Here is a 55223-nt window from a genome sequence, read left to right as displayed (position 1 = left end):
TCAATCGACCGTCAAGGTGCGCAAGGGTCGCATCGGCCGGCAGGGGCGCGCCAGCGGGCTTACCAATGCTTACGATGGTTACCGGGGTGTGGCAGGTGGAAACGCATGGACATGAAATACGTCCCGTGCGGGTGATGGGCATGTGAGGCCTTCGCGCACGGTGGTTTTTGGCTTGGTGCCATTACGGTTGGGTGTCGCGCTTGGCACCCATCCAAAAATCACGAGCTCCCGAATACCCACAAAAAAGGCGCACCACGGTGCGCCTTGCATCGTATCCCGGCCCCTTTACAGGACGTAACGCGACAGATCCTCGTTCCCGGCCAGATCCCCAAGCCGCTCGTCAACATATGCCGCATCGATCGTCACAGTCTCGCCCGACGACCTGGTGGCGTGGAAAGACAGGTCCTCCAGCAGCCGCTCCATCACCGTGTACAGGCGCCGCGCGCCGATGTTCTCGACCTTCTCGTTGACCGAGAAGGCGATCTCGGCCAGCCGGCGGATACCGTCCGGCGCGAACACCAGGTTGACCTCTTCGGTGTTCAGCAGCGCCTGGTACTGCTTGGTCAGGCTGGCATCGGTCTGCGTCAGGATCGCCTCGAAGTCCTGCACGGACAGCGACTCCAGCTCGACCCGGATCGGGAAGCGGCCCTGCAGCTCGGGAATCAGGTCGCTCGGCTTGGACAGGTGGAACGCGCCCGAAGCAATGAACAGGATGTGGTCCGTCTTGATCATGCCGTACTTGGTGTTCACCGTGGTGCCTTCCACCAGCGGCAGCAGGTCGCGCTGCACGCCCTGGCGCGACACCTCGCCGCCGCCGACATCGCTGCGGCTGGCGATCTTGTCGATCTCGTCCAGGAACACGATGCCGTTCTGCTCGACATTGGCAATGGCCTTGTGCTTGAGCTCCTCGTCATTGACGAGCTTGGCGGCCTCTTCGTCGATCAGCAGCTTGAAGGCTTCCTTGACCTTCATCTTGCGGCGCGCCTTCTTGCCCTGGCCCAGCCCGGCAAACATGGTGCGGATCTGCTCGGTCATGTCTTCCATGCCCGGCGGGCCCATGATGTCCATGCTCGGCATGCCGGCGGAGAGTTCCAGCTCGATTTCCTTGTCGTCGAGCGAGCCTTCGCGCAGCTTCTTGCGGAACACCTGGCGCGTGTTGGAATCCTTCTCTTCCGGCTGCGCGAAGCCGATATCGCGCGCCGGCGGCAGCAGCACGTCGAGCAGGCGGTCCTCGGCCGCGTCCTCGGCCTTGGTGCGCACCTTCTTCATCTCGGACTCGCGCGTCTGCTTGATCGCCATCTCGGCCAGGTCGCGCACGATGGTGTCGACATCGCGGCCGACATAGCCCACCTCGGTGAACTTGGTGGCCTCGATCTTGATGAAGGGCGCGTCGGCCAGCTTGGCCAGGCGACGCGCGATCTCGGTCTTGCCGACCCCGGTCGGGCCGATCATCAGGATGTTCTTGGGAGTGATTTCCTGGCGCAGGGGCTCGGCCACCTGCTGGCGGCGCCAGCGGTTGCGCAGCGCCACCGCCACGGCCTTCTTGGCCTTGTTCTGGCCGATGATGTGCTTGTCGAGTTCGGAAACGATTTCCGACGGGGTCATGGTGTGCGACATGGTATCCGTTCAGTGGGGGCGCGCCGGCCTGCGCGGTGGCCGGCCTGCGCTTATTCCAGCGTCTCGATGACGAAGTTGGTGTTGGTGTAGATGCAGAGCTCGCCGGCAATGGTCAGCGCCTTCTCGACCACGTCCTTGGGGGCCATTTCGGTGTTCTCGACCAGCGCCTTGGCGGCAGACTGCGCGTACGCGCCGCCCGAGCCGATCGCGGCGATGCCGCCCTCGGGGTCGAGCACGTCGCCGTTGCCGGTGATGACCAGCGTGGTGTCGCGGTCGGCGGTGATCAGCATGGCTTCCAGCCGGCGCAGGGCGCGGTCCGAACGCCAGTCCTTGGCCAGGTCGACCGCGGCACGGGTCAGGTTGCCCTGGTACTTTTCCAGCTTGGCCTCGAAGCGGTCCAGCAGCGAGAAGGCGTCGGCGGTGCTGCCGGCAAACCCGACCAGGACCTTGCCGTTGTAGATGCGGCGCACCTTGCGCGCGGTGCCCTTCATCACGATATTGCCGAGCGTGACCTGACCATCACCGCCGAGTGCGACCTGATTGCCGCGGCGGACGCTGACGATGGTAGTGCCGTGATACTGTTCCATGGTGGCTTCCGTGAATATGTCAGGACCGTAGTTGGCGACGCCCCCGGCCGGTTTCAAGGCCTGTGGCGTGCTTCGGGAAGCGCCGCCCGGTCTGACCCAATATAGGATGCCTGCCGGCAGGCTGCCGGACGCCCCGCCAGAAAACAAGAAGGGCCATGCGTTGCCGCATGGCCCTTGTCCGGCACGCGCGGGCCAGGGCCCGCGCGCCTTATGTATCACACCGCCTGATCAGTCGGCGTATACGCCGGCCTTCCTGATCACCGGCGTCCACTTGTTGATTTCGGCGCTCAGGTAGTTGCGCAGAGAATCCGGCGTGGCGCGCTGCGCCGACACCGCTTCGGCGCCCAGCTCGGCCATCTTGGCGCGGAAAGCCGGGTCGGCCACGGCCTTCTGCAGCGCCGCCGACAGCTTGTCGATCACCGGCTTGGGCGTGCCCTTGGGCGCGTACATGGCGTGCCAGACCTTCACTTCCACGCCCGGCATGCCCTGCTCGGCCGCGGTCGGGACATCCTTGAACGCTTCCACGCGGCGTGCCTGCATGGCCGCGTACGGCTTGACCGAGTGGGCCTTGAGATGGCCGGCAAGATTGGTGGTCTGGTCGCACAGCAGGTTGACCTGGCCGCCCAGGATATCGGTCAGTGCCGGCGCAGCGCCCTTGTACGGCACGGTGGTCAGCTCGGTCTGGATCGCGCTCTGGAACAGCAGGCCGCACAGGTGCGAGGCCGAGCCGATGCCGGCATTGGCCAGCGACAGCTTGCCGGCGTTGGCCTTGATGTACGGCAGCAGGTCCTTGAAGGTGTTCGGCGGCAGCTGCTTGTTGCCGACCAGGATCATCGGCACGTCGGCGATTTCGCCGATCATCTCGAAGTCCTTGAGCGGATCGAAGCCCAGGTTGCGGTACAGCGCCGGGGCCGTGGCCATGCCGATATGGTGGATCAGCAGGGTGTGGCCGTCGTTCTTGGCCTGGGCCACCTTCTTGGCGCCGATGGTGCCGCCGGCGCCGCCCAGGTTTTCGATCACGATGGTCGTGCCCAGGTGCTTGGACATGATCGCGGTCAGTTCGCGCGAGACCTTGTCGGTCGGGCCGCCCGCGGAGAACGGCACCACCGCCGACACCGGCTTGCCGCCCGGGAATTCCTGCGCGTACGCGCCCGTCGCCACACCCAGCGCACTGACTGCCAGCGCGCCCGCGACCATCTTTACCACTCGTTTCATGCTCTCTTCTCCTGGTTCCCTTCAATACCCGTCTTGCAATGCGTTGCCGCCGGCCCGGCCCCTGCTTGTGCGGGGCGCATCTGGCGCGGTCGCTGTGGCCGCGCTCTTGGACCATGCCGGCTGGCTCGGCTGCCCTGCCGTAAACGGCAAGGGCGGGCCTTGATGTTAGCAACTACAGACAATATGCAGGTATAGGGGCTAACCCGCCTGCAATCAGCCGCATATGGCGGGAAATGGGAAAGATATGGCAGAGATCGGATGCAAAGGCATGTGTTTGTGACACCCGGTGCGGCCTAACGGAAGAAACCGAGCATTTCCTCAAGCAGCGGTTCGGCGGCCTCTTCCGGGATGTAGTGCCCGCACGGCAGCGCCTGGCCGCTGATGTCGGTGGCCACCTCCTGCCACAGCGCCAGCGGCTCGAAGCAGCGCGCCACCACGCCGTGCTCGCCCCACAGCACGCGCAGCGGCAGCGCCAGCCGGCGCCCAGCCTCGCGGTCGGCACGGTCGTGCTCCAGGTCGATGGTGGCGGCGGCGCGGTAGTCCTCGCACATGGCATGCACGCGCGCCGGGTCGCGCATCGCCGCGGTGTAGGCAGCCATGGCGTCGGGGGCGAAGGGCGTCAGGCCCGCGTGGCGCAGGCCCATCAGCTTCTCGATGTAGAAATCGGGCTCGGCGTTGATCAGCGTCTCGGGGAACGGTGCCGGCTGGATCAGGAAGAACCAGTGCCAGTAGGCGGCGGCAAAGGCCATGCTGGTGCGCTCGTACATCGCCAGCGTGGGCGCGATGTCCAGCAGCATGGCGCGGCTGACCGTGTCCGGGTGGTCCATGCACAGCCGGTGCGCGACGCGGGCACCGCGGTCGTGGCCGCACAGCGCAAAGCGCTCGAAACCGAATGCCGTCATCAGCGACACCTGGTCCTGCGCCATGGTGCGCTTGCTGTAGTGCTCATGGCCGGCATTGCCGGGCGGGGCCGAGCTGCTGCCGTAGCCGCGCAGGTCGGTGGCGATCACTGTGAAGTGATCGGCCAGCGCCGGCGCCACCCGGTGCCAGATCAGGTGGCTCTGCGGGTGCCCGTGCAACAGCAGCAGCGGCGGTCCCGAACCGCCGCGCACGCCGGCGATCTCGACCTCGCCGACACGCTGCCGGAAGGGTTCGAAGTTCGGGAACAGCAGCGCGCTGGCGTCATTCAGCATGGGTCGTCTCCGCTTCTAAGGGTCGTCCTGTGCCGATCATAGGCGCAAACCGCCTCATCGGCGTGGCTGCGCCGGCTTCGCCATTCGGCCTGCTGACGCAACTGAATTGCATCAACCGGGGGCCTATGGTTAAATCCGCCCATGACCCGTCCCAGTCCGGACCGGCCGGCCGCTGTGCCGGAACCGGCGATCCCCACCCCTGAGTCCCTGGAAGCCGCCCACGAGCGCCTGCGCCAGCTGGGCGCGCGCGTGACCCAGCCGCGGCTGTGCATCCTGGCCTGCCTGATCGGCAGCGAAGAGGCGCTGACGCACCAGGCCGTGATCGACCGCCTGCCCGAACCGGGCGAGACCATAGACCGCGTCACCGTCTACCGCGTGCTGGACTGGCTGGTGGAACAGGGCGTGGCGCAGAAGCGTGCCGGCAACGACCGCGTGTTCCGCTTCAGCCTGGTCGAACACGAGGCCGCGCGCGCGCAGGAGCACCGCCAGCACAGCCATTTCCACTGCACCCGCTGCGACCGCACCTTCTGCCTGGACGATGCCAGCGCACCGGTGCAGCCGGCCGCGCCGCGCGTGCCCAGCGGCTTTGCCATCGAACATGTCGAACTGACCGTGAACGGCGTCTGCGCCGAGTGCGGCAAGCGTGCGCCCGCCTCGCCAGGCGGCGCTTCGCACTGAACGGCAATCTCTCATACCCGGAGAACAACAATGTCCAAACTGACCCCGGTCACGATCCTGACCGGCTTTCTCGGCAGCGGCAAGACCACCCTGCTCAAGCGCATCCTGAACGAGCAGCACGGCATGAAGATCGCCGTGATCGAGAACGAGTTCGGCGAAGAGAACATCGACAACGAGATCCTGGTGCAGGACGGCCGCGAGCAGATCGTGCAGATGAGCAACGGCTGCATCTGCTGCACCATCCGCGGCGACCTGGTGCAGGCGCTGTCGACGCTGCTGACGCGCCGCGACGCCGGCGAGATCGACTTCGACCGCGTGGTGATCGAGACCACGGGCGTGGCCAACCCGGGCCCGGTGGCGCAGACCTTCTTCATGGACGAGGAAATCGCCTCGCGCTACCTGCTCGACGCGGTGATCACGCTGGTCGACGCCAAGCATGCCCACCTGCAGCTGGACAAGCAGGAAGAGGCGCAGCGCCAGGTTGGCTTTGCCGACGCCATCTTCATCACCAAGTCCGACCTGGTGACCGAAGCCGACGTGGCCGAGCTGCGCCACCGCCTGCTGCACATGAACCCGCGCGCGCCGATCCGCCTGGTCAACTTCGGCGAGGCGCCGATCGACACCATCTTCGACCTGCGCGGCTTCAACCTGAACGCCAAGCTGGAGATCGACCCGGAATTCCTGCGCGCCGACGACCATGACCACGATCATGACCATGAGCATGGCGAGCATTGCGGCGACGACTGCGGCCATGACCACGGGAACGACCATGCGCACGGCCATGGCCACGCGCACGACCACCACCATCACCACCACCATACCGACCGCATTGCGTCGTTCGTCTTCCGCAGCGACAAGCCCTTCCACTACGGCAAGCTGGAGGAATTCCTGTCCGGCATCCTGGCCGTATACGGGGAAAAACTGCTGCGCTACAAGGGCGTACTATATATGGACGGTGTGGACCGCAAGGTGGTGTTCCAGGGGGTCCACCAGCTGATGGGCAGCGACATCGGCGCCAAGTGGGAGGAAGAGACCCCGGGCACGCGCATGGTGTTCATCGGCGTGGACCTGCCCCGCGACGCCATCCTCAAGGGCCTGGAGAACTGCCTGGCCTGAGTGCACCAGTCGCCCCATCGGCGACGCCCCCTCGAACCCCGCTCCGCGGCCGCCCCCCGTTCGGGGTACCGGGGAAATACCGAAGCGCCAGCCGGTTTTCCCCGTATCTCGGAAAAATTTGTTCAAGTACAATAGGCCGGATTTGATACCGGTGGCGCACCTTTTTCCCGCTGCCGGCATTTGGTCCATCGGATCTGGTGGACTTGCAGGGCGGCGGTTGTCGTCAGCATGAGGCAGGCCGCCGGCAGGTGCGGTCGCAGTGCTTCGTGCGGAGACCGCCTTTTTCCGCCTGGGGTGCCCCGACGCGCGCCGTCACTGACTGACGCGAGAGAGAGGTGTCCCCATGACAGCCGCAACGAAGACCAAAGAAAGCCGCAGCAAGACTGGTACTGCAGCGGCAGAGACGCTCAAGGCGCAGCCTGTGAAGGCCGCGCCCGCTCCCCGCGGCAGTACGGCGAACGCCGAAGCGGGCGCAACGAAGGGAGGCCCGCGAAGCAGCAAGACTGCAGCCAGCCAGAGTGAAACAGCCGTGGCGCGCAAGCGCGCGGACAGCGCACCCGAGCGGACCCAGACGCCGCCGGCCGCATCAACAAGAGAATCAGCAGCAACCATGAGCAGCAACAAACTTCTGACTGAAGCTGAAATCCTGAAGATGAGCGACAAGGATTACATGAACGAAGCGCAGCTCGCCTTCTTCAAGCACCGTCTTGAGCAGCTGCGCGACGAAATCCTGAAGAACGCTGACCAGACCACGGAACACCTGCGCGAAACGGTCATCGTGCCGGATCCGGCCGACCGTGCCACCATCGAGGAAGAGCATGCGCTGGAACTGCGCACGCGCGACCGCGAGCGCAAGCTGCTGAAGAAGGTGGAGCAGTCGCTGCAGCGCATCGAGTCCGGCGACTACGGCTGGTGCGAGGAAACCGGCGAGCCGATCGGCGTGCCGCGCCTGCTGGCCCGTCCCACCGCCACGCTGTCGCTGGAAGCGCAGCAACGCCGCGAACTGCGCCAGAAGCTGTTCGGCGACTGATACGCCACGCGCCGGCACGGCCGGTGCGGCAGGCGTAACGTGACGGCCCGGTTACCCGGGCCGTTTGCTTTGGCGGGCCGCGTCCGCCTTGTCGTGCCGTCGCCACGGCCTACCATTGAGAATCATCCGGCTGTTGCCGCCCCGGCCTTTCTGGTAAATTCGCAACCTTGTTGCAACAACGCGCCCTCGCCTAGGCTGCGTAGTCCCTCGTCACTTCCACCTCTCCTGCCATGGCTGATCGCCTGCCCGTCACCGTGCTGTCCGGCTTCCCCGGCGCCGGCAAGACCACGCTGCTGAACCACCTGCTTGCGCACAGCGCGGGCCGGCGCCTGGCCGTGCTGGTCTGCGGGCCGCAGCATGGGCAGGCGCCGGCGCCGCTGCCGCCCGGTTGCGAGGCCACGGTGCTGCCCGCGGGCGACGCCCTGCTCGGCGAAGCCGCCCGGCTTGCCGCCGAGGGCCGCTTTGACACGCTGCTGATCGAAGCCGACGGCCTGGACGAGCCGCTCGCGATTGCCGAAGGCTTCCTGTTCGAGGCCGAGCATGGCGCCGGGCCCGACGCGGCGGTGCAACCCGACACGCTGGTGACGGTGATCGATGCCGCCACCTTCCTGCGCGACCTCAACGAGGCCGAGTTCCTGGCCGACCGCGGGCTGGCGCCGGCCACGGACGATGACCGGACCGTGGCTGAAGTGCTGGTGGCGCAGGTCGAATGCTGCGACGTGATCGTGCTGAACAAGGCCGACCTCGCCAGCGCGGCTGAACTGGCGCGGCTGCACGCCGTGCTGCAGGCGCTGAACCCGCGTGCCGACATCGTCGAAGCCAGCTTCGGCAAGGTCGCGCCCGAGCGCGTGCAAGGCACCGGCCGCTTCGACTTTGAAGCCGCCGCGGACGCACCGGGCTGGCTCGCCGCGCTGCGCGGCGAGTTGCCGGCTGCCGACGCCAGCGGCGTCTCCACGCTGGTCTACCGCCGCCGCCGCCCGTTCCACCCGCAGCGCTTCGCCGACCTGATCCATACCGAATGGCTGCGCGAGCACGGCAGCGTGCTGCGCTCCAGGGGCCTGTTCTGGCTGGCCAGCCGCATGGATACGGCGGGCGACTGGAACCAGTCCGGCGGCGTCTGCCGCCATGGCGGCGCCGGCGCCTGGTGGGCCGCGCTGGATCCGGCGGAATGGCCGGCCGACAGCGCCGAACGCGCCGAAGTCGAAGCCGACATGCAGGTCGATGGTGCCCCGGCAGCCTTCGGCGACCGCCGCCAGGAACTGGTGCTGACCGGCCTGGACCTGGACCATGCGGCGCTGCAGGCCCGGCTCGACGCCTGCCTGCTGACCGATGCCGAGATGGCCGCGGGCGCGGAAGCCTGGGCGGGCTATGCGGATCCCTTCCCCGCCTGGGTCGACGACTTCGACGACGACCACGATCATGACCATGGCGATGGCCATGGCGATGATTGCGGCTGCGGCGATCCCGACCACCACCACGGCAACCACGCCGGCCATCCGCATGCGCACTGACTGGTTCGCCCGCCTGCGCGCGCATGGCCCGGGCCTCTGGTCCGCGCTGTGGCTGGCGCTATGCCTGCTGCTGGCGCAGCACGCCGGGCTGACCCACCGCATCGTGCATGGCGGCCTGCTTGCGCCGTCGGCCTCCGTGACAACGGCCGACGCCGCCTCGGCCAACGACCCCGAGCCGCACCCGCTGGCGCAGAAATTCAGCGGCCACTCGTGCGTGCTGTTCGATGGCGCCACGGTTGCCGACACCCTGTGCGGCAAGCTGCCGCTGCCGCAGCTTGCCTTTGGCAAGCCGGTCAAGCCGGCCAACCTGGCCTGGCGCTGGCCCGACCTGCCCGCCACCCACCCCTTCCAATCGCGCGCGCCGCCGGCGCCGGCCATCGCCCTCGCCTGATCCGGGAAGCGGCCCTCGCCGCGCACCCGGCCTGACCAATTCCGAGCTGAACGCCTGCCCATTGCGGCTGCGCGGCCACGCCCATCGCGGGTGGCCGGCGCGGTGCCGGGCAGCTGCCGTGCCAGCCGGGCCGATTGCCATTGCCTCACTCCGCGCGCCATGTCGAAGAATCGTTACACCGTACCAACCAGCGCACCGCGCCTGACCCCGCTGGCGGCCCTTGCCGCTTCCCTCACCGCCACCATGGCCACCGCCTTCGTCGCGCCCGCCGCGCTGGCACAGGCCACGGCACCTGCCGCCGACAGCGCACCCGCCACCGCCACCGCCACCGCCACCGCCACCGCGCCAGCCGGCACCACGCTGCGCGAAGTCGTGGTCACCGCCAACCCGCTCGGCAGCGACCTCAACGACATGGTGGCGCCAGTATCGACGCTCGGCGGCGACGCCCTGGCCGTGCGCCAGGGCAGCACGCTGGGCGACACGCTCGACAAACTGCCCGGGGTCTCGTCCAGCTACTTCGGCCCCAATGCCAGCCGGCCGGTGATCCGCGGCCTGGACGGCGACCGCATCAAGGTGCTGCAGAACGGCGGCACCACCGTCGACGCCTCCACGCTGTCCTACGACCACGCCGTGCCGGTGGACCCGCTCGTGGCCGAGCGCATCGAGGTCGTGCGCGGCCCGGCGGCGCTGATGTACGGCGGCAACGCCATCGGCGGCGTGGTCAACGTGATCGACAACCGGATTCCGAAGGAGCCGATCGAAGGCATCGGCGGCGCGGTCGATGCCAGCGCCACCGCGGGCGGCGACCAGGCGCGCAACGCCAGCGCGCTGATCGAGGCCGGCAACGGCAAGTTCGCCGTCCACGCCGACGCCTTCGCGCGCAAGACCAGCGACCTGCGCATCCCCGGCTACGCCCGCAGCGACCGTCTGCGCACCGCCGATCCACTGCCCGAAGGCGAGACCGAAGCCTATGGCCGCCTGCCCAACACCAGCGCGCAGCAGGAAGGCGGCGCGATGGGCGGCTCCTACACCTGGGCCGATGGCTTCGTCGGCGCCAACTACAGCGCCTACCGCAATGAGTACGGCACGCCCGCCGAGGACGACGTGCGGCTGAAGATGCGGCAGGACCGCTTTGCGCTGGAAGGCGAGGCACGCAACCTGGCCGGCAACACCGCCGGCTGGCTCGAATCGGTCAAGGGCAAGTTCGGCTACACCGACTACGAACACAAGGAGATCGAGGGCGGCGAGACCGGCACGATCTTCAAGAACCGCGGCTGGGATGCGCGCCTGGAGGCCAGGCACGCAAAGATCGGCAACATGACGGGCGTGATCGGCACGCAGTTCGGCCATACCGACTTCTCGGCACTGGGCGAAGAGGCATTCGTGCCGAGCACCAATACGGATAACGCCGCGCTGTTCGTGTTCGAGGAACTGCCGCTGACCGCTTCCGGCGACCTCAAGCTGAACCTGGGCGGGCGCCTGGACCACAGCAGCATCAAGGCCAGCGCCAACGGCAACGACCGCTTTACCGATGCCAGCCGCAGCTTCAACGCCACCAGCGCGTCGGCCGGCCTGCTCTACAAGGTCAACCCGCTGTGGTCGCTGACCAGCAACCTGTCATACACCGAGCGCGCGCCGACCTTCTACGAGCTGTATGCCAACGGCCCCCACGTGGCCACCGGAGCGTGGGAGCTGGGCGATCCCAATGCCAACAAGGAACGGGCCACCTCTATCGACCTGGGCGTGCGCTTCAAGTCCGGCGCGCACAGCGCCGCCGTGTCGGGCTACTACAGCCGCTTCGCCAACTACCTGGCGCTGAACGCCACCGGCCGCACGCGTGACGAGGCGGGCGACGTGGTCGCCGCCGGCAGCCCGGACGCGCTGCCGGAGTTCCAGTACCTGGGTGTGCCGGCCACGCTGTACGGCTTCGAGGTGGAAGGCAAGACGCGCTTGCTGCAGAAAATGCTGACCACCAGCGACACGCTGGACTTCGAGGCCCGCGCCGACTACGTGCGCGGCGAGAACCGCGATACCGGCGAACCGCTGCCGCGGCTGGCACCGCTGCGCCTGGGCGGTGCACTGGTGTATGGCGCGGGCCCGTGGGGCGCGCGCGTCGACGTGACCTACGCCGCAAAGCAGACCCGCGTGCCGACCAACGACACGCCGACCGATGCCTATACGCTGCTGAGCCTGGCGCTGACCTACAAGTTCAAGGTGTCGGGCACGCAGACGCTGGTGTACCTGCGCGGCGACAACCTGACCAACCAGGATGCGCGCAACTCGGCGTCGATCCTGCGGGACATCGCGCCGCTGGCCGGGCGCAGTGTGAAGGTGGGGTTCAGGACGTCATTCTGAGGATGCAGGCAGGCGTGGTGAATCAATCCCGATTCACCACCCACGCCCCCTCCACCGCCAGCGCCTTCACTCCCGCCAGCGCGCGCACCGTCTGCGCGCAGATCTCGGCCATCTCCAGCCCCGGCATGAAGCGCTGGCGGATGCGCACCATCAGCGGCGCGGCTTCCATCCATGCCACCAGCGCGTCCTGGGCCATGCACTGCTGCTCCAGCAACTTGAACTTCACCAGCACCTTGACCGCATGGCTGGCATTGCGCGCCGGGTCGGCGCTCAGGTAGGCCAGGCGCCCCTGAGCGCGTTCGACCGCCGCCGCCACATCGGTAAACATCCGGCCGTGGCCCGGGATCACCAGCCGCGCGTCCAGTTGCGCGATCCGTTCCAGCACCGCCGCCTGCTCGGCGAAGCCGCTCTCGCCATCCAGCTCGGGGAAGATCACGCCGAAGCCGTTCTCCCACAGCGCATCGCCGGAAACCAGGATGCGCTCGGCCGGCGCGAACAGCATCACCGCATGCGGGTCATGGCCGGGGGCGGCCACGACTTGCCAGTCGATGCCGCCCAGGCGCAGCGTGTCGCCGTCGTTCAGCACGCTGTCGAAGGTGAAACGGTCGCACTGCTGGCCGGTGGCCTTGTAGCTGAGCGCTTCCGTATCCCACGCGGCAACGGCTGCGGCCTCGGCCGCGGGGATCGCGGTGCGCGGCTGCCAGCGTGCCTGCAGCGCGGCATTGCCGCCGCAGTGGTCGGAGTGGAGATGGGTATTGATCACGCGTGCGAGCGGCCGGCCCTGCAAGGCGGCCGCCACCAGCGCCACCGTCTGCGGCGCGTGGGTGACGTAGCCGGTATCGACCAGCACCGTATCGTCGCCCTCAACGAACAGGATATTGTTTGCCGACAGCCAGCCGCGCTCGAACACGCGCATGGTGGCCGGCAACTGCGGGACCGGGCGTTCGCTCAAGGGGATGTCTCCTCGCCTGCCAGCCATGCGGCGCGCTGCGGCAGCTGCGCCCAGATGCGGCGCTTGTCTTCATCGCCGGCGGACGACCAGCCGGCAATTTCTTCGATGGTGCGCAGGCAGCCCGCGCAGTAGCCGGTGGCCGGATCCATGCGGCAGACGTTGCGGCATGGCGACGGCACCGGCGAGGCCCGCTGCGCGGCGTCGGCCTGAGCGGCCAGCTCGGCAGGTGTGAGGGCCATGGCGTTGCGCTCGCTCGCCACTCAGCCCGCCGCGCGCGCGGCCTTGGCCGCCACTTTTTCGTTGAAGCGGCCGGCGTCGATCAGGTGGCGCTCATGCACGCCCTCGGAGATCTTGTCCTCGCCGTCCCAGGCGCTCAGCTGGAAGCGCAGGCGGCGCCCGTCCACCTCGACCAGTTCGCCCTTGACCGTGACCGTCATGCCCGGCGGCGTCGGCGCCAGGTGCGAGAAGCTGACCAGCGTGCCGAGCGACTGCTCGCGCGGCCAGTCCAGGTGCTCGCGCAGCATCTGCAGGCAGGCGCATTCCATGATGCCGACCATATAGCCGGTGGCCAGCACGTCGGGCATCTCGGGGCAGCCCGGGATATCGTCGTACAGGCGCGGCACGGTGGCCTTGGGCGGCACCGTGTATTGCCAGCTGAAGGTCAGGCCGGGGCGCAGGTCGGGACTCATGCCACCGAGCCTGCCGCGACGTCGGCCACTTCGGCGCCCGTCATCTGCTGCAACTGGTGCGGCGTCAGGTTGAAGACCGCATGGGGATGCCCCGCCGCGGCCCACAAGCTGTCATAGCGGAACAGGTCCTGGTCCAGCAGCATCACCGGCGCCACCGCATGGCCGATCGGGCAGACGCCGCCGATGGCGTAGCCGGTCTTCTCGCGCACGAAGCGCGCGTCGGCCTTGCCCAGCGCGCCTACGCGCGCGGCCACCTTGGCCTCGTCGACGCGGTTGCTGCCGCTGGCGATCACCAGCACCGGCGCGTCGTCGGCCACGCGCCGGAAGATGATGGACTTGGCGATCTCGGCCACGCTGCAGCCCAGCCCCGCCGCGGCCTCGGCCGAGGTCTTGCCGGTGGCCGGCAGCATCACCACGGGCCGGTCATGGCCAAGCCCGGCCAGCAGGTCGGCCACGCGCTGCGCGGACTCGGGCAGCGCTTCGTCATTCACCGTCATGCGTACTTCTCCTTGTTCTGTGGCCCGCGCCTGATCCGCACTTACGCGCAGGCAGGCGCCGCATCGCTGGCGGCGGCCCACTTGGTCAGCAAGGCACGGCCCACGCGCGAGCTGTTGGCGCGGCCGATTGCCTGCGAGATATAGTCGCCGGTGCGCACCACCGCTTCCAGGTCGATGCCGGTGTGGATGCCCATGCCGTGCAGCATGTACAGCACATCCTCGGTCGCCACGTTGCCGGTCGCGCCCTTGGCGTACGGGCATCCGCCCAGCCCCGCCACCGACGCATGGAAGATCGAGATGCCCACTTCCAGGCTGGCCAGGATATTGGACAGCGCCTGCCCGTAGGTATCGTGGAAATGGCCCGACAGGCGGTCCAGCGCAAACTCCGCCGCCGCGGCGCGCATCACTTCCTGCACGCGCACGGGGGTGCCCACGCCGATGGTGTCGGCAATGTCGATCTCGTCGCAGCCCAGTTCGCGCATGCGCCGCACCACGTCGACCACCGCGTGCACCGGTACTTCGCCCTGGTACGGGCAGCCCAGCGCGCACGAGATGCTGCCGCGCAGGCGCACGCCCTTCTCCTTGGCTGCCGCTGCCACCGGCGCAAAGCGCGCGATCGACTCGGCGATCGAGCAGTTGATGTTCTTCTGCGAGAACGCCTCGCTGGCGGCGCCGAAGATCACGACCTCGTCGGCACCGGCCTCGATCGCGCCTTCAAACCCCTTCATGTTCGGCGTCAGCGCCGAAAACAGTGTGCCGGGCCGGCGCTGGATGCGCGCCATCACGTCGGCACCGTCGGCCATCTGCGGCACCCACTTGGGCGACACGAACGACGCGGCCTCGATATTGACGAAGCCGGCATCGGTCAGCTGGTTGATCAGCGCGACCTTGACCTCGGTCGGCACCATCGCCTTCTCGTTCTGCAGGCCGTCGCGCGGACCGACTTCAACGATCTTCACGTAGTTCGGCATGGTCATGGCTGTCTCCTGTCTTTGATTCGTATTGGTCGGGCGCTCAGTAGCCCCGCTGCACGTCGACCACGCCCGCGATCGGCTGGCCCGCGCGCAGCGCGCGGATCTTGCCGGCGATCTGCGCGATGCTGTCTTCGCGCAACGTGAGCGCCGAGATATGCGGCGTGACGGTGATGCGCGGCTCCTGCCAGAACGGGTGTTCGGCAGGCAGCGGCTCGGTGCGGAACACGTCGAGCGTGGCACCCGCAACCTGCCCCGACTGCACCGCGGCAAGCAGGTCTTCCTCGACCAGGTGCTGCCCGCGCGCGACGTTGATCACATACGCGCCCTGCGCCAGCCGCGCGAACAGCCCCGCGTTGAGGATGTTCTCGGTCTGCGGTGTCAGCGGCAGCACATTGACCAGCACGCGCAGGCCATCGAGGAACGGCGCCTGCCCGGCATCGCCGTAGAAGCCACTCACGCCTTCGATGGCGCGCGCGGTGCGGCTCCAGCCTCGCACCGGGAAGCCGAAGCCCGCCAGCGTGCGGGCGATATGCGTGCCGAGCGTGCCCACCCCCATCACGCCGACGGTGAAGTCCGCGCGGCGATGCGGCTTCAGGAATTTCCAGTTGCCGGCGCGCTGCTGGGCCTCGTAGGCGTCCATCTTGCGGAAATAGCGCAGCACAGCGTGGGTGACGTACTCGGCCATCTGCGCGGCCATGCCGGCATCGTCGAGCCGCACGATCGGCACGCCCGCGGGCAAGGCGTCAGGGGCTTCATCGCGCAGGCGCAGGATGCCGTCGACGCCGGCGCCCAGGTTGAACACCGCCTTCAGGTCGGTACGGCCACGCAGCATCTCCACCGGCGGGCGCCAGACCACGGCGTAGTCGGCCGGTTCGCCACGGCTGTCCTCCCACGTCACGCATTGCGCTTCGGGCAGTGCCTCGGCGAAGCCTGCGATCCAGGGGTCGTAGCGGCCATCGGGGACGTACAACTGCAACTTCATTTTGTCTCCAGGGGAATTCTGGTGGGGTTAAAGGCGTATTTTGGCAGAGGAACGGGCTTGGGGTTGGTTGGGGCAACGGTAACCGCGCCCCTGCCCCCTGTCGCGCTTCAAGCCCCCGACTTCCCCTCGAACGCCAGCAGCTGCGCCCCCTCCACCACCTGCTCCCCGACCCCGTAAAGCACCTCACTCACCACCCCGTCCACCGGTGCGCTGATGGTGTGCTCCATCTTCATGGCCTCCATCACCAGCAACGGCGTGCCGCGCGTGACGGTGCTGCCAGCCTCGACCATCACCGCAATGACCTTCCCGGGCATCGGCGCGGTGAGCTTGCCGCCTTCGCTTTCGGTCTCGCCGGCATGGGCCAGCGGATCGAGCCAGGCCAGGCTCACATGCCGCCCGGCATAGAAGACGTGGAAGGTCTCGCCATCGGCATGCACCTGCCCGTGCGCGCGCCGGGTGCCGAGGTTGATGCGGATATCGTCGGCCTGGCAGGTGCAGGCAAAGGGCGCCGCCTGGTCCGCATAGATCAGCGTGCTGCCGCGCTCGTTGGTGCTCAGCATCACCTCCAGCACCTGCTCGCCATAGCCGAAGCGCAGCGTGCGCGACACGCCGCCGTTCAGCCGCCACGCGCCGCCATGGGTCCACGGCGAATGCTGGTCGGCGGCGTCGATGCGGCGCTCGCGGGCCTCGCGGTCGAACAGCGCCGCCACCGCCAGCGCGATGACTTCCAGGCCGACCGGCGCCGGCGGCGGGAACAGGACCTTCTCGTTGCGCTCGATCAGGCCGGTGTCGAGGTCCGCCGTGCGGAACGCCTGGGACGACACCAGCCGCTGCAGGAAGGCCACGTTGGTCGACAACCCCACCACGTGGTAGGCCGCCAGCGCCTGGCGCATGCGCGAGAGTGCCTCGTCGCGGTCCTTGCCCCAGACGATCAGCTTGGCGATCATCGGGTCGTAGAACGGGCTGATGGTGTCGCCCTCGCGCACGCCGGCGTCGATGCGGATGCCGGCCGGGCCGTGCACATCCTCACCGCGCATGAACTGCACCGCCGGCGGCGTGCGCAGGAAGCGCAGCGTGCCGGTGGACGGCAGGAACTGCTTGTCGGGGTTCTCGGCGTAGATGCGTGCTTCCAGGGCGTGGCCGTCGATGCGCAGCTGGTCCTGCGTGAGCGGCAGCGCTTCACCGGCGGCGACGCGCAGCTGCCATTCGACCAGGTCCTGCCCGGTGATCATCTCGGTGACGGGGTGCTCCACCTGCAGGCGCGTGTTCATCTCCATGAAGTAGAACGAACCGTCCTGGTTGGCGATGAACTCCACCGTACCGGCGCCGACATAGCCGACCGCCTTGGCCGCGGCCACCGCCGCTTCGCCCATGGCGCGGCGGCGCGCCTCGGTCATGCCTGGCGCGGGGGCTTCTTCCAGCACCTTCTGGTGGCGGCGCTGCACCGAGCAGTCGCGCTCGAACAGGTAGACGCAGTTGCCGTGGGTATCGGCAAACACCTGGATCTCGATATGGCGCGGGCGCGTCAGGTACTTCTCCACCAGCACCTTGTCATCGCCGAAGCTGGCGCTGGCCTCGCGCTTAACCGAAGCGAGCGCAGCCTCGAAGGCGTCGCCCGACTCGACCACGCGCATGCCCTTGCCGCCGCCGCCGGCGCTGGCCTTGAGCAGCACCGGGTAGCCGATGCGGTCGGCCTCGCGGCGCAGCAGCGCCGGACCCTGGTCCTCGCCGTGGTAGCCGGGCACCAGCGGCACCGCGGCCTTCTCCATCAATTGCTTGGCCGCGCTCTTGCTGCCCATCGCGCGGATGGCGGACGCCGGCGGGCCGATGAAGACCAGCCCCGCCGCGGCGCAGGCCTCGGCAAAGGCTTCGTTCTCGGACAGGAAGCCGTAGCCCGGGTGGATGGCCTGGGCGCCGGCTTCCTTCGCCATCTCGATGATGTGGTCGGCGCGCAGGTAGCTGTCGCGCGCGGCCGCGCCGCCGATATGTACGGCCTCGTCGCAGAAGGCGACGTGGCGCGCGTCGGCGTCGGCATCCGAGTACACCGCGACGGTGCGGATGCCGAGCCGGCGGCAGGTGGCGGCCACGCGGCAGGCGATTTCACCGCGGTTGGCGATCAGGATCTTGTTGAACATGGCTCCTCCTAGTTTTTCGACAGGACGGCGAGCCAGCTGACTACCGGTGGGCTTCCTTACCTCGTCATCCCGCGTAGCCCTCTGCGCGGATGTCGAGGCGGGCCAGCAGGGCGCGATCGCGGTCGGCCTGCGGGTTGCCGGTGGTCAGCAGCTTTTCGCCGTAAAAAATGGAATTGGCGCCGGCCATGAAGCACAGCGCCTGCAACGCTTCGTCCATGGCCTCGCGGCCGGCGGACAGGCGCACCATGGCGCGCGGCATGGTGATGCGTGCCACGGCAATGGTGCGGACGAACTCGAACGGATCCAGCGCCTCGGTGCCCGCCAGCGGCGTGCCCTCGACCTGGACCAGGTTGTTGATGGGCACCGACTCCGGATACGGGTCCATATTCGCCAGCTGCGCGATCAGGCCGGCGCGCGCTTCGCGCGCCTCGCCCATGCCGACGATGCCGCCGCAGCAGACATTGATGCCGGCGTCGCGCACATGGCCGATGGTGTCGAGCCGGTCCTGGTAGGTGCGCGTGGTGATGATCTTGCCGTAGAACTCAGGTGAGGTATCCAGGTTGTGGTTGTAGTAGTCCAGCCCCGCCTCCTTGAGCTGCTGCGCCTGCTCGGCCTTGAGCATGCCGAGCGTGACGCAGGTCTCCAGGCCCATCGCCTTGACTTCGCGCACCATGTCCATCACCGGCTCCAGGTGGCGGTCCTTGGGGCTGCGCCAGGCGGCGCCCATGCAGAAGCGGGTGGCGCCATTGGCCTTGGCCGCGCGCGCGGCGTCCAGCACCTCGTCCAGCGCCATCAGCTTCTCGGCCTTCACGCCGGCATCGTGGTGCGCGCTCTGCGGGCAGTAGCCGCAATCCTCTTCGCAGCCGCCGGTCTTGATCGACAGCAGCGTGGACAGCTGCACGGTATTGGCGTCGAAGTGCTCGCGGTGCACTTGCTGGGCGCGGAACAGCAGGTCGTTGAACGGCAGCGCGAACAGCGCGGCAACGTCATCGACGCGCCACGCGGCGTCATCGGGCAGTGCGTGCGAGCGCGCGCTCTGGCGCAGGGAAGCGACGGAAACGGTAGTAACGGTGGTAGCGGTGTGAGCTTGAGTCATGATCGATGCGAATTCTGGTTCAGGCAGCAAGGCCGGCGGCCTCGGCTTGGTATTGGGTAGCGGCGGCGAACAGCGGCGCAAGGTCGAGCCGGCCAGCTGCCGCGGCGGGCGCCAGTTGCCAGGGCAATTCACCCAGGCAAGGCGCGTCCAGCGACGCGTGCAGCGTGGCGATGTTCTCGTCGGCCAGCAGCATGTCCGGGTCGACCCGGTTGGCGATCCAGCCCGCCAGCGGCAGGCCGCGCGCGCGGATGGCTTCGGCGGTCAGCATGGCGTGGTTCAGGCAGCCGAGCCGGATGCCGACCACCATCACTACCGGGACCGCCAGCATCACCGCCAGGTCGGCGGTGTTCCAGCGCACCGCGCCTGCGTCGAGCGGCACGTTGAAGCCGCCCACGCCCTCAACCACCACCGCATCGGCCTGCCGGCGCAGCGCGTCGAAGGCGGCACGGACCGGCGCGCGCGTGATGCGCACGCCCTCGTGCGCGGCGGCCAGGTGCGGCGAGCACGGGGTGCGCAGCAGGAACGGGCAGGTCTGGCCCAGCGGCACCGCCACCGAGCTGGCGGCGCGCAGCTGCGCCACGTCGTCGTTGTGCCAATGGCCGTCGCGCCACTCACTGCCGCTGGCCACGGGCTTCATGCCCGCGGTGCGGTAGCCGGCGGCATGGAGCGCATGCAGCAGCGTGGCGCTGGCGTGGGTCTTGCCGATGCCGGTATCGGTGCCCGTGATAAAGCAGGCGAAAGGCGCACGCGTGCTCATGCGACCTCCCGCTGCGCCACGGCGGCGCTTAGGGCATCCAGCAGGCGCCGCACATCGTCTTCGGTGTGCGCGGCCGACAGCGTGATGCGCAGCCGCGCGGTGCCTTCCGGCACGGTCGGCGGCCGGATCGCGCCGACGCGGATGCCATCCGCCTCGAGCGTGGCCGACAGCGCCAGCGCGGCGCCATTGTCGCCGACGATCAGCGGCTGGATCGCGGTCTCGCTGTCGCCCAGCGTCCAGCCCGCGATGGCAGCCAGCTGGGCCAGCCCCTCGCGCAGCATGGCGATGCAGCGCGTCAGTTGCGCGCGGCGTTGCGTGCCCTCTTCTCCTTCGATGATCGCCAGGCTGGCCAGCAGCGCATGCGCGACTGCCGGCGGCGCGGCCGTGGTGTAGATATACGGCCGCGCGGTGTTGACCAGGTGTTCGATGATGGTCTCGTGCGCGGCAACGAAGGCGCCCGCCACGCCGGCGGCCTTGCCGAGCGTGCCGATATAGATCAGCCGCTCGGACGACAGCCCGAGCGCTTCCAGCACGCCGTGGCCCTGCTCGCCCAGCACGCCGAAGCCGTGGGCGTCATCGACGATGATCCAGGCGTCATGGCGCTCGGCCAGTTCCAGCAGCTTGCGCAGCGGCGCGACATTGCCGTCCATGCTGAACACGCTGTCGGTCACGATCAGCTTGCGCTCGCTGGTGCTGGCCGCCAGCAGCGCTTCCAGCGCGGCGGTGTCGCAATGCGGGTAGCGCTGCACGTCGGCGCGCGCGAGCCGCGCCCCATCGATCAGCGAGGCATGGTTGAGCGACTCGCAGAACAGCGTGGCGCCCGCCGTGCCCAGCGCGGTCAGCACCGCCATGTTGGCCATGTAGCCGGTGCAGAAATACAGCGTGCGCGCATGCGGGATATGCGGGGCGAGCCAGCGCGCCAGTTCCGCTTCCAGCTGCGTGTGCGCCAGCGAATGCCCGCTGACCAGGTGCGAGGCCCCGCTGCCCGCGCCATAGCGCTGCGCGCCTTCCACCAGCGCGGCGATCACATCAGGGTGGTTGGCCAGCCCCATGTAGTCGTTGCTGCAGAAGGTCAGCAGCGATTCCGGCTCGGACCCGTCTTCGCCCACGGCCTGATGCGGCGCGCAGGCAGTGTGGGCAACGCGGCGGCGGCGCGTCAGGGCCAGCGCGTGGCGCTGTTCGGCGGCCTGCCTCAGTTGTTCAAGCAGCATGGCGCACCTCCCCGCTCGTGGTCACATCGGTGGTTACATCGTCGAGCGTGGCCAGCATCTGCTCGCCCAGCCAGCGTGCCTGCGCGGCATCGAAGACGTAGGGCGGCATCACGTACACCGTATTGCCGATCGGACGCACCAGCAGCTCGCGCTCGCGCGCGGCGTGATGGAAGCGCGCGGCAAAGTCGGCGCCGGCGACGTCATCGCGCACATCGGCGGCCCAGATCAGCCCGCGCTGGCGCACGTGCCGCAGGCGCGCGTCGGCGGCCAGCGCGGCCATGCCGTCGGCAAGCCAGTGCGCGCGCTCGCGGTTGCGCGCGAGCACGTCGTCCTGCGCGAACAGGTCCAGCGTGGCCAGCGCGGCGCGGCAGGCCAGCGGGTTGCCGGTGTAGGAGTGCGAATGCAGGAAGCTGCGGGCCAGCTCGTCGGCGACGAAGGCGCGCTGGATCTCCGGGCGCGAAAGCACCAGCGACAGGGGCAGGTAGCCGCCGCTGATGCCCTTGGACAGGCACAGGAAGTCAGGCCACAGGTGCGCGGGCAGCGGCGCCTCCCCGGCGCGCGACTGTTCCCACGCGAAAAAGGTGCCGGTGCGCCCGCAGCCCACCGCGATCTCGTCGGCGATCAGGTGGATCCGGTAGCGGTCGCACAGTGCGCGCGCGCCATCCAGATACGACGGGTCGTACATTGCCATGCCGGCGGCGCCCTGCACCAGCGGCTCGACGATCAGCGCGGCGATCTGGCCGGCGCGCTCGCGCAGCAGGGTTTCCAGCTCCGCCAGGGCGCGGGCGGCCACGTCCGCAGCGCTCTCGCCGGGTGCGGCCTGGCGTGGGTCGGGCGACATCACCACGTGTGCGCGGCGGATCAGCGGATCATAGGCATCGCGGAACACTTCCACGTCGGTCACCGCGAGCGCGCCCACGGTCTCGCCGTGGTAGCCATGGCGCAGGCAGACGAACTCGCGCTTGGCCGGCAGGCCGGTATTGCGCCAGTAGTGGAAGCTCATCTTCAGCGCGATCTCGACCGCCGAAGCGCCGTCCGAAGCGTAGAAGACATTGCCGAGCGCGCCGCCGGTCAGCGCCGACAGGCGCTCGGCCAGCTCCACCGCCGGAGCGTGGGTGCAGCCGGCGAGCATCACGTGCTCAAGCGTTTCCAGCTGGCTGGCCAGCGCGGCGTTGATGCGCGGGTTGGCGTGGCCGAACAGGTTGACCCACCAGGAGCTGGTGGCGTCGAAATAGCGGCGGCCGTCGGCATCATGCAGCCACGGGCCAACGCCGCGCACGATCGCCAGCGGCACCGCGTCGTCGTCGGGGCGCAGCCGCGTGCATGGATGCCAGACGGCGTTGCGGCTGCGCTGGCCGAGTGCCTGCGCGTCGCTGCCTGGGGAAAGGGACAGGTGATCCAAGATAGCCCTCCTTTGTTGACCGTCCGCGCGCGCGCCGCTGCCGGCGAGGCCGGGCAGTGCGACGGTGGCGGACAGGTTGGGGAGGGCCATGTTAGGAATGTCTTCTCGGGCTTGGCAACGAAGGCGATATTTTTACGTTAGCAGTGCTTTGGCCGGATTTGCCGAACGTTATCGGGGTGAAGCGCTGTTCTTGTCGCTAGCGTGCCGCGATCTCCACGCAACCTGCCGGTGTCTTTTTTCACTGCGACAGGCCGGATGTGTGACTCAAGCGGGGCGCCACGACGGCGAGCGCTTCTCCAGGAACGACTTCACCCCTTCACGCCCCTCTTCCGACGCCCGGATCTTCGCAATCCGGTCCGCGGTATCGGCCAGCAAGTCGTTGTCGATCACGCGCCCGGCGATGTCCTGCACCAGCCGCTTGCTTTCGCGCACGGCGTTCGGGCTGTTGGCCACCAGCGCGGTCGCCAGTTCAGCGACCTTGGCGTCCAGGGCCTCGGCCGGCACCACCGCATGCACAAAGCCCAGCCGCAGCGCCTCGGCGGCATCGAAACGCTCGGCGGTGATGAAGTAGCGGCGTGCGGCCTGCTCGCCCAGCGCGCGGATCACATACGGGCTGATGGTGGCGGGCAGCAGGCCCAGGCGCGCCTCGGACAGGCAGAAGTGCGCGTGCTCGGCGGCCACCGCGATATCGCAGGCGGCCACCAGGCCCATGCCGCCGGCGTAGGTGTCGCCCTGGATGCGCGCGATCACCGGGCGCGGGCACGACCAGATGGTGTGCAGCATCTGCGCCAGGGTCAGCGCATCGGCGCGATTCTGGTCGTCGGAATAGCCCGCCATCTTCTTCATCCAGTTCAGGTCGGCGCCGGCGCAGAAGGCCGGGCCGTTGCCGGCCAGCACGATGGCGCGCACCTCGTCCATGTCGCCCAGCGCGCGGAAGGCGCCGGTCAGCTCGGCGATCACGGTCTCGTTGAAGGCGTTGCGCACATCGGGCCGGTTCAGCGTGACGGTGGCGACGTGGCTGGCGATATTGACGGTCAGGGCGGTGAATTCCATGGTTCGCTCCGTTGGCGGATTAAGTTGTCTGGTGCGGTTCAGGTGCCGGCGTCGAACGGCAGCCCCAGCGAGCGGAAGAAGTTGCCGACTTCAGGCAACCACACCGGGATGCCTTCGCGTGCGCTGAAGACGCGATGCGAGTCGTTGCCGAACTCGCCCACGTCCACCAGCCGCGATCTGGCCGCGGGACCGGTGGCGCGCGCCTTGAAGGCGTTGAACATGCGGCCGGGCAAGGGCACCGGCCAGTAGCTGTCGTTGTCGCCGTACACCCACAGCGACGGGTAGCGCGCCAGGCCGCCATAGCTGGCAAAGGCATCGACCAGGCGCTCTTCCCAGTCCGGGCAGTTCAGGTTGCGCAGCCCGCCCGCGAAATTGACCACGCCCAGCACCCCCGGATAGCCGATGGTGCTGAACGCCATCGTGGTCAGGCCCCCGTGCGACTGGCCGATCACGACAATGCGGTCCATGTCCACATAGGGCTGCGTGGCCATGAAGTCGAGCGTGGCGACGACATCGTCGGCCTGCATCATGCCGTTGGTCTCGATGTCGCAGCTGCCGCCCACATAGGCGCCACCCGAGCGCGCAAAACCCTGCCGCATCGGCAGCACCACGGCGTAGCCGCGGCGCAGGAATTCCAGGCTCTGCGCCGGAAAGCGCGCGCGCCCCTGCATCGCGGGCCGGCCCGGCGCCTTGCCGTGGTTGATCACCACCAGCGGGAACGGCCCGTCGCCAGCCGGCTTGAATACCGTGGCCTCCAGGTCGATGCGCGACGGGATCGCCGCCTTAGGCAGCATCACCACCTGCTCCTGGAAGCGCATGCGCGGCGCAGGATTGCCGTTGCCGTTCGCGCTCTGCGCATGCCCGGACAGCGGCGCCAGCAAGGCAAGCGCCGTGACCAGGGCTGGGCTGCGAAGCAGGCGGGCGACGCTGCGCATGGGGTGGAAGGCGGTAATGGGGTCAGTAGCGGCGTGGCCGGGATTACATGCGGAACACGCCGAACTTCATCTCGTCGATCGGTGCGTTCAGGCTGGCGGAAAGACCCAGGCCCAGCACGGTGCGGGTCTGCGCCGGGTCGATCACGCCGTCGTCCCACAGCCGCGCGCTGGCGTAGTACGGATGGCCCTGGTGCTCGTACTGGTCGCGGATCGGCTGCTTGAACGCCTCTTCCTCCTGCGCGCTCCACTTGCCGCCCTTGCCTTCGATGCCGTCGCGGCGCACCGTGGCCAGCACGCTGGCGGCCTGCTCGCCGCCCATCACCGAGATGCGCGCGTTCGGCCACATCCACAGGAAGCGCGGCGAATAGGCGCGCCCGCACATGCCGTAGTTGCCGGCGCCGAACGAGCCGCCGATGATCACCGTGAACTTGGGCACCTGCGCGGTGGCGACCGCGGTCACCATCTTGGCGCCATTGCGGGCAATGCCTTCGTTCTCGTACTTGCGGCCCACCATGAAGCCGGTGATGTTCTGCAGGAACACCAGCGGGATCTTGCGCTGGCAGCACAGCTCGATAAAGTGCGCGCCCTTCAGGGCGGATTCGGAGAACAGGATGCCGTTGTTGGCGACGATGCCGACCGGGTAGCCCCAGATGCGCGCGAAGCCGCACACCAGCGTGGTGCCGTAGCGCGCCTTGAACTCGTCGAACTCGGAGCCGTCGACCAGGCGCGCGATCACCTCGCGCACGTCGTAGGGCTTGCGCGTGTCGGTGGGGATCACGCCGTACAGTTCTTCCACCGGGTAGAGCGGCTCGACCGGCTCGTGCAGGCGGATCTGGTCCGGCTTGCGGCGGTTCAGGTGCTGCACGATATTGCGCGCCAGGCTCAGCGCGTGATGGTCGTTCTGCGCAAAGTAGTCGGCCACGCCCGACAGGCGCGTATGCACGTCGGCGCCGCCCAGGTCCTCGGCGCTGACCTCCTCGCCGGTGGCGGCCTTCACCAGCGGCGGGCCGCCCAGGAAGATGGTGCCCTGGTTCTTGACGATGATGGACTCGTCGCTCATCGCCGGCACGTAGGCGCCGCCGGCGGTGCACGATCCCATCACCACCGCGATCTGCGGGATGCCCTGCTTGGACAGGTTGGCCTGGTTGTAGAAGATGCGGCCGAAGTGGTCGCGGTCGGGGAACACGTCGTCCTGGTTGGGCAGGTTGGCGCCGCCGGAATCCACCAGGTAGATGCACGGCAGGTTGTTCTCCTCGGCGATCTCCTGCGCGCGCACATGCTTCTTGACCGTCATCGGGTAGTAGGTGCCGCCCTTGACGGTGGCGTCATTGCAGACGATCACGCACTCCTGCCCGGCCACGCGGCCGATGCCGGTGATGATGCCCGCGCCCGGCGCGGCATCGTCGTACATGTCGTAGGCGGCCAGCTGCGACAGCTCCAGGAACGGCGTGCCGGGATCGAGCAGTTGCTGCACGCGCTCGCGCGGCAGCAGCTTGCCGCGTGACAGGTGCTTGTTGCGCGCGTCTTCGCCGCCGCCTTCGGCCAGCTTCGCGATCCTGGCCTTGAGGTCGGCCACCAGGGCCTGCATCGACTCGGCGTTGGCCTTGAAGGATTCGGAGCGGGCGTTGAGTTTGGTTTCCAGGGTGGGCATCTGTGTCTCTTCCTGCTTGATATTGGTTTTCGCCGTCCTGCCAGCGGCCGGGCTCAGCCTGCGTGCCTGGGCAGCGGGTGCCCCGGCATCAGGTCGTAGGGGTGCTTCCAGCCCGGCAGCGCACGGATGCGCTCGGCCCAGGCGTGGATATGCGGATACTCCTTGCGCCAGTGCACGCCGATCTCGTCGTCGAAGAAGACGTAGCCCGCCAGCGAGAAGTCCGCGATGGTGACGCGCTCGCCCAGCAGGAACGCTCGCCCGGCCAGGTGCGCATTGAGCACGTTCCACGCGCCTTCGCAGCGCGCGCGGAAGAACTCCAGCACGGCCGGGTCAGGCGACCTGGCAAAGGTGCGCATGAAACGGTAGGTGGCGGTGTAGGAGGTGAACTTGTGGTTGTCGAACAGCAGCCAGCGCAGCACCTCGGCGCGCTCGGCCTCGTCGCGCGGGCCGTAGGCATCGAGGCGCGTGGCCAGCGTTTCCAGGATGGCACCGGACTGCGACAGGCGCTGGCCGCCGAACTCCAGTACCGGCACCTCGCCCATCACGTTGATGGCGCGGTATTCGGGCGTGCGGGTCTCGCCGTTGAAGAAATCGACGAAGCGCGGCTGCCACAGCTGCTGGCCGCGCTGCACGCCGACGGTTTCCAGCAGCAGCGCCACCTTGTAGGCATTGCCGGACTGGGCAAAGCAATACAGCAGGTACTCAGGCTCGTTCCGCTTCTCGATGCTCATGATGTCTCCCCGATCATGTCGCCATCCACATAGAGCCAGCGCGGTGCCTCGCCAGGCGCGCGCGGCTCGCGTACAAAGCGGCTGCGTTCGTGCAGCCGCATGGCGCGCCCGCCTACCTTGTAGCGCGCCACGAATTCCACTTCGGCATGCGCATCGTCCTGCTGCGCATGCGCCTTCACCGTGAGCCCGAGCCAGCGCGTGGCGGTATCCGGCAACAGGTCGGCCGGGCAGGTCGATGCATGCCAGGTCTGCCGCAGCCATTCCATGTCGTTCAGCACATAGGCGCTGTAGCGCGAGCGCATCAGCGCCTCGGCATTGGGCGGCAGTGCCTCGCCACGATGGAAGCGGCCGCAGCAGGCGGCATAGTCCGCGCTGCCACACGGGCACGGCACCGGTCCGGCCTTGGGCAGGCGGCCTGCCGCTTTCGCCGTCATCCCACCAGCTCCGGCAGGTCGCGCATATCGGTGAAGATGGTGCCCGCGCCGGCCTCGCGCAGCAGCGCGGCATCGTTGCGCTCGGCGTAGCCGAACACCGTCATGCCGGCGGCAACGCCCGCAGTCACGCCGGTCGGGCTGTCTTCCACCACGGCGCAGCGCCCCGGCTCAACGCCCATGGTGCGCGCGGCCAGCAGGTACACATCGGGCGCGGGCTTGCTGCGCGCCACTTCGGTGGCGGAGAAGATATGCTCGCGCTCATCCTGCTGGAACAGCTCGACCAGGCCGGTCCTGGTCAGCTGCAGCTTGACCTTGACGCGGTCCGCACCCGACGCCACGCACACCGGCATGCCGGTGGCGGCGATCTTGCCAATCGCCTCGCGCACATGGGCGACCGCGGCGACTTCCGCTTCCAGCACCGCATTGCGGCGCGCCAGCCAGGTCGACAGCCAGTTCTCGGGCAGCGGCGCGCCGCGCATGCGCTCGATCATCTCCAGCTCTTCGCGCACGGCGCGGCCGAGGAACAGGCGCGTGGAGTCTTCCAGCGAGATCTCGATGCCAAGCTCGTTCAGCATCTGGTTGAGCACGCGGTTGACGATGGGCTCGCTGTCGACGAGCACGCCGTCGCAGTCGAAGATCACGCAATCGAATCGGCCGGAATGGCCACGGGTTGCTGCAGTCATGCGGGTTTCTTTTCCTTGGTGTCCAGGCTCGGCACGGCCCGGAGTTCAGTCTGGCGGCGGCTCTTCAGGTGGGCCTCGACCTGGTCGAAGCGGTCGAAGCCCCAGAACGGCTCGCCGTCGATGATGACGAAGGGCGAGCCGAACACGCCCTTGGCCATCGCCACGTCGATCTCGGCCTTGAGCTGGTCCTTGATCTGGTAGCTGGTGGCGCCGGCATCCAGCGCCTGCACGTCCACGCCCAGCGGCTCGGCCAGCTTCATGATCTCGGCCGGCTCGGCGATATTGATGTCGTCGACGAACAGCGCGCGGTACACCGACTTGGCAAAGGCCGCGGCGATGTCGTCGCCGTGGTGGTTCTGCAGCCACAGCATGGCGCGCGCGGCGTGCGTGGTGGGCAGCGGGAAATGCGTGGGGCGCTTGTATTCGATGCCGTGGAAGCGCGCGGTGCGCTCGAAATCGCGCCACGAATAATCGCCCTTGAGCGGCAGCTGCGGCAGCGGCGAGGCGCCCGTGGTCTTGAACACCACGCCCAGCAGGATGGGATGCCAGGCGACGATGCGCCCGTACTTCTGCGCCAGGTCGTCGATGCGGGTACTGGCAAAGTAGCCGTAGGGCGAAGAGAAATCAAAGTAGAAGTCGATCGCTGCGGTCATGTCGGGGCCCTTCTTGTTGTGGTTGCCGGTACTGGGATCAGGGAAGCGTGCCGCCTTCGCGGCACACGCCCCATCGTACGCGCATCGCTAGGCCAGCGCGCGCGCGATCAGGATCTTCTGGATATCGCTGGTGCCCTCATAGATCTGGCATACGCGCACGTCGCGGTAGATGCGCTCCACCGGGAAGTCGCTGACGTAGCCGTAGCCGCCGAACACCTGGATCGCATCCGAGCACACCCGCTCTGCCATCTCGCTGGCAAAGAGCTTGGCCATGGCCGCTTCCTTCAGGCACGGGCGGCCGGCGTCGCGCAGTGCGGCGGCGTGCCACACCATCTGGCGCGCCACGTCGATGCGGGTGGCCATCTCGGCCAGGCGGAACTGCACCGCCTGATGCTGGAACAGCGGCTGGCCGAAGCTCTCGCGCTCCTTGGCATAGGCCAGCGCCGCCTCGAACGCCGCGCGCGCCATGCCGATGCTCTGCGAGGCGATGCCGATGCGCCCGCCTTCCAGTCCCGACAGCGCCATCTTGTAGCCGCCGCCCTCGTCGCCGAGCAGGTTGGCCGCCGGCACGCGGCAGTCCTCGAACAGGATCTGCGCGGTGTCCGACGAGTGCTGGCCGAGCTTGTCCTCCAGCCGCGCCACCACGTAGCCCGGGGTCGAAGTCGGCACGATGAAGGCGCTGATGCCGCGCTTGCCTGCGGCCTTGTCGGTCACGGCCAGCACGATCGCCACGTCGGCGTTCTGGCCGCTGGTGATGAACTGCTTGACGCCGTTGAGCACGTAGTGGTCGCCATCGCGTACCGCAGTGGTGCGCAGCGCCGACGCATCCGAGCCGACGTGCGGCTCGGTCAGGCAGAACGCGCCCAGCATCTCGCCGCGCGCCAGCGGCACCAGCCACTGCTGCTTCTGCGCCTCGCTGGCGAACGACATCAGCATGCTGCACACCGGGCAGTTGTTGACGCTGATGACGGTGGAGGTGCCGCCATCGCCGGCCGCGATCTCTTCCAGGATCAGCGCCAGCGACAGGTAGTCCAGTCCGGCGCCGCCATATTCCTCCGGAACCGCCACGCCGTAGGCACCCAGCGCCGCGAGTTCGCGGTGCACGTCCTTGGGGAAGGTCTTGTCGCGGTCCCACTGCGCGGCCTGCGGCGCGATCACTTCCTGCGCGAACTGGCGCACGGCGTCTCGGATCATTTCCTGTTCGGGGGTCAGCAGCATGTCGGTTCGATGCTCAGTGTGCGGGCGCGCTTACCAGGGGATGGGCGTGCCGTCGTAGTTGTGGAAGGTGCCGTTGTCGCGCCGCTTGACGCCGGCCAGCACCTGGCGCATGCCCTTGACGCTCTGCTGCACGGTCAGGTCGGCTTCCTGGCCGCCCATGTCGGTCTTGACCCAGCCCGGGTGCAGCGCGACGCAGGTGGCGTGGCGCGCATCGAGCGACACCGCGCGCAGCGCCGCATTGGCGCCGGCCTTGCTGACGCGGTACAGCCAGCTGGTGCTGTGCTCCATCGCGGTGATGCTGCCCATGCGCGAAGACAGCACCGCCAGCACGCCGCCGTGGCCGGACTGGCCCGCTTCGACATAGGGCAGCAGCAGCGGCAGCGCCATCATCGGGCCCAACACGTTGACATGCATCACCCGGTCGAATTCCTGCGGCGTGACCGGTTGCGCGCCTTCGGTGCGGGGTCCCAGCACGCCGGCGTTGTAGATCGCCACGTCGAGGGCTTCGCCGTCGAGCTTCCAGCCCAGGCCCGCGACCGCGCCGGCATCGGACAGGTCGACCTGATGGGCTTCGGCGCCCAGCGCCTGCAATGCGCCGACGCCTTCGGGCGTACGCGCCGCCGCAATGACGCGCCAGCCGTCGGCACGGTACTGGCGTACGAATTCAAGGCCGATGCCGCGCGAGGCACCGAGGATCAGGACGGTTGGCAAGGCTGTGCTCCTTTGTCGGGCTGGCCGGAGCGCGAAATGACTCGCCCGGCCACGGGTTCAGCAAACTGCCTCTGTCTTGCTCCCTCTCCCGCTTGCGGGAGAGGGAGAAAACAAGCGGGAAGGAGCGCGTTACAGGATCTCGATCCCCACCGCAGTCGCCTCACCCCCACCGATACACAAGCTCGCCACCCCACGCTTGCCGCCGGTCTTGCGCAATGCGCCGATCAGCGTGGTCATGATGCGCGCGCCCGAAGCGCCGATCGGGTGCCCCAGTGCGCAGGCGCCACCATGGATATTGACCTTGTCGCGCGGGATCTTGAGGTCGTGCATGGCCGCCATCGGCACCACGGCGAAGGCCTCGTTGATCTCGAACAGGTCGACGCTGTCGGTGGTCCAGTCCAGCTTGCGGTACAGCTTGGAAATCGCTTCCACCGGCGCGGTGGTGAACCAGCCCGGCGCCTGCGCGTGGGTGGTGTGGCCGAGCATGCGCGCGATCGGCTGCAGGCCGAGCTGCTTCGCGGTGGAGGCGCGCATCATCACCAGCGCCGAGGCGCCGTCGTTGATGGACGACGACGAGGCCGCCGTGATGGTGCCGTCCTTGGCAAAGGCGGGCTTGAGCGAGGGGATCTTGTCGAGCTTGATGCGGCGCGGGCCTTCGTCGGTGTCGATCACGGTGTCGCCCCCCCTGCCGGACACGGTCACCGGCGCGATCTCCCAGCGGAAGTCGCCGTTCTCGGTGGCCTGCTGGGCGCGGCGCACGCTTTCCATCGCGAATTCGTCCTGCTGCTCGCGCGTAAAGCCATACTTGGCGGCGCAGTCCTCGCCGAAGGTGCCCATGGCGCGGCCCTTGTCATACGCGTCTTCCAGGCCGTCCAGCATCATGTGGTCGTAGATCATGCCGTGGCCGATGCGGTAGCCGCCGCGGCCCTTCGGCACCAGGTACGGCGCATTGGTCATGCTCTCCATGCCGCCGGCAATGGCAACATCGAACGAGCCCGCGATCAGCCCGTCGTAGACGGTCATGGCCGCGCGCATGCCCGAGCCGCACATCTTGTTGACGGTGGTGCAGCCCACGCCCAGCGGCAGGCCCGCGCCCAGCGCGGCCTGGCGCGCCGGGGCCTGGCCCTGGCCGGCCGGCAGCACGCAGCCGAACACCACTTCTTCCACCTGCTCGGGCTTCAGGCCTGCGCGCTCGACGGCGGCGCGGATGGCCACGGCGCCCAGCTGCGGCGCGGTGACGCTGGCGAATTCGCCCTGGAACGCAGCCATCGGCGTGCGGGCGGCTGAAACGATGACGATCTCTTCCATGTCGGGTCTCCTGGATCGGTGTATGAAGAAGCGGTGTCGGGTGCGTCCGGTCAGCGGATCGACGCCTGCGGCGGGTCGCCGTACTGGCGGTAGGCCGCGGCCAGCTGCTCATGCAGTTCGTCGTTGTTGCTGGCGGCCATGCCCAGGTCGCGCAGCAGGCCGTCGGACACGCCGTAGACCCAGCCATGCACGGTCACGGCCTGGCCGCGGGTCCAGGCGTCCTGGATCACGGTGGTCTGGCAGACGTTGTTGACCTGCTCGATCACATTGAGCTCGCACAGCCGGGTATGGGCGTCGTCCTCGCGCAGCAGCGTGCCGAGATAGGCCTCGTGCTTGTCAGCCACGTCGCGCACATGGCGCAGCCAGTTGTCGGCCAGGCCGATGCGCTCGCGCTTGAGCGCGACCTTGACACCGCCGCAGCCGTAGTGGCCCACCACGGTGATATGGCGCACCTTGAGCACCTCTACCGCGAACTGGATCACCGACAGCGCGTTCAGGTCGCTGTGCGCGATCACGTTGGCGATATTGCGGTGGACGAACACCTCGCCCGGGGCCAGGCCCAGGATCTGGTTGGCCGGCACGCGCGAATCGGAGCAGCCGATCCACAGGTACTCGGGCGCCTGCTGGTTGGCCAGGCGCATGAAAAAGGTGGGGTCTTCGGCGTTGACCCGGTCAACCCACTCGCGGTTGTTGCGGAACAGCTGGGCGATGGCGTCAGTCATGCGACCCTCCTTGCGGGACCAGGATCGGCAACGGCGCCCTGCGCGCCGCCGGCTTCGCCGTAGCGGTAAATGAATCGCTCTGAACTGTGATAGGCAAAGAAGTCATGAACATGTCCGGCCAGCAGCCGGTCCTTATGGCTCTGCCACATGGCAGGTTCGAAAAAATCCGCATGATGGCGCAGGAACGCCGCGCGCACGCGCGTGTCGCCCAGCAGGAAGGTGCGGAAGGTCTCGGGAAAGATATCGTGCGGACGCACCGTGTACCAGACCTCGCCCGACATCTCCTCTTCCTCGTTGCGCGGCTGCGGCACGTGGCGGATGTTGCAGTCGGTCAGGTACTCGATCTCGTCGTAGTCGTAGAACACCACGCGCCCGTGGCGCGTGACGCCGAAGTTCTTGTACAGCATGTCTCCCGGGAAGATGTTCGCTGCGATCAGCTCCTTGACGGCGTTGCCGTATTCGATCACGCCGTGCTCGACCTGCGCGTCAGTGCCCTCCGTCAGGTAGATGTTCAGCGGCGTCATGCGGCGTTCGATATAGACGTGGCGCACCACGATCTCTTCGCCGCCGTCCTTGCCGCGCTGGTATTCGATCATCGACGGCGCGTGCTGCTCGAACTCGCGCACCAGCGCCTCGTCGAAGCGCGAGAGCGGGAAGGCCACGTCGGAGTACTCCAGCGTATCGGCCATGCGGCCGACGCGGTCGTGCTGCTTGACCAACTGGTACTTGGACTTGACCAGCTCGCGCGTGGTTTCCTTGGGCGCCGGGAAAAAGTCCTTGATGACCTTGAACACGTAGGGGTACGACGGCAGCGTGAACACCAGCATCACCAGCCCGCGGATGCCGGGTGCAACGATGAACTTGTCCGACGAATGCTGCAGGTGGTGCAGGAAGTCGCGGTAGAACAGGTTCTTGCCCTGCTTCTGCAGGCCCAGCGAGGTATAGATCTCGGCGCGCGGCTTGCGCGGCATGATGTCGCGCAGGAAGGTCACGTAGGCCGACGGGATCTCCATGTCGACCATGAAATAGGAGTGCGTGAACGAGAACAGGATCAGCAGCTGTTCCTTCTTGAGCAGCACCGTGTCCAGCGCCAGCTTGCCGCCGGGGCCATGCACGATCGGGATCGCCAGCGGGAAAGTGCGGTCGCCGTTCAGGATACGGCCGATGATGAAGGCCGACTTGTTGCGGAAGAACAGCGACGACAGCGTATGTACCTGGAAATTCGGCGCGATGCGCAGGTCGCCGAAATGCTCGCTGACCGCTCGCACCACGTAGCCGATGTCGCGCTGCAGGTCCTCGAACGGGGACTCCAGCTGGAAGTTGTGCACGATACGCTCGAAGCACGCGGCCATACCCTCGCGGCTGCCCGGGTAGTAGGCGCGGAAGGTCGGGCGCGTGGGCGATTCCTCGTTCTCGATGTACTCGGTCGAGATCGCCGGGCGCACGAAGATGAAATCGTTGTTGAAGTACGAGCGGTGCAGGATGCGCGTGCAGACCGAATTGAAGAAGGTCTCGGCCAGCTCGGGCTGGTGGTGGTTGGTCAGGAGGCCGATGTAATGCAGCTTGATCTGCTGCCAGATCTCGTCCTCGATGTTCTCGGCGTCGTACTCGTCTTCCAGGATCACGCTCGATTCGCGCACGCGCTCGTTGTAGAACGCAATGCGGTCGCGCTGGATCTGCTGCAGCCCGTGCCAGTCGCCGGCCTCGAACTTCAGCTTGGCCTGGTGGCTGACCTCGCGGAACAGGCGGTAATGCTTGTCGAACCCGTCGAGCATCGTTCTCGCCACATCGAAGGCAATCTGCGAAGAGAGCAGTTTGGGGAAGTGGGACATGGGTCGACGGGGGCCGGGGAGAAAGTGCGGCGAGAGGTCTTGCGACGGGTACTGAGATTGTAATGGGGTTCGGGCGGGGGCTCCGGGTGATTTCGGCGCCCCCCCTCGCGCTTTACATGGTCTCGGCGAACAGCTCGCGGCCGATCAGCATGCGGCGGATTTCCGAGGTGCCGGCGCCGATCTCGTACAGCTTGGCGTCGCGCCACAGGCGGCCGGCCGGGTATTCGTTGATATAGCCGTTGCCGCCCAGGATCTGCACGGTCTCGCCCGCCATCCAGGTCGCCTTCTCGGCGGTGTACAGGATCACCGCGGCGCAGTCCTTGCGCACCTGGCGCACATGGCCGCTGCCCAGCGCGTCCAGGTTCTTGCCGACCGTGTACAGGTAGCTGCGCGCCGCCTGCAGCGTGGTGTACATATCGGCCACCTTGCCCTGGATCAGCTGGAATTCGCCGATGCTCTGGCCAAACTGCTTGCGGTCGTGGATATACGGGGTGACCACGTCCATGCACGCCTGCATGATCCCGACCGGTCCGCCGGACAGCACCGCGCGCTCATAGTCCAGCCCGCTCATCAGCACCTTGGCGCCGCCGTTCTCGGCGCCCAGGATGTTCTCGACCGGCACTTCCACGTCCTGGAACACCAGTTCGCCGGTGTGGGAGCCGCGCATGCCCAGCTTGTCCAGCTTCTGCGCCACCGAGAAGCCCTTCATGCCCTTCTCGACGATAAAGGCGGTCATGCCGCGCGCGCCCAGCTCGGGCTCGGTCTTGGCGTAGACCACCAGCACATCGCAGTCGGGGCCGTTGGTGATCCACATCTTGGTGCCGTTGAGCACGTAGCGGTCGCCCTTGAGCTCGGCGCGCAGCTTCATGCTGACCACGTCGGAGCCGGCATTGGGCTCACTCATGGCGAGCGCGCCGATCCATTCGCCCGAGACCAGCTTGGGCAGGTACCTGGCCTTCTGCGCGGCGGTGCCGTTGCGGTGGATCTGGTTCACGCACAGGTTGGAGTGCGCGCCGTAGGACAGGCCCACCGACGCCGAGGCGCGGCTGATCTCTTCCATCGCGATCATGTGCGCCAGGTAGCCCATATTGGCGCCGCCGTATTCCTCGGCCACGGTGATGCCCAGCACGCCCAGGTCGCCCATCTTCTTCCAGGCGTCCATCGGGAACTGGTCGGTGCGGTCGATCTCGGCGGCGCGCGGGGCCAGCTCGGCCTGGGCCCAGTCGCGCACGGAGTTGCGCAGCATCTCGATGTCTTCGCCCAGATCGAATTTCAGGCCTGGCAGTTCGGTCATGATGGTCTCCTGTTTGGAATCGGTATGTGTGTCGGGTTCCGGATGGATGGCCGGAGCCGTCAGTTCAGACGTGGCCCAGAGTCTTGACCACGCACAGCGTCATCAGCATGGTGGCCACCTGCTTGCGGCGGCCGTCCTGCTCGACATAGACATCGCCCTGCGCCACGATCAGCGTGCGCCCGGGCTTGAGGACCCGCCCCACCGCCACCAGGCGTTCGCCCTGGGCGGGGGACAGCAGGTTGATCTTGTACTCGGCGGTCAGGCCCGCCTCATCTTCGCCCACCATCGTGAGCGCGGCATAGCCGCAGGCGCTGTCCGCCAGCGCACCCACCACGCCGCCGTGGAAGAAGCCGTGCTGCTGGGTCACGCCGTCGGACCACGGCATCGCCAGCTCGACCTCGCCGCGCTCCACCCGCCGCAGGGTCGCGCCAAAGGTGGTCATCAGCCCCTGGCGGGAAAAGCTGGTGGCGATGGCGTCGGCGCGCGCGGCGGACAGCGATCCTGGTTCAGCGGGTACGGCACTGGCGTTGGATGACGTCATGGCGGAGTTCCGGTGTGAAAACGTTGGGTCGCCGGCAGCAACAGGCTGCGCGCGCTGTCCGGGTATTCTATTGACGTTTACGTAAACGTCAATCCCATCCGGCACGGATGCCGGTGGAAGTGGCGCTTCAGGCGGCCGAGGTCCGGGCCGGCGCATCGCCGCCTTCCGTGGCCGGCTGCTGCTTGCCGGTCTGGGCGGCCAGCAAGGCCCTGCACTGGCGCTCATGCTGGTCGATCTCGGCCAGTTGTGCCTGCAGGTCTTCCATCTGCCGCTCCAGTGTGCGCCGGTGCGCCGCGAGCGAGTGCAGGAAGCGCTCCAGCTGCGGGGCTGTGTCGCGTGGTGACTCGTAGAGGTCAAGGATCTCGCGGATCTCATTGAGAGTAAGCCCCAACCTCTTGCCGCGCAGCGTCAGCTTCAGCCGGGTCCGTTCACGGCCGTTGTAGACACGCTTGCGCCCGCCCGGCCCTTCGCGCTCCGGCGACAGCAGGCCCTGGTCCTCGTAGAAACGGATGGCCCGGGGCGTGATGTCGAATTCACGCGCAAGGTCGGTGATGGTGTAGGTGGCGGAAGCCGCCGCTGGCGTCGCTGACATAGCCTGCCCAAAGAAAGTGAACGGTCGTTCGTTGTGAAGTCAAGTTTTCGCTTAAGATGGAAACGAACCCGTATGATTGACGTTTACGTTAGCGTCAACCAGATCGGCTGGCAACCGGTGCTTGCACGCCCCTGCTCGATGCTTGGCGTGCCGGCAGAACGAGAAAGCCCGCGCCCCGCGCCAGGCTTCGACCACGAGACTCCTCATGAACGCACTCGAACACCAGCTCCAATACCCGTTCGGCGATACCATGCCCGAGCCCGGCTCCAAGCAGGAAGTCGCCCCCGGCGTCTACTGGCTGCGCATGCCGCTGCCGTTCGCGCTCGACCATATCAACCTGTGGCTGCTGCGCGACCGCCTGGACGGCCGCGACGGCTGGACCATCATCGACTGCGGCATCACCAACGACATCATCAAGGGCCACTGGGAAACCATCTTCGCCAATGAGCTGGAAGGCCTGCCAGTGGTGCGCGTGCTGGTGACGCACAGCCACCCCGACCATGTCGGCCTGGCGCACTGGCTGTGCAAGCGCTTCGGCGTGCGGCTGTGGATGAGCCTGGGCGACTACATGAGCGCGCGCGTGATGGGCAGCGGCACCGGTGCCGGCTCCAGCGCGGGCGGCGACGCCGCCGCCGCGCACTTCGCGCTGCACGGCCTGACCGATGCCGACAGCCAGGAAAAGCTGCGCGCGCGCAAGACCTACTACCCGTCGCTGGTGCCGGACCTGCCGGCGCAGTACCGCCGCATGATGGAGGGCGACACGGTGCGGATCGGCACCGATGCGGCGACCTCGGCCTGGCGCGTGATCACCGGCTTCGGCCATTCGCCCGAGCACGTGGCGCTGTACAACGCCGCCACCAATGTGCTGATCTCCGGCGACATGGTGCTGCCGCGCATCTCGACCAATGTCAGCGTGTTCGACATGGAGCCCGAAGGCAATTCGCTGCAGCTCTACCTGGATTCGCTCGGCAAGTACGAACCGCTGCCGCAGGACGTGCTGATCCTGCCCTCGCATGGCCGCCCCTTCCGCAACCTGCATACCCGCATCATGCAGCTGCGCGAGCACCATGCCGACCGCCTCGCCGAAACGCTCGAAGCCTGCGGCGAGAAGGCCTGCAGCGCGCACGACATCGTCAGCGTGATCTTCAAGCGCCAGTTCGACATCCACCAGATGACCTTCGCCATGGGCGAGTCGCTGGCCCACCTGCACTGCCTGTGGCACCGCGGCGAGCTGGCGCGGGAAACCGGCGATGACGGCGTGATCCGCTTCCGCGCGGCCTGACTGGCTTAGTTGGCGGCCGCCAGCGCCGCCAGGTAGCGCACCCCGTCGACGGCGCGGCTGCCATACCAGGACAGCATCTCGCCGTCGACCAGCAGCACCGGCTTGCCAAGCTGGCGCTCGAGCGCGTCGGCGTGGTCTTCGGTGAAGCGGTAGGGCTCGGTCGACAGCAGCACCAGGTCGAGCTCGCGCACCAGCGCGTCGCTCCAGCGGAAGGTGGGATAGCGCTCGCCGGGCGCGTTGGGGCGGCTGCAGTCGCCGCCCACGCAGGCCTGCAATGCGGCACTGCCCTCGGGCCAGGTGTGCCAGTTGGCCAATGCCAGCATGCGGCTGATATAGGTATCGCGCGACACCGTCATCCACGGGTCCTGCCAGATCGCATACAGCACGCGGCGCGCCGGCCACGGGCGCACGCGGATCGCGTCCAGCTGCACCTGCAGCGCCGTGCACAGCGCCTCGGCCTCGGCGTGGCAGCCAAAGATCCCGCCCAGCAGCTGGTACAGCCCCAGGTTGTCTTCCGGCGCGCACGGATGGGTGACGATCACATTGGGCACGAATGCGCGGATCTCGTCCACGGTCTCGCGCCGGTTCTCATCGATATTGACCACCACGTGCGTGGGCGCCAGCTCGCGCAGCCGCGCCACGTTCACGTCCTTGGTGCCGCCCACCTTGGGCACCGCGCGCACGGCCGGCTCCGGGTGGATGCAGAAGCCGGTGCGCGCCACCATCTGCCGGGCCATCCCGAGCGCGAACAGCAACTCCGTCACCGACGGCACCAGCGACGCGATCCGCACCACCCCGCTGGCGGCGGCATGCTGCTGGCCGATGGCGTCGCGCCACATGGTCAGGGCTCCTGCGGCGGGTCGGCGCGCCGCGGCTTGCGCGGCGCGCCCGCGGCCAGCGCATCGTAGAGCCAGCGCGGCATCACGTGCAGCAGCGCCGCCACCACGCCCATCGGCCACGGAATCACGCGGAACCGCCGTCCTGCCGCGATTACCCGCACGGCCTTGCGCGCGAACACGTCGGCATCGGTCAGGAACGGCATGCGGTACGGGTTGTGCGCGGTCATCGGCGTGCGGATATAGCCGGGCGCGATCGTGACCACGCGGATGCCGTGCGCGCGCTGCTCCAGCCGCAGGCTTTCCAGCAGCTTGATCACCGCCGACTTGGACGCGCTGTAGGCGCCCGCGCCCGGCAGCCCGCGCACGCCGGCGACGCTGGCAATGCCCACCAGCGTGCCGCGGCGCCCGAAGTGGCCGGGCTCGCGCGCCTGCATCGCATGCATGAACGGCTGGAAGGTGGTCAGCACGCCAAACCAGTTGGTATCCATCACCTGGCGGAAGGCGTCGAGGTCCTCGCGCTCGCTGGCGACGGTGCCGACCGAGACCCCGGCATTGGCGATCACCACGTCCGGGCAGCCGAAATGGCCGACGAAGTCTTCAGCGGCACGCGCCATGGCGTCGGCATCGCGCACATCGGCGCCGTAGACGCGCACCGCGCCCGGGTTGGGCAGCGTGGCGACAAACTCGCGCAGCGCGTCCTCGCGGCGCGCCACCAGCCCGAGGATGGCGCCTTGCGACGCGTATTCGCGCGCGAGAGCCTGGCCCAGGCCGCTGGAGGCGCCGGTGAGGAAGACTTTGAGGGGACGCATGAAGGCAGGGTTGCAGTCTGAAATAAAAAACGGCTGGTACAGGATACCAGCCGTTTGGCTTGCTACAGGTGTTGGATAACCCTCGGCTTGCGAAGGTCGCCAGCAGATTACATCTTCTTCGCCTTAACCTGATCCACCAGGTAATCCATGGTCTGGATCGCGCCCTGCTTGTTGCCGGCAATCGACGGCGAGGTCACGTACTTGCCCTGCACCACCACGGTCGGCACGCCGTCGATCTTGTAGGCGTCGGCGATCTTGTTGGCGCGCTGCGAGTTGGTGGTCACCGTGAACGAGTTGTAGGCATCCAGGAAGGCCTTGCGGTCCACGCCGTTCTTGGCCATGAATTCGGCGATCTCGTTGGGGTCCGTCATGCGCTTGCGGTCCACGTGGATGGCGTTGAAGACCTTGTTGTGCATGGCGTCGAGCTTGCCGATGGCTTCCAGCGCATAGAAGATCTTGGTGTGCGGCAGCAGGTCGTCACGGAACGCGACCGGCACGCGCTTGAAGACCACGTTGCCGCCCTGCTTCTTGACCCAGGCTTCCAGGTCCGGCTCGAAATCGTAGCAGTGCGGGCAGCCGTACCAGAAGAACTCGGTCACCTCGATCTTGCCCGCGGCGACCGGCTGGGCCGCCTTCAGGACCTGGTATTCCTTGCCCTCGGCGGGCGCCGCCCGGGACGGGGCGGACATCAGCAGGCCGCCCACGGCGGCGAACATGGCGAACAGTGCGGCGAGTTTTTTCATCTTGGTGCGGCCTTGCGGTTGGACGATGAGCGTATGACAGCGGCGGCGGCGTCCGGTTCAGCGAAACGCCGGCTGCTTCTGGTGACAACGTGTTGCGGCGGTTACCGGCGATTACTGCCAGTGCCGCCGGACACGACCGGAATAACGCCTGACCCTGCGGTCCGGCTTACTGCTTGGTGAAGCGGATCACCGAGGCCTCGAAGCCGGACGACTGCAGCCGGTCGCGTGCCTTGTTCATGTCTTCGATGCGGTTGAACGGCCCCAGGCGCACCCGGTACATCTTGACGCCGTTGACATCGCGTTCGGTGATCCGGGCTTCGAAGCCCTGCATCGCCAGGTTGGCCTTCTGGCGGTCGGCGTCGTCCGACGAGCGGAACGCGCCCACCTGCAGCAGGTAGCCCACCTTGTTGGCATCGGCCTGGGCGATCTCGGCGATCGGGTCGGCCACCGGCTTCTCGGCCGGCTTGCTGGCGACAGGCTTGTCAGCCGGCTTCTCCACGGGCTTTTCCACCGGCTTCTCGGCCGGACGGGCGACGGCCACCGGGGGTTGCTGGCCGTTCTGGCCGTTCTGGCCATGCTGGCCGTTCTGCTTCGGTTCCGGCTCGGGCGCCTGGCCCACCGGCTTGGCCGGGGTCTTGCTCCACAGCGGCTTGTTGGGGTCGCTCGGGCCCTCGTCGGCGCGCTGGGCCGGCGGCGGCAGCTGGCTGGTGACATTGCCCGGCTCGCTCGGGCGCGGGGCACTCTTCTGCTGGAACGGGGTCGGCGACTTGGTGATGTACAGGGCGACCACCACGGCGATGGCCAGCCCGACGATCAGCCCGAGCACCAGGCCCAGGAACGTACCGCCGCGTTGCTGGTTGCGGCGGACATGGCGCGACTCGCGCTTGCGTTGCTGTTGCATGAAGTCCTCTTCGGTGATGCCGGGATTATAGGGCCAGCGCCGCCAACGGCAGCACTGGCATCGTCCCCGGGGCCGGATGGCCCCGTACCCCCGCGCGGGGGCGCCGGACGCCTGCTTACATGCGGCGCGGGGCGGACACGCCGATCACCGCCAGGCCATTGCGCAGCACCTGGCGCGTGGCGGCCAGCAGCGCCAGCCGGGCGCGCTTGACGGCCTCGTCGTCAACCAGCACACGGTCGGCGTTGTAGAAGGCGTGGAAGTCGCCGGCCAGGTCGCGCAGGTAGAAGGCGACCGCATGCGGCGCCAGCTCGGCGGCGGCGCCCGACAGCATGTCCGGGAACTCGGCCAGACGGCGGCCCAGCGCCTGCGCCTGGGCGCTGGCTTCGGGTCCGGTCACGGCGGACAGGTCGGCGCCGGCCAGCTCGGCCAGGCGGGCTTCCCAGTCCGCGCCGCCCCACGACTCGAAGATCGAGCAGATGCGGGCGTGGGCGTACTGCACGTAGTACACCGGGTTCTCGTCGTTCTGCTTGAGCGCCAGGTCGACATCGAACACGAACTCGGTATCGGCCTTGCGCGACAGCAGGAAGAAGCGCACCGCGTCGCGGCCGCGGGTGAAGTGCTGCGGCCAGTCGGCCACGCCGGTATCCAGGCAGCCGCGGATGGTCTCGTCGCCGCCGTTGGACCATTCGATCAGGTCGCGCACGGTGACATAGGAGCCGGCGCGCTTGGAGATCTTGACCTCCTCGCCGTTCTTCATCACGGTGACCATCTTGTGCAGCACGTAGTCGGGGTAGCCCTGCGGGATGCCCATGTCCAGGCCCTGCAGGCCGGCGCGCACGCGTGCGATGGTGCCGTGGTGGTCGCTGCCCTGCACGTTGATGACCTTGGTGAAGCCGCGCTCCCACTTGGTGGTGTGGTAAGCGACGTCCGGCACGAAGTACGTATAGGTGCCGTCGCTCTTCTTCATCACGCGGTCCTTGTCGTCGCCGTCGTCGGTGGTGCGCAGCCACAGCGCGCCCTCGCTCTCGTAGGTCTTGCCCTTGGCCGTAAGCGACTGCACCGCGGCTTCGACGCGGCCGTCGCTGTACAGCGACGACTCCAGGTAATAGCGGTCGAACTTGACGCCGAAGGCCTGCAGGTCGATGTCCTGCTCGTTGCGCAGGTAGGTGACGGCAAACTTGCGGATCGAGTCGATGTCCTCGACGTTGCCCGACGCGGTCACGGGCTCGCCGTCAGAAGCGCTGACGGTCTTGCCGGCCAGGAAGTCGGCGGCGATGTCGGCGATGTAGTCGCCGTTGTAGGCGGCCTCGGGCCAGCTGGCGTCGCCGGGCTTGAGGCCGCGCGCGCGCGCCTGCACCGACAGCGCCAGGGTCTGGATCTGCACGCCGGCGTCGTTGTAGTAGAACTCGCGGTGCACGTGCCAGCCCTGCCACGACAGCAGGTTGGCCAGCGCGTCGCCCAGTGCCGCCTGGCGGCCATGGCCGACGTGCAGCGGGCCGGTCGGGTTGGCCGAGACGAACTCCACCAGCACCTGGCCGTGCACGCCGCGCTCGCGCGCGCCGTAGTGGTCGCCCTCGGCCAGCACCGCGCGCAGCACGTCGGCCTTGGCGGCCGGGGTCAGGCGCAGGTTGATGAAGCCGGGGCCGGCAATCTCCATGGCCTGGACCAGGCCCTGCGCGCGCGCGTCGGCCTGCACGGCATCGACGATGCGCTGGGCCAGCTCGCGCGGGTTGCTCTTGAGCGCGCGCGCGACCTGCATGGCGACGTTGCAGGCAAGGTCGCCGTGGGCGGCCACCTTGGGCCGCTCGAAGGTGACGGCGGGCAGGGTGGCATCGGCCGGGGCGAGCGCGCGCACCGCATCAGTGAACGCGGCGGCAAGATTGGAGGTCTGAACAGGCAGCATGGATGTCGGAAGCCCTGTGGGCAAGGTATTCAGGCACCGCCTTGGGCGGCGCCGTCGCCCGGAAGGCGGCAAGTGACGGCAAAGGAACAGTGAACGCCGCGCCGCGCCGCGTGACAGGCATTGGAATCGGGAACGCCGAATTTTATCAGGTGCTATGCTGACATCATGCGCGAGGATGGCCCCGGGCCACAATCCGGGCCCAAAATCAGCGAGACTTCCCGCCCCCGGGAATGCCCCCCGCCTCTCCGTGAAAGGAAAACACATCATGCTGATCACCTTCAAATCCCACGCCGCGCAGGACCTGATCATGATGAAGGATCTGGCGATGACGCTGCTGGGCATCATCGGCAAGCGCCTCGGGGAACGAGGGGTGATCACCGTAGAAGAGCTTCCAACCGCGATCCACAAGCTGGAAGCCGCGGTCGCCGATGCCAAGACCCATCCCGCCAGCTCGGCCGTCGAAGCGGACACCGGCAACGACGAAGACGAGGAAGAACCGCTGCACCTGGGCCAGCGCGCCTACCCGTTCCTGGACATGCTGCGTGCCTCCCAGCGTGAGGGCGCCAATGTGATGTGGGGGGTGTGACGGAAACAGGCACAGTTGCGTGCGGCACGGATCGCCGCGCGCCCAAAAAAACGCCCGGCACCGCAGTGGGCTGCCGGGCTTCCGGACGAGGGTTCCGGAAAGGGGGGAATCCCTTGCAGGACCCGCCAGGTGTGGCAGGCGGATCCTGGTATCGGTCTGGTGGCTAGGGGCGGGCCTACTCCTCCTCTGAATGGCGCCGGCCATTGGCCAGCAGCAGCCCGATCAGCGCCCCCACGGCCGCCGCGATCGCCACAGCCTTCAACGGCGACTCGGCCACGCGGTGCTGGGCGTGCTCTACCGCACCATCCATGCGCTCGCGGGCGCGCATCATGCCGTCGGTGGTCTGGGCGCGCAGCCGATGGGCCATGTCGGTGGCCCGCTCGCGCAGGCGCTGCCCGGCGCGCACGCTCTCGGCAGAGCCCTCGCGCGCCAGTACTTCGATGGTGTGCTCCAGCTGGGCGATCAGCGCCTTGACCTCGCCGGATACCGGCGCTGCCGCATCGCGCGTGTCGCGCGCAGCATGCCTGATGTGGCGGATGGCACTGTCGGCACTGTCGGACAGGTGGTTCAGTTCCTTCCTGACTTTCGGGTTCTGCGTCAGCATACGGTCTCCTCAGTTTCGGTCGGCGGTGGCGGGAAACGGCTCGCGGCCGGTGTCATCGCCCCCTGCGGACCAGGCCCATCACCGCGGCGACCAGCGCCACGACCAGGAAGATGAAGAACAGGATCTTGGCGATTTCCACGGCGCCGGCGGCAATTCCGCCGAAACCGAAGATCGCGGCGATCAGGGCGATGACGAAAAATACGAGTGCATATTGCAGCATGGCTAGGCTCCCGAAGCAATCGGACCAGGCCAGGCGCACTGGCTGGGCCCATGTGAGGGCTTGCGCCAAGGGGTGCAAGCTCATAGCCTCATCGTAGAAAGCCAGCCCGCGCACCAATACTGACAGCGAGCCGATTCCGCTGTCAGCCGAGTCCTACAAGCACCCGGACAAGGCCCGCGCGGGCCCGCTTCAAGGTTGACCCATGGCGATCGATGTGATTCCATGGGCGCTCCCTGGCGCTGCGGCGGGCGAGCGGCGCGCCTTCACTAAACAGGAATTGCCCATGTTCAAGCAGTCCTTTCTCCCCCACACGCTGCTGCTGGCGGGCGGCATCCTGCTGACGCTGGCGGTGCTGGTGGCGTCGGAAACCGGCAATATCCGCCTGCGCGAAAGCTATACCGACGTGATCCGCTCGCAGCGCGTGCAGACCGAGCTGGCCGCGCTCAACGGCGAGCTGGTCAATGCCGAGGCCGGCCAGCGCGGCTTCCTGCTGACCGGCAAGGAAAGCTACCTGGAGCCGTACTACAAGGCCCTGCCGCGCATCGCCGAACTGATGGCGCAGATCCGCGCCGGCTATGCCAACGATCCCGAAGGCCTGAAACAGTTCAGCGACACCTCCAAGCTGATCAACAGCAAGCTCAATGAGATGGCGCTGACGCTGGTCTACGGCAAGCGCGACCTGGAAGTGGCGCTGGACCTGATCCGCACCGACTACGGCAAAGAGACCATGGACAACGCGCGCCGCGGCCTGGACCAGTTGCAGGCGCGCGAGGCCGGCGCGGTCTCGCACCGGCTGGAAGGCGCCGAGAACGACGTGCAGCTGTCGCGCTACGGCATCGGCCTGCTCACCGCCATCAACATCATCCTGATGATGGCGGTGGGCGTCGGCCACGCCAAGCGCCTGTCGATGGCCGAGGCGGTGCGCACCCAGCTGGAAGAGGAAAGCGTGCGGCTGGACCGCAAGGTGCGCGCACGCACGCGCCAGCTGTCGGCGCTGGCCGCCCACCTGCAGCGCGTGACCGAGGACGAAAAGACACGCCTGGCGCGCGAACTGCACGACGAACTGGGCGCCATCCTGACCGCGATCAAGCTGGACCTGCACTGGGTGCGCCGCAAGGTGCAGGAGGACCATCCGGTGGCGGCCGAGCGCCTCACGCGTGTGATGCTGCACGTGGACCAGGGCATCCAGATCAAGCGCCGCCTGATCGAGGACCTGCGCCCCACGGTGCTGCTGAACCTGGGCCTGCGCGCGGCGGTGTGCCAGCTGGTCGAGGAAGTGGGGGCGCGCAATGACTGGGAGACCAATGTCAGCGTGCCGGAAGACCTGCCGCCGCTGCGCGACGAGGCCGCGATCGCGCTGTACCGGATCGTGCAGGAATCGCTGACCAATGCCAGCAAGTACTCTGAAGCCAGGCACATCGATGTCAGCCTGGCCTGCCAGGACAACCTGCTGACGCTGACCGTGCGCGACGACGGCAAGGGCCTGCCGGCGGACTTCGACGCCGGCAGCACCGCCGGCCACCACGGGCTGCTGGGCATGGAGCAGCGCGTCACCGCGCTGGGCGGCAGCATGCAGATCGATTCCCTGGCACAGGCGGGCGTGCGCATCCGCATCGAGGTGCCGCTGACGGACGCGGTGCTGGCGCCGGCAGAGGCGCCGGAAAACCAGGAGCCGGCGCGCGCCTGACGCGCACCGGCAGGCAGGGAATGTGATGGGCTGGCGCGGCTCAGGGCGCCGGCGCAGCGTGCTCCTCGATCACGCGGAACACCTGCTCGAGCTCGAGCGACTTGTCGAAGAAGTAGTCCGCGCCGGCCTCGGCGCACTGGCGGCGGTACATGCTGACCTGGGCGTGGTTGGTGTAGACGATGCGCACCGCGCCGGTGCCGTTGCGCTGCATCGCGCGCAGCACATTGATGCCGTTGCCCTGGCGCAGCTGCAGGTCGACGATGACCACATCGTACTTGCCGGCGGCGAGCAGCCGCAGGGCCATGGCTTCGGTATCGGCCCAGTCCACGTTCTCGATGAAAGGGAAATCCTTCAGGTATTCGAGCAGCATGCCTCGCAGGACCGCCGAGTCTTCAATCAGCAGTATGCTCAGCGCCCGGTAGGAAGTGTTCGAAGCCTGCTCCGACATGTTATGTATTGCTGGTCCTCGTCCGGTGCGGCCCATCGCGGGCTGTCATTCGACCAGGCCGTTCTTGATGGCGTAATAGGTCAGGTCAGCGTTGGTCTTCATGCCCATTTTCTCGAGAATACGGGAACGATAGGTACTGACGGTCTTGACGCTGAGAAACAGTTCGTCGGCAATCACCGACACCGACTGCCCCCGCGACAGCTTGCAGAATATCTGGAACTCGCGCTCCGACAGCATCTGGTGCACCGGCTGCTCGGTCGGCTTGTCGAGCCCGCCGATCAGCAGGTCGGCCACGGTGGCGCTCACGTAGCGGCGGCCCTGGGCCACCGTGCGGATGGCCTTGACCAGGTCGTCCGGGGCGCTTTCCTTGGTCAGGTAGCCAGAAGCGCCGGCACGGATCAGGTTGATCGCGTACTGGTCTTCCGGGTAGGTCGACAGGATCAGGACCGGCAATTCGGGCTTGCGCTGGCGGATCAGCTTGAGCACGTCGATGCCGTTGCGGTCGGGCATCGAGATGTCCAGCACCAGCACATCGAACTCGGCATCGCGCAGCTGCGCCATGACCTGGTCGCCGCTTCCGGCCTCGCCTGTCACCTGGATGTCGGGCTCTTCGGAAAGGAACTGGCGCAGCCCGGCACGCACAATCTCGTGATCGTCAGCGATCAGGATGCGGATCATGTGGGCTCCACTGGGTTGAACAGACCGGCACATGCCCGGTGCAGTCGGGTGCAGGCGGAACCGCTTGCGTTGATTGTCATTGTAGTGCCGCGCGCGGGCGCGGGCTGTCGGTGTCAGGCTGACATGATGCGCGGACAGAACGCGTGCACGGCACATGGCGCGCCGGCTCGCCGCGCACAAACGCAAAGCGGGACGGAGGTGATCCGTCCCGCTTTGCTGCGGCGCGTCAGTGCTGAAACTTCCTGGAGGGCGCTGGCGCCGCCGGCACCGGCATGAGGCTGAGGCTAGTCGCTAGTGGCCAGTGACTGTGGACCAGCGCGGCACGTTACTGCGCCTTGGCACCCGCGTCGGCGCCGGCGCTGACGCCCACGCTCGCGTCGGCCTTGGCCTTCTTGGTCGACTTGGCGGCGTGCTTGTCATGCTTGTCACGCTTGGACTTGCTGCCGGCGTCTGCCTTGGCGCCGGCGGTGGCGTCGGCGGCGGTGCCAACCCCCTTGTCGACGGCCGCGCCGGCGGTGGACAGGCCCTTGTCAGCGGCGGAGCCTGCTGCCGACAGACCCTTCTCGGTGGCCGCGCCCGCGGTCGACAGACCCTTTTCGGCCGCGCCTGCGGCACCCGTGGCGGCGCTGCCGGCAGTGTTCAGGCCACCCTGCGCTGCAGCGGCGGGAGAGGGTGTGGTCACCGATGCGCCGACATCGGCCTTCGTGCCAACGGAAACGCCGGTGCCTTGGGCCATGGCCAGCGAGGAAGCGGCAGCGATCGACAGAGCGGACAGGGAGAGCAGCAGTTTCTTCATGGACAGACTCCTTTCAGGATGCCCCACGGCGAAACATTCGCCGCGGTGATCACGCTGGTGATTGCGTGTATCGAGCCCTCAGTCTAGGGAGCCGGGCTGCGCCGGTCTGTGAGGAGTTGAAAGGCTCTGTAAGGAGTTGTGAGGCGCCTGCCACGCCGCCCCGGCACGGCTTTGCCGCCCGCCTGCAGCGGTTTTCCCTGCTGCATCAATGGGCTGGCGGCGGGGCCATGCCGCCGCCCCCGCCGCCCTGCCGTCGCACCCGGTTACAGGTTGGGCGCCAGCGCGCGCTCCAGCGTGGCGCGGTCCTCGTGGCGGCGCGCCGCCATGTCGTCGAGCTGGTCCTGGCCGATCTTGCCGATGGAGAAGTAGGTCGACTGCGGATGCGCCAGGTAGAAGCCGCTCACCGAGGCGGCCGGCGTCATCGCCAGCGACTCGGTGATGCCCATGCCGATCTCGGCCGCGTCGAGGAACTCGAACATCGGGCCCTTGACGGTGTGCTCCGGGCACGCCGGGTAGCCAGGCGCCGGGCGGATGCCGCGGTACGACTCGGCGATCAGCTGCTCGTTGCTGAGCTGCTCGCCGGCGTCATAGCCCCACAGGTCCTTGCGCACGCGTTCGTGCAGGCACTCGGCAAAGCCTTCGGCGAAGCGGTCGGCCAGCGCCTTGAGCATGATCGCGCTGTAGTCGTCATGGTCGGCTTCGAACTGGGCTTCCTTCTTCTCCACGCCCAGGCCCGCGGTAACCGCAAACAGGCCGACATAGTCGGCGATGCCGCTGTCCTTGGGCGCGACGAAATCCGCCAGGCAGCGGTTGGGGCGGCGCACGCCGTCCACCACCGGGCGCTCGCTCTGCTGGCGCAGGTTGTGCCAGGTCAGCGCGACCTTGCTGCGGGTCTCGTCGGTGTAGATCTCGATATCGTCATCGTTGACGGTATTGGCCGGCAGCAGCGCGATCACGCCGTTGGCGGTCAGCCAGCGGCCCTGGATCAGGCGCGACAGCATGGCCTTGCCGTCCGAGAACACCTTGCGCGCCGACTCGCCGACGATCTCGTCGTTGAGGATGTCGGGGAATTTGCCGGCCAGGTCCCAGGTCTGGAAGAACGGGCCCCAGTCGATGTAGTTGGCCAGTTCCGCCAGGTCGTAGTTGCGGAACACGCGCCGGCCGATGAACTTGGGCCTGGGCGGCACGTAGCTGCTCCAGTCGATCGGGGTCTTGTTGGCGCGCGCCTGCGCCAGCGTCACCATCGGCGTGGCCTTCTTGTTGGCGTGCTGGGTGCGGATGCGGTCGTAGTCGGTCTTCAGCTCGTCCAGGTACCTGGTTGCGCCTTCATCCGACAGCAGGCTCGACGCCACGCTGACCGAGCGCGAGGCATCCGGCACGTACACCACCGGGCCTTCGTAGTTGGGCGCGATCTTGACCGCGGTATGCACACGCGAGGTGGTGGCGCCGCCGATCAGCAGCGGGATCTTCTTCACGCGGAAGTAGTCATCGCGCTGCATTTCCGAGGCCACGTAGGCCATCTCTTCAAGCGACGGCGTGATCAGGCCCGACAGCCCGACGATGTCCGCGCCCTCGACCTTGGCGCGGGCCAGGATCTCGTTGCACGGGACCATCACGCCCATGTTGACCACTTCGAAGTTATTGCACTGGAGCACCACCGACACGATGTTCTTGCCGATGTCGTGCACGTCGCCCTTCACCGTGGCGATCACGATCTTGCCGCGCGCCTTGACGTCGCCGCCGGCCTCGGCCAGCAGGCGCTTCTCTTCCTCGATGTAGGGCAGCAGGTGCGCCACCGCCTGCTTCATTACGCGCGCGCTCTTGACCACCTGCGGCAGGAACATCTTGCCCGCGCCGAACAGGTCGCCGACGATGTTCATGCCGTCCATCAGCGGGCCTTCGATCACCTCGATCGGGCGGCCGCCGCGCGCCTCGACCTGCTGGCGGACCTCTTCGGTGTCTTCGACGATGAAGGTGGTGATGCCATGCACCAGTGCGTGCGCCAGGCGCTCGCCCACCGGCACCGGCTGCTCGGGCGTGCCGCGCCAGGCCAGGTTCTCTTCCTTCTTCGCGCCGCCGCCCTTGAAGCGGTCCGCGATCTCCAGCAGGCGGTCGGTGGAATCTTCGCGGCGGTTCAGGACCACGTCTTCCACGCGCTCGCGCAGCTCGGGGTCAAGCTGGTCATACACGCCGAGCTGGCCGGCGTTGACGATGCCCATGTCCATGCCCGCGCCGATGGCGTGGTACAGGAACACGGTGTGGATCGCCTCGCGCACCGTGTCGTTGCCGCGGAACGAGAACGACACGTTGGACACGCCGCCGCTGACCTTGGCGTACGGCAGGTTCTGCTTGATCCAGCGCGTGGCCTCGATGAAGTCCACCGCGTAGTTGTTGTGCTCCTCGATGCCGGTCGCGACCGCGAAGATATTCGGGTCGAAGATGATGTCTTCCGGCGGGAAGCCGACTTCATTGACCAGGATGTCGTAGCTGCGCTTGCAGATCTCGGTCTTGCGCTGGAAGGTGTCGGCCTGGCCTTTCTCGTCGAAGGCCATCACCACCGAGGCGGCGCCATAGCGGCGGATCAGCGCGGCGTGGTGGCGGAACTGTTCCTCGCCCTCCTTGAGCGAGATCGAGTTGACCACGGGCTTGCCCTGCACGCACTGCAGGCCGGCCTCGATCACTTCCCACTTGGACGAGTCGATCATGATCGGCACGCGCGCAATGTCCGGCTCGGAGGCGATCAGGTTCAGGAAGCGAACCATGGCGGCCTTCGAGTCCAGCATGGCCTCGTCCATGTTGATGTCGATGATCTGCGCGCCGTTCTCGACCTGCTGGCGGGCCACCGCCAGCGCCTCGTCGAACTGACCGTTCAGGATCATGCGCGCGAAGGCCTTGGAGCCGGTCACGTTGGTGCGCTCGCCGACGTTGACGAACAGCGTGTCGTCGTCGATGGTGAAGGGCTCGAGGCCGGACAGGCGCATCGGGCGCGGGGGCAGTTGGTTGTCGCTCATGTTGTCAGGCTCCGGCTCAGGCGGCGTCGCGGTACTGGCCGGGCCAGGTGCGGGGTTTCTTGTCGGCCACGCGCTCGGCGATGGCGGCGATATGCTCGGGGGTGGTGCCGCAGCAGCCGCCCACCAGGTTCACCAGGCCGGAAGCGGCGAATTCTTCCACTAGCGACGAAGTGACTTCCGGCGTTTCGTCGAAGCCGGTGTCGCTCATCGGGTTCGGCAAACCCGCGTTCGGGTAGCACGACACCGCGGCATCGCACACCTTGGCCAGTTCGGCGATATAGGGGCGCATCAGCGTCGCGCCAAGCGCGCAGTTCAGACCGATCGTGATCGGCCGGGCGTGGCGCAGGCTGTTCCAGAACGCTTCCACGGTCTGGCCCGACAGGATCCGGCCCGAGGCATCGGTCACGGTGCCGGAGATCATCACCGGCAGGCGTTCGCCGGTGTCCTCGAACAGCTGGTCGATGGCGAACAGCGCCGCCTTGGCATTGAGCGTGTCGAAGATGGTCTCGACCAGGAACACGTCGGCGCCGCCTTCCAGCAGGCCCTTGCCCTGTTCGTAGTAGGAATCGCGCAGCTCTTCGAAGGTCACGTTGCGCGCGCCCGGGTCGTTCACGTCGGGCGAGATGCTGGCGGTCTTGGGCGTCGGGCCGAAGGCGCCGGCGACAAAGCGCGGCTTCTCCGGCGTGCTGTACTTGTCGCAGGCGGCGCGCGCCAGGCGCGCGGCCTCGACGTTCATCTCGTACGCCAGGTCCGCCATCTTGTAGTCTTCCTGCGCCACGCCGGTGGCACCGAAGGTGTTGGTCTCGATCAGGTCGGCGCCGGCGGCCAGGTACTGCTCATGGATCTCGCTGATGACCTGCGGGCGCGTCAGCAGCAGCAGCTCGTTGTTGCCCTTGACGTCCACCTTGTGTTCCGCGAAGCGCGCGCCGCGGTAGTCCGCCTCGGTCAGCTTGTAGCGCTGGATCATGGTGCCCATGGCGCCATCCAGGATCAGGATGCGTTCTTGCAGCAGCCGGGGCAACTCGGCAGCCCGGGTGTAGGGGCGCGGCGCGGCCGCGGTGGATTCAGGGGCACTCATGGCGGGGACTCTGGAAAGGCGGGCCTGCGGCGTATCCATGGCTGGATCGGCGCCGGGCCGCTGCTGTGGCCTATGCTGGCCAAAGAGGGACGATTTTATCAGGTGTATCAAGGCCTTGCGGCTGCCCGCGGTGGCCCGCGGTTGCCTGTCCGGCCCGCTGGCGCCTACACTGAGAGACGTAACCGTCACCGCCCCAGGGCGCGCTTCGCGCTGCCCCTTCCTTGCCCGCCATGCAACATCTCTCCCCCGCCGACGCCCAGAACCTGCTGGCGCAATCGCCCGAGACGCTCTTTATCGACTGCCGCAGCGAGATGGAATACCTGTTCGTCGGCCATCCCAAGGGCGCGCACAACGTACCCTGGAACGATGGCCCGGACTGGGAGGTCAACCCGCATTTCGTGCAGATGGTGAAGAAACTGGCGGGCCAGGCATCGGCGCGGCCGGTGCTGCTGATCTGCCGCAGCGGTAACCGCTCGTCGGCGGCGGCGCGGGCACTGGAGGGCGCGGGCTTCTCCAACGTCCAGTTCGTGCTGCACGGCTTCGAGGGCGACCTCGATGCGCAGCGCCACCGCAATACGGTCAACGGCTGGCGCCATGACGGGCTGCCGTGGGAACAGTACTGAGCGCGGCCCGCAGCGCCCGCCACCAACAAAAACGCCCGCCGAAGCGGGCGGTGATCGTTCCAGGCAAAGCCGCTCAGTGCATCACCAGCGGGTGCATCATGACGTTGTCGAACTTGCCGAGAAAATCGTCGACTTCCTCCACGGATGGCTCGCTTTCAATCAGGCGTTTGACGTCGGCGCGGAAGCTCTCGGCCAGGTGGCCGCCGAGGAAGATTTCGCGCTTCAGATTCTTGTCGACGATTTCGTAGCCACCAAACTCAAGCGGCGCCTGATCGACATCCGCACCGAATTCCACGATGCAGTAGTTGTCGCTGTTGTAGATCATTTGCATGGCACACCTCCTGGGCGTCATGGATGGGCGGCATGCCCTTGTGGTTCTTGCCTCAGTTGATGCCTTGAGGGGGCGCCGCGGCTTTACCTCCAAACTTGGGGTGACCAGCGGGAAATCAAGTTATTGGTGCGGGTCACCTCGTTGCCACGATTTTCTGCCTTACATGGATTGGGCATCGGCCAATGCAACAAGTTTCTTGAGCCTTCCACATCAGTGTGTTGCTTGTCACGGAACGTCGCACTGCCCCCCGCATGCGGCATTCCCAAGAAAGGCGTCCAGCGCGGCGTGGAAGCGCTCGGGCTGCTCCACGTGCACCAGGTGCGCCGCTTGCGGCACGACCTCGAGCCTGGCTCCGGGAATCGCCGCGGCGATGCTCTGTGCCATCGCCACGGTTGCGCCCTGGTCCTGCTCGCCCGCTACTACCAGCGTAGGACAATGAATGCGGGAAAGCGCGCCGGCAAGGTCAAAAGCCATGATTGCCTCGGCCACACCCACGTATCCACGTACCGGCGTGGCCACCAGACTGTCGCGAATGCGCGACACCTGGTCGCGATGCGCCTCATGGAAGGCCGGCGTCAGCCAGCGCCCGAGGGTGGCATCGGCCATGCCGGCCATGCCATGGGCCTCGGCCTGGCCGATGCGGTTGTGCCACATCGGGTGCGCCTCCATCGGGGTCTGGCTGTTGGTAGCCACCAGCGCCAGCGACAACAGCCGTTCGGGATGGCGCAGCCCCATGGTCTGCCCGATCATGCCGCCGACGGAAATCCCGCAGAAATGCGCCTGGGAGATCTGCAGCGCGTCCATCACCGCGACCACGTCGTCGGCCAGCCGCGTCATGGTATAGGGCCCGAGCGGGGCGTCGCTGGCCCCGTGGCCGCGCATATCAGGGCGCACCACGCGATAGCGGCCCGCCAGGTGCTGCGCGGTGGCGTCCCACAGCGTGTGGTCGGCAGCCAGGGCGTGGACCAGGATCACCCAGGGCCCGTCCGCCCCGTCCACGCGCACGTGCAGGTCGGCGCCTTCGGCGTGGATGCGGTGGGTTTCGGCGGGTGGCGTGGCAACGGTCATGGCTGGGCTCCTTTCGGTTAGATGGTGCGTCGGGAGGCGCGCGCCGCGGTCCTACTGCCCTTCCCTGCCGCGGTACACCAGGTCGATCTGGGTGCCGTCGGGCTCGGTCTGGCGCAGGCGCACCGGCATCCAGCCGAGCGACTGCGCCAGCCACAGCTCGACGCGGCGCCTGTCATTGGCACGGCGCTGCAGCCTCACAAAGTGCTTTGCGCGTATCACGCCGTTGCCGGTGTCGATCTCGTCCTCTCCAACATACTGCACTTGCATGGGTTCCACATCCCGCGTGTCGGCCACAAGGAATGCTTCCGTCACTCCGGGGGTGGCATATCGCTGGGGATTGCCGCGCACCAACCCCACCAGTTGCAGGAATACGCTGAAGCGGTCCTGCGCGCCGGGCGGGAACGGCGCCTGCGTGCCCGAGGCAAACACCGCGGTGCCGGCCGCGGCATCGAATCGCGAGGTCTCGGTCTTGTTGCGGCGGCGCTCTTCGTAGCGTTCCGGCAACAGCCCCTGCACCGCCATCGCGCCGCCGCTCTGGAAGGCAAAGCGGAACCACAACACGCGGGTTTCGACCGCCAGACGGTAGCGGCTGCCGTCCTGCTCCCAGCGGATCAGGCCGTCGGGGTTCTGCACGCCGTTGACGAAGCTGGCGTAGTGCATCGTCGCCGACGGCGGCGGGTCGTAGCGCACGCCATCGACGCCGCCCTGCGGCCCGCCGGACGGCGCGGCTGCGGCGGCAGGCTTGGCCGCGCTGCCCTCGCCGCCGCTGCCCGAGGCCATTTCGGTCGCGCCCTGCGGGCTGGTGGCGAGCGGGGGAGCGGGGGCTTCCTGCGGCGCGGGTTCCGGGGCCGGCGCGGCCGCCCTGGGCTG

Annotated in this window: 55 protein-coding genes; 10 read left to right on the top strand and 45 right to left on the bottom strand. The window is 67.7% G+C overall.

The window, feature by feature from the left end; all coding sequences use genetic code 11:
• Nucleotides 1–285: 285 nt before the first annotated feature.
• The 4 genes from hslU to AC3WLE_RS25085 all read right to left on the bottom strand — a co-directional run bounded on the left by hslU (nt 286) and on the right by AC3WLE_RS25085 (nt 4612).
• Nucleotides 286–1617, bottom strand: coding sequence for an ATP-dependent protease ATPase subunit HslU (gene hslU, locus AC3WLE_RS25100; protein ID WP_492320732.1), 1332 nt, complete (start codon nt 1615–1617; stop codon nt 286–288).
• Nucleotides 1618–1667: 50 nt separating this feature from the next.
• On the bottom strand, nt 1668–2204 hold the full coding sequence (hslV, locus tag AC3WLE_RS25095) for an ATP-dependent protease subunit HslV (RefSeq protein WP_010813287.1): 537 nt from the start codon (nt 2202–2204) through the stop codon (nt 1668–1670).
• Between the two features lie 228 nt (nt 2205–2432).
• Nucleotides 2433–3419 (bottom strand): tripartite tricarboxylate transporter substrate-binding protein, encoded by a 987-nt coding sequence (locus AC3WLE_RS25090; RefSeq protein ID WP_492320733.1) that lies wholly within the window; start codon nt 3417–3419, stop codon nt 2433–2435.
• 293 nt (nt 3420–3712) lie between these two features.
• Nucleotides 3713–4612 carry an alpha/beta fold hydrolase gene (locus AC3WLE_RS25085; protein ID WP_492357228.1) on the bottom strand — a complete coding sequence of 300 codons (900 nt, stop codon included), beginning with the start codon at nt 4610–4612 and terminating at the stop codon, nt 3713–3715.
• A 141-nt stretch (nt 4613–4753) separates the two neighbouring features.
• Here AC3WLE_RS25085 and AC3WLE_RS25080 point away from each other — a divergent pair, with 141 nt between their 5' ends.
• The 6 genes from AC3WLE_RS25080 to AC3WLE_RS25055 all read left to right on the top strand — a co-directional run bounded on the left by AC3WLE_RS25080 (nt 4754) and on the right by AC3WLE_RS25055 (nt 11693).
• On the top strand, nt 4754–5290 hold the full coding sequence (locus AC3WLE_RS25080) for a Fur family transcriptional regulator (RefSeq protein WP_492320734.1): 537 nt from the start codon (nt 4754–4756) through the stop codon (nt 5288–5290).
• A 30-nt stretch (nt 5291–5320) separates the two neighbouring features.
• Nucleotides 5321–6406, top strand: a complete 1086-nt coding sequence (locus tag AC3WLE_RS25075) for a CobW family GTP-binding protein (protein ID WP_492352871.1) — start codon at nt 5321–5323, stop codon at nt 6404–6406.
• 610 nt (nt 6407–7016) lie between these two features.
• On the top strand, nt 7017–7436 hold the full coding sequence (dksA, locus tag AC3WLE_RS25070) for an RNA polymerase-binding protein DksA (protein WP_010813282.1): 420 nt from the start codon (nt 7017–7019) through the stop codon (nt 7434–7436).
• 230 nt (nt 7437–7666) lie between these two features.
• Nucleotides 7667–8947: a GTP-binding protein gene (locus AC3WLE_RS25065; protein WP_492357227.1), complete on the top strand. Its 1281-nt coding sequence runs from the start codon at nt 7667–7669 to the stop codon at nt 8945–8947.
• On the top strand, nt 8880–9338 hold the full coding sequence (locus AC3WLE_RS25060; RefSeq protein WP_492320816.1) for a hypothetical protein: 459 nt from the start codon (nt 8880–8882) through the stop codon (nt 9336–9338). Before AC3WLE_RS25065 ends, AC3WLE_RS25060 begins: the two co-directional genes overlap by 68 nt.
• A gap of 159 nt (nt 9339–9497) precedes the next feature.
• Nucleotides 9498–11693 carry a TonB-dependent receptor gene (locus tag AC3WLE_RS25055; RefSeq protein ID WP_492340223.1) on the top strand — a complete coding sequence of 732 codons (2196 nt, stop codon included), beginning with the start codon at nt 9498–9500 and terminating at the stop codon, nt 11691–11693.
• Between the two features lie 22 nt (nt 11694–11715).
• Here the strand turns inward: AC3WLE_RS25055 and AC3WLE_RS25050 are convergent, their stop codons facing one another.
• The 26 genes from AC3WLE_RS25050 to AC3WLE_RS24925 form a co-directional block, all read right to left on the bottom strand.
• Nucleotides 11716–12672 (bottom strand): MBL fold metallo-hydrolase, encoded by a 957-nt coding sequence (locus tag AC3WLE_RS25050; RefSeq protein WP_492320737.1) that lies wholly within the window; start codon nt 12670–12672, stop codon nt 11716–11718.
• A complete protein-coding gene (locus AC3WLE_RS25045; RefSeq protein WP_085960184.1) occupies nt 12642–12884 on the bottom strand; it encodes a DUF1289 domain-containing protein in 243 nt (80 codons plus the stop codon). Before AC3WLE_RS25045 ends, AC3WLE_RS25050 begins: the two co-directional genes overlap by 31 nt.
• A gap of 21 nt (nt 12885–12905) precedes the next feature.
• Nucleotides 12906–13334: a thioesterase family protein gene (locus AC3WLE_RS25040; RefSeq protein ID WP_492320739.1), complete on the bottom strand. Its 429-nt coding sequence runs from the start codon at nt 13332–13334 to the stop codon at nt 12906–12908.
• The gene (locus AC3WLE_RS25035; protein WP_010813275.1) at nt 13331–13831 is read right to left on the bottom strand and encodes a YbaK/EbsC family protein; all 501 of its coding nucleotides are present in this window, start codon (nt 13829–13831) and stop codon (nt 13331–13333) included. Before AC3WLE_RS25035 ends, AC3WLE_RS25040 begins: the two co-directional genes overlap by 4 nt.
• A gap of 41 nt (nt 13832–13872) precedes the next feature.
• The gene (locus tag AC3WLE_RS25030; protein WP_010813274.1) at nt 13873–14808 is read right to left on the bottom strand and encodes a hydroxymethylglutaryl-CoA lyase; all 936 of its coding nucleotides are present in this window, start codon (nt 14806–14808) and stop codon (nt 13873–13875) included.
• Nucleotides 14809–14845: 37 nt separating this feature from the next.
• Nucleotides 14846–15787 (bottom strand): 2-hydroxyacid dehydrogenase, encoded by a 942-nt coding sequence (locus AC3WLE_RS25025; protein WP_492320740.1) that lies wholly within the window; start codon nt 15785–15787, stop codon nt 14846–14848.
• Between the two features lie 107 nt (nt 15788–15894).
• The gene (locus tag AC3WLE_RS25020) at nt 15895–17922 is read right to left on the bottom strand and encodes an acetyl/propionyl/methylcrotonyl-CoA carboxylase subunit alpha (protein ID WP_492363598.1); all 2028 of its coding nucleotides are present in this window, start codon (nt 17920–17922) and stop codon (nt 15895–15897) included.
• Nucleotides 17923–17986: 64 nt separating this feature from the next.
• Nucleotides 17987–19018 (bottom strand): biotin synthase BioB, encoded by a 1032-nt coding sequence (gene bioB, locus AC3WLE_RS25015; RefSeq protein WP_492357297.1) that lies wholly within the window; start codon nt 19016–19018, stop codon nt 17987–17989.
• Nucleotides 19019–19037: 19 nt separating this feature from the next.
• Nucleotides 19038–19775 carry a dethiobiotin synthase gene (gene bioD, locus AC3WLE_RS25010; protein ID WP_492320743.1) on the bottom strand — a complete coding sequence of 246 codons (738 nt, stop codon included), beginning with the start codon at nt 19773–19775 and terminating at the stop codon, nt 19038–19040.
• A complete protein-coding gene (gene bioF, locus AC3WLE_RS25005; protein WP_492320744.1) occupies nt 19772–20986 on the bottom strand; it encodes an 8-amino-7-oxononanoate synthase in 1215 nt (404 codons plus the stop codon). The genes bioD and bioF overlap by 4 nt, the downstream gene beginning before the upstream one ends.
• Nucleotides 20976–22388 carry an adenosylmethionine--8-amino-7-oxononanoate transaminase gene (gene bioA, locus AC3WLE_RS25000; protein WP_492320745.1) on the bottom strand — a complete coding sequence of 471 codons (1413 nt, stop codon included), beginning with the start codon at nt 22386–22388 and terminating at the stop codon, nt 20976–20978. The genes bioF and bioA overlap by 11 nt, the downstream gene beginning before the upstream one ends.
• Before the next feature lie 264 nt (nt 22389–22652).
• A complete protein-coding gene (locus tag AC3WLE_RS24995; protein WP_492320746.1) occupies nt 22653–23441 on the bottom strand; it encodes an enoyl-CoA hydratase/isomerase family protein in 789 nt (262 codons plus the stop codon).
• Nucleotides 23442–23479: 38 nt separating this feature from the next.
• On the bottom strand, nt 23480–24376 hold the full coding sequence (locus AC3WLE_RS24990) for a dienelactone hydrolase family protein (protein ID WP_492320747.1): 897 nt from the start codon (nt 24374–24376) through the stop codon (nt 23480–23482).
• A gap of 43 nt (nt 24377–24419) precedes the next feature.
• A complete protein-coding gene (locus AC3WLE_RS24985; protein WP_492320748.1) occupies nt 24420–26027 on the bottom strand; it encodes a carboxyl transferase domain-containing protein in 1608 nt (535 codons plus the stop codon).
• 53 nt (nt 26028–26080) lie between these two features.
• Nucleotides 26081–26758, bottom strand: a complete 678-nt coding sequence (locus AC3WLE_RS24980) for a glutathione S-transferase family protein (RefSeq protein WP_492320749.1) — start codon at nt 26756–26758, stop codon at nt 26081–26083.
• Complete coding sequence (locus AC3WLE_RS24975; protein WP_010813263.1) at nt 26755–27192, bottom strand: YchJ family protein; 438 nt, start codon at nt 27190–27192, stop codon at nt 26755–26757. Before AC3WLE_RS24975 ends, AC3WLE_RS24980 begins: the two co-directional genes overlap by 4 nt.
• Nucleotides 27189–27875: an HAD family hydrolase gene (locus AC3WLE_RS24970; RefSeq protein ID WP_492320750.1), complete on the bottom strand. Its 687-nt coding sequence runs from the start codon at nt 27873–27875 to the stop codon at nt 27189–27191. The genes AC3WLE_RS24975 and AC3WLE_RS24970 overlap by 4 nt, the downstream gene beginning before the upstream one ends.
• Nucleotides 27872–28528, bottom strand: a complete 657-nt coding sequence (locus AC3WLE_RS24965; RefSeq protein ID WP_010813261.1) for a 2-hydroxychromene-2-carboxylate isomerase — start codon at nt 28526–28528, stop codon at nt 27872–27874. The genes AC3WLE_RS24970 and AC3WLE_RS24965 overlap by 4 nt, the downstream gene beginning before the upstream one ends.
• Nucleotides 28529–28615: 87 nt before the next feature.
• Nucleotides 28616–29746, bottom strand: coding sequence for an acyl-CoA dehydrogenase family protein (locus AC3WLE_RS24960; RefSeq protein ID WP_058698937.1), 1131 nt, complete (start codon nt 29744–29746; stop codon nt 28616–28618).
• Nucleotides 29747–29776: 30 nt separating this feature from the next.
• Nucleotides 29777–30457 carry an SDR family oxidoreductase gene (locus tag AC3WLE_RS24955; RefSeq protein ID WP_492320752.1) on the bottom strand — a complete coding sequence of 227 codons (681 nt, stop codon included), beginning with the start codon at nt 30455–30457 and terminating at the stop codon, nt 29777–29779.
• A gap of 129 nt (nt 30458–30586) precedes the next feature.
• On the bottom strand, nt 30587–31765 hold the full coding sequence (locus tag AC3WLE_RS24950; protein ID WP_492320753.1) for an acetyl-CoA C-acetyltransferase: 1179 nt from the start codon (nt 31763–31765) through the stop codon (nt 30587–30589).
• Nucleotides 31766–31815: 50 nt separating this feature from the next.
• Nucleotides 31816–32487, bottom strand: coding sequence for a carbonate dehydratase (can, locus tag AC3WLE_RS24945; RefSeq protein WP_492320754.1), 672 nt, complete (start codon nt 32485–32487; stop codon nt 31816–31818).
• Nucleotides 32484–34319, bottom strand: a complete 1836-nt coding sequence (gene aceK / locus AC3WLE_RS24940; RefSeq protein WP_492320755.1) for a bifunctional isocitrate dehydrogenase kinase/phosphatase — start codon at nt 34317–34319, stop codon at nt 32484–32486. Before aceK ends, can begins: the two co-directional genes overlap by 4 nt.
• Nucleotides 34320–34431: 112 nt before the next feature.
• Nucleotides 34432–35613: an isovaleryl-CoA dehydrogenase gene (locus AC3WLE_RS24935; RefSeq protein ID WP_492320756.1), complete on the bottom strand. Its 1182-nt coding sequence runs from the start codon at nt 35611–35613 to the stop codon at nt 34432–34434.
• 64 nt (nt 35614–35677) lie between these two features.
• Nucleotides 35678–36154, bottom strand: a complete 477-nt coding sequence (locus AC3WLE_RS24930; RefSeq protein ID WP_492320757.1) for a PaaI family thioesterase — start codon at nt 36152–36154, stop codon at nt 35678–35680.
• A 127-nt stretch (nt 36155–36281) separates the two neighbouring features.
• Complete coding sequence (locus AC3WLE_RS24925) at nt 36282–36746, bottom strand: MerR family transcriptional regulator (protein WP_492320758.1); 465 nt, start codon at nt 36744–36746, stop codon at nt 36282–36284.
• A gap of 205 nt (nt 36747–36951) precedes the next feature.
• Here AC3WLE_RS24925 and AC3WLE_RS24920 point away from each other — a divergent pair, with 205 nt between their 5' ends.
• Nucleotides 36952–38028, top strand: a complete 1077-nt coding sequence (locus AC3WLE_RS24920; RefSeq protein WP_492320759.1) for an MBL fold metallo-hydrolase — start codon at nt 36952–36954, stop codon at nt 38026–38028.
• A 5-nt stretch (nt 38029–38033) separates the two neighbouring features.
• On the opposite strand, the gene AC3WLE_RS24915 is transcribed toward AC3WLE_RS24920, so the two are convergent.
• The 5 genes from AC3WLE_RS24915 to argS form a co-directional block, all read right to left on the bottom strand.
• Nucleotides 38034–38867, bottom strand: a complete 834-nt coding sequence (locus AC3WLE_RS24915) for a helical backbone metal receptor (protein ID WP_492320760.1) — start codon at nt 38865–38867, stop codon at nt 38034–38036.
• Nucleotides 38868–38869: 2 nt separating this feature from the next.
• Nucleotides 38870–39676 carry an SDR family oxidoreductase gene (locus tag AC3WLE_RS24910; RefSeq protein WP_492320761.1) on the bottom strand — a complete coding sequence of 269 codons (807 nt, stop codon included), beginning with the start codon at nt 39674–39676 and terminating at the stop codon, nt 38870–38872.
• Between the two features lie 107 nt (nt 39677–39783).
• Nucleotides 39784–40419 (bottom strand): thiol:disulfide interchange protein DsbA/DsbL, encoded by a 636-nt coding sequence (locus AC3WLE_RS24905; RefSeq protein ID WP_492352923.1) that lies wholly within the window; start codon nt 40417–40419, stop codon nt 39784–39786.
• Between the two features lie 166 nt (nt 40420–40585).
• Complete coding sequence (locus AC3WLE_RS24900; RefSeq protein ID WP_492320763.1) at nt 40586–41320, bottom strand: SPOR domain-containing protein; 735 nt, start codon at nt 41318–41320, stop codon at nt 40586–40588.
• A 115-nt stretch (nt 41321–41435) separates the two neighbouring features.
• Nucleotides 41436–43223, bottom strand: coding sequence for an arginine--tRNA ligase (argS, locus tag AC3WLE_RS24895; RefSeq protein ID WP_492320764.1), 1788 nt, complete (start codon nt 43221–43223; stop codon nt 41436–41438).
• A 265-nt stretch (nt 43224–43488) separates the two neighbouring features.
• On the opposite strand from argS, the gene AC3WLE_RS24890 reads away from it, so the two are divergent.
• Nucleotides 43489–43809 carry a DUF1840 domain-containing protein gene (locus AC3WLE_RS24890; protein ID WP_035820355.1) on the top strand — a complete coding sequence of 107 codons (321 nt, stop codon included), beginning with the start codon at nt 43489–43491 and terminating at the stop codon, nt 43807–43809.
• A 175-nt stretch (nt 43810–43984) separates the two neighbouring features.
• Here the strand turns inward: AC3WLE_RS24890 and AC3WLE_RS24885 are convergent, their stop codons facing one another.
• Both AC3WLE_RS24885 and AC3WLE_RS24880 read right to left on the bottom strand, forming a co-directional pair.
• Nucleotides 43985–44413 (bottom strand): DUF883 family protein, encoded by a 429-nt coding sequence (locus AC3WLE_RS24885; protein ID WP_492320765.1) that lies wholly within the window; start codon nt 44411–44413, stop codon nt 43985–43987.
• A gap of 52 nt (nt 44414–44465) precedes the next feature.
• On the bottom strand, nt 44466–44633 hold the full coding sequence (locus tag AC3WLE_RS24880) for a DUF1328 domain-containing protein (protein WP_010812883.1): 168 nt from the start codon (nt 44631–44633) through the stop codon (nt 44466–44468).
• 283 nt (nt 44634–44916) lie between these two features.
• On the opposite strand from AC3WLE_RS24880, the gene AC3WLE_RS24875 reads away from it, so the two are divergent.
• On the top strand, nt 44917–46320 hold the full coding sequence (locus AC3WLE_RS24875) for a sensor histidine kinase (RefSeq protein WP_492320766.1): 1404 nt from the start codon (nt 44917–44919) through the stop codon (nt 46318–46320).
• A 40-nt stretch (nt 46321–46360) separates the two neighbouring features.
• On the opposite strand, the gene AC3WLE_RS24870 is transcribed toward AC3WLE_RS24875, so the two are convergent.
• The 5 genes from AC3WLE_RS24870 to AC3WLE_RS24850 form a co-directional block, all read right to left on the bottom strand.
• Complete coding sequence (locus AC3WLE_RS24870) at nt 46361–46768, bottom strand: response regulator (RefSeq protein ID WP_035820351.1); 408 nt, start codon at nt 46766–46768, stop codon at nt 46361–46363.
• Nucleotides 46769–46813: 45 nt separating this feature from the next.
• On the bottom strand, nt 46814–47446 hold the full coding sequence (locus tag AC3WLE_RS24865; RefSeq protein WP_010812886.1) for a response regulator: 633 nt from the start codon (nt 47444–47446) through the stop codon (nt 46814–46816).
• A gap of 325 nt (nt 47447–47771) precedes the next feature.
• Entirely contained in the window at nt 47772–48242 is a 471-nt protein-coding gene (locus AC3WLE_RS24860; RefSeq protein WP_492320767.1) for a hypothetical protein, read from the bottom strand.
• Nucleotides 48243–48505: 263 nt separating this feature from the next.
• On the bottom strand, nt 48506–51253 hold the full coding sequence (metH, locus tag AC3WLE_RS24855; RefSeq protein ID WP_492352925.1) for a methionine synthase: 2748 nt from the start codon (nt 51251–51253) through the stop codon (nt 48506–48508).
• Nucleotides 51254–51269: 16 nt separating this feature from the next.
• Nucleotides 51270–52331 (bottom strand): homocysteine S-methyltransferase family protein, encoded by a 1062-nt coding sequence (locus AC3WLE_RS24850; protein ID WP_316152324.1) that lies wholly within the window; start codon nt 52329–52331, stop codon nt 51270–51272.
• Between the two features lie 230 nt (nt 52332–52561).
• Between AC3WLE_RS24850 and AC3WLE_RS24845 the strand changes: the two genes are divergently transcribed.
• Complete coding sequence (locus tag AC3WLE_RS24845; RefSeq protein ID WP_492352926.1) at nt 52562–52954, top strand: rhodanese-like domain-containing protein; 393 nt, start codon at nt 52562–52564, stop codon at nt 52952–52954.
• A 73-nt stretch (nt 52955–53027) separates the two neighbouring features.
• Here the strand turns inward: AC3WLE_RS24845 and AC3WLE_RS24840 are convergent, their stop codons facing one another.
• From AC3WLE_RS24840 to AC3WLE_RS24830, 3 genes are all read right to left on the bottom strand, one after another.
• Complete coding sequence (locus tag AC3WLE_RS24840) at nt 53028–53285, bottom strand: BTH_I0359 family protein (RefSeq protein WP_010812891.1); 258 nt, start codon at nt 53283–53285, stop codon at nt 53028–53030.
• Between the two features lie 225 nt (nt 53286–53510).
• Nucleotides 53511–54353 (bottom strand): 3-oxoadipate enol-lactonase, encoded by an 843-nt coding sequence (gene pcaD, locus AC3WLE_RS24835; protein WP_492320770.1) that lies wholly within the window; start codon nt 54351–54353, stop codon nt 53511–53513.
• Between the two features lie 51 nt (nt 54354–54404).
• Nucleotides 54405–55223, bottom strand: an 819-nt coding sequence (locus tag AC3WLE_RS24830; protein WP_492363597.1) for a DUF3108 domain-containing protein, incomplete at its 5' end; no start/stop codon positions are given.

This window comes from Cupriavidus sp. FW306-1B-F12B, assembly GCF_058781795.1.
Note: the sequence above shows the minus strand (reverse complement) of the source record. Positions and strands in the feature narration are given on the sequence as shown.

Coding starts and splice junctions, on each gene's coding strand:
- AC3WLE_RS24860 (WP_492320767.1), bottom strand. CDS start 48,242: ATGAAGAAACTGCTGCTCTCCCTGTCCGCTCTGTCGATCGCTGCCGCT.
- can (WP_492320754.1), bottom strand. CDS start 32,487: ATGACTGACGCCATCGCCCAGCTGTTCCGCAACAACCGCGAGTGGGTT.
- AC3WLE_RS24865 (WP_010812886.1), bottom strand. CDS start 47,446: ATGATCCGCATCCTGATCGCTGACGATCACGAGATTGTGCGTGCCGGG.
- hslU (WP_492320732.1), bottom strand. CDS start 1,617: ATGTCGCACACCATGACCCCGTCGGAAATCGTTTCCGAACTCGACAAG.
- dksA (WP_010813282.1), top strand. CDS start 7,017: ATGAGCAGCAACAAACTTCTGACTGAAGCTGAAATCCTGAAGATGAGC.
- AC3WLE_RS24930 (WP_492320757.1), bottom strand. CDS start 36,154: ATGACGTCATCCAACGCCAGTGCCGTACCCGCTGAACCAGGATCGCTG.
- AC3WLE_RS24925 (WP_492320758.1), bottom strand. CDS start 36,746: ATGTCAGCGACGCCAGCGGCGGCTTCCGCCACCTACACCATCACCGAC.
- AC3WLE_RS24995 (WP_492320746.1), bottom strand. CDS start 23,441: ATGGAATTCACCGCCCTGACCGTCAATATCGCCAGCCACGTCGCCACC.
- AC3WLE_RS24905 (WP_492352923.1), bottom strand. CDS start 40,419: ATGAAAAAACTCGCCGCACTGTTCGCCATGTTCGCCGCCGTGGGCGGC.
- AC3WLE_RS24880 (WP_010812883.1), bottom strand. CDS start 44,633: ATGCTGCAATATGCACTCGTATTTTTCGTCATCGCCCTGATCGCCGCG.
- AC3WLE_RS24960 (WP_058698937.1), bottom strand. CDS start 29,746: ATGCTGCTGACCCCCGAACAGGAAATGATCCGAGACGCCGTGCGCCAG.
- AC3WLE_RS25065 (WP_492357227.1), top strand. CDS start 7,667: ATGGCTGATCGCCTGCCCGTCACCGTGCTGTCCGGCTTCCCCGGCGCC.
- AC3WLE_RS24900 (WP_492320763.1), bottom strand. CDS start 41,320: ATGCAACAGCAACGCAAGCGCGAGTCGCGCCATGTCCGCCGCAACCAG.
- AC3WLE_RS25030 (WP_010813274.1), bottom strand. CDS start 14,808: ATGACCATGCCGAACTACGTGAAGATCGTTGAAGTCGGTCCGCGCGAC.
- AC3WLE_RS25080 (WP_492320734.1), top strand. CDS start 4,754: ATGACCCGTCCCAGTCCGGACCGGCCGGCCGCTGTGCCGGAACCGGCG.
- AC3WLE_RS24875 (WP_492320766.1), top strand. CDS start 44,917: ATGTTCAAGCAGTCCTTTCTCCCCCACACGCTGCTGCTGGCGGGCGGC.
- bioB (WP_492357297.1), bottom strand. CDS start 19,018: ATGACTCAAGCTCACACCGCTACCACCGTTACTACCGTTTCCGTCGCT.
- AC3WLE_RS24870 (WP_035820351.1), bottom strand. CDS start 46,768: ATGTCGGAGCAGGCTTCGAACACTTCCTACCGGGCGCTGAGCATACTG.
- AC3WLE_RS24980 (WP_492320749.1), bottom strand. CDS start 26,758: ATGAGCATCGAGAAGCGGAACGAGCCTGAGTACCTGCTGTATTGCTTT.
- AC3WLE_RS24985 (WP_492320748.1), bottom strand. CDS start 26,027: ATGCCCACCCTGGAAACCAAACTCAACGCCCGCTCCGAATCCTTCAAG.
- AC3WLE_RS25050 (WP_492320737.1), bottom strand. CDS start 12,672: ATGGCTGGCAGGCGAGGAGACATCCCCTTGAGCGAACGCCCGGTCCCG.
- AC3WLE_RS25020 (WP_492363598.1), bottom strand. CDS start 17,922: ATGTTCAACAAGATCCTGATCGCCAACCGCGGTGAAATCGCCTGCCGC.
- bioF (WP_492320744.1), bottom strand. CDS start 20,986: ATGCTGCTTGAACAACTGAGGCAGGCCGCCGAACAGCGCCACGCGCTG.
- AC3WLE_RS24990 (WP_492320747.1), bottom strand. CDS start 24,376: ATGCGCAGCGTCGCCCGCCTGCTTCGCAGCCCAGCCCTGGTCACGGCG.
- hslV (WP_010813287.1), bottom strand. CDS start 2,204: ATGGAACAGTATCACGGCACTACCATCGTCAGCGTCCGCCGCGGCAAT.
- aceK (WP_492320755.1), bottom strand. CDS start 34,319: ATGTCCCACTTCCCCAAACTGCTCTCTTCGCAGATTGCCTTCGATGTG.
- bioD (WP_492320743.1), bottom strand. CDS start 19,775: ATGAGCACGCGTGCGCCTTTCGCCTGCTTTATCACGGGCACCGATACC.
- metH (WP_492352925.1), bottom strand. CDS start 51,253: ATGAGCGACAACCAACTGCCCCCGCGCCCGATGCGCCTGTCCGGCCTC.
- AC3WLE_RS24885 (WP_492320765.1), bottom strand. CDS start 44,413: ATGCTGACGCAGAACCCGAAAGTCAGGAAGGAACTGAACCACCTGTCC.
- AC3WLE_RS24935 (WP_492320756.1), bottom strand. CDS start 35,613: ATGACCGAACTGCCAGGCCTGAAATTCGATCTGGGCGAAGACATCGAG.
- AC3WLE_RS24850 (WP_316152324.1), bottom strand. CDS start 52,331: ATGAGTGCCCCTGAATCCACCGCGGCCGCGCCGCGCCCCTACACCCGG.
- AC3WLE_RS25075 (WP_492352871.1), top strand. CDS start 5,321: ATGTCCAAACTGACCCCGGTCACGATCCTGACCGGCTTTCTCGGCAGC.
- AC3WLE_RS24910 (WP_492320761.1), bottom strand. CDS start 39,676: ATGCGTCCCCTCAAAGTCTTCCTCACCGGCGCCTCCAGCGGCCTGGGC.
- AC3WLE_RS24965 (WP_010813261.1), bottom strand. CDS start 28,528: ATGACCGCAGCGATCGACTTCTACTTTGATTTCTCTTCGCCCTACGGC.
- pcaD (WP_492320770.1), bottom strand. CDS start 54,353: ATGACCGTTGCCACGCCACCCGCCGAAACCCACCGCATCCACGCCGAA.
- AC3WLE_RS25025 (WP_492320740.1), bottom strand. CDS start 15,787: ATGAAGTTGCAGTTGTACGTCCCCGATGGCCGCTACGACCCCTGGATC.
- AC3WLE_RS24840 (WP_010812891.1), bottom strand. CDS start 53,285: ATGCAAATGATCTACAACAGCGACAACTACTGCATCGTGGAATTCGGT.
- AC3WLE_RS24915 (WP_492320760.1), bottom strand. CDS start 38,867: ATGTGGCGCGACGCCATCGGCCAGCAGCATGCCGCCGCCAGCGGGGTG.
- AC3WLE_RS25035 (WP_010813275.1), bottom strand. CDS start 13,831: ATGACGGTGAATGACGAAGCGCTGCCCGAGTCCGCGCAGCGCGTGGCC.
- AC3WLE_RS25060 (WP_492320816.1), top strand. CDS start 8,880: ATGATTGCGGCTGCGGCGATCCCGACCACCACCACGGCAACCACGCCG.
- AC3WLE_RS24920 (WP_492320759.1), top strand. CDS start 36,952: ATGAACGCACTCGAACACCAGCTCCAATACCCGTTCGGCGATACCATG.
- AC3WLE_RS24970 (WP_492320750.1), bottom strand. CDS start 27,875: ATGACTGCAGCAACCCGTGGCCATTCCGGCCGATTCGATTGCGTGATC.
- AC3WLE_RS25055 (WP_492340223.1), top strand. CDS start 9,498: ATGTCGAAGAATCGTTACACCGTACCAACCAGCGCACCGCGCCTGACC.
- AC3WLE_RS24950 (WP_492320753.1), bottom strand. CDS start 31,765: ATGGAAGAGATCGTCATCGTTTCAGCCGCCCGCACGCCGATGGCTGCG.
- AC3WLE_RS24890 (WP_035820355.1), top strand. CDS start 43,489: ATGCTGATCACCTTCAAATCCCACGCCGCGCAGGACCTGATCATGATG.
- AC3WLE_RS24975 (WP_010813263.1), bottom strand. CDS start 27,192: ATGACGGCGAAAGCGGCAGGCCGCCTGCCCAAGGCCGGACCGGTGCCG.
- AC3WLE_RS25040 (WP_492320739.1), bottom strand. CDS start 13,334: ATGAGTCCCGACCTGCGCCCCGGCCTGACCTTCAGCTGGCAATACACG.
- argS (WP_492320764.1), bottom strand. CDS start 43,223: ATGCTGCCTGTTCAGACCTCCAATCTTGCCGCCGCGTTCACTGATGCG.
- AC3WLE_RS25045 (WP_085960184.1), bottom strand. CDS start 12,884: ATGGCCCTCACACCTGCCGAGCTGGCCGCTCAGGCCGACGCCGCGCAG.
- AC3WLE_RS25090 (WP_492320733.1), bottom strand. CDS start 3,419: ATGAAACGAGTGGTAAAGATGGTCGCGGGCGCGCTGGCAGTCAGTGCG.
- AC3WLE_RS25085 (WP_492357228.1), bottom strand. CDS start 4,612: ATGCTGAATGACGCCAGCGCGCTGCTGTTCCCGAACTTCGAACCCTTC.
- AC3WLE_RS24845 (WP_492352926.1), top strand. CDS start 52,562: ATGCAACATCTCTCCCCCGCCGACGCCCAGAACCTGCTGGCGCAATCG.